The organism is Stappia sp. (assembly GCF_048261845.1).
Taxonomy (GTDB): domain Bacteria; phylum Pseudomonadota; class Alphaproteobacteria; order Rhizobiales; family Stappiaceae; genus Stappia.
Window position 1 is genome coordinate 55,028 of sequence record NZ_JBLXFR010000007.1, and the last position, 52,871, is coordinate 107,898.

Annotated in this window: 51 protein-coding genes and 1 riboswitch (1 of these 52 cut by a window edge); of the genes, 17 read left to right on the forward strand and 34 right to left on the reverse strand. The window is 65.6% G+C overall.

Going from position 1 to position 52,871, the window contains the following annotated elements:
* Positions 1-176, reverse strand: partial view of a S49 family peptidase gene (locus tag ACN0T5_RS05095; RefSeq protein WP_417767537.1) — the 5' end (the start) only. It extends 691 nt beyond the left edge of the window; only the first 176 of its 867 coding nucleotides appear in the window; it begins with the start codon at positions 174-176; its stop codon lies beyond the left edge, outside the window.
* 112 nt (positions 177-288) lie between these two features.
* The gene (locus ACN0T5_RS05100; RefSeq protein ID WP_417767586.1) at positions 289-1,215 is read right to left on the reverse strand and encodes a uracil-DNA glycosylase; all 927 of its coding nucleotides are present in this window, start codon (positions 1,213-1,215) and stop codon (positions 289-291) included.
* A gap of 261 nt (positions 1,216-1,476) precedes the next feature.
* Here ACN0T5_RS05100 and ACN0T5_RS05105 point away from each other — a divergent pair, with 261 nt between their 5' ends.
* Entirely contained in the window at positions 1,477-3,156 is a 1,680-nt protein-coding gene (locus ACN0T5_RS05105) for a 4Fe-4S dicluster domain-containing protein (protein ID WP_417767538.1), read from the forward strand.
* A 68-nt stretch (positions 3,157-3,224) separates the two neighbouring features.
* On the opposite strand, the gene ACN0T5_RS05110 is transcribed toward ACN0T5_RS05105, so the two are convergent.
* The 3 genes from ACN0T5_RS05110 to ACN0T5_RS05120 all read right to left on the reverse strand — a co-directional run bounded on the left by ACN0T5_RS05110 (position 3,225) and on the right by ACN0T5_RS05120 (position 6,964).
* Positions 3,225-3,782, reverse strand: a complete 558-nt coding sequence (locus ACN0T5_RS05110; RefSeq protein ID WP_417767539.1) for a flavodoxin domain-containing protein — start codon at positions 3,780-3,782, stop codon at positions 3,225-3,227.
* 110 nt (positions 3,783-3,892) lie between these two features.
* Complete coding sequence (locus ACN0T5_RS05115; protein ID WP_417767540.1) at positions 3,893-6,196, reverse strand: NADP-dependent malic enzyme; 2,304 nt, start codon at positions 6,194-6,196, stop codon at positions 3,893-3,895.
* Between the two features lie 78 nt (positions 6,197-6,274).
* Entirely contained in the window at positions 6,275-6,964 is a 690-nt protein-coding gene (locus ACN0T5_RS05120) for a ceramidase domain-containing protein (RefSeq protein WP_417767541.1), read from the reverse strand.
* A 151-nt stretch (positions 6,965-7,115) separates the two neighbouring features.
* Here ACN0T5_RS05120 and moaB point away from each other — a divergent pair, with 151 nt between their 5' ends.
* The 3 genes from moaB (at position 7,116) to ACN0T5_RS05135 (ending at position 10,725) form a co-directional block, all read left to right on the forward strand.
* The gene (moaB, locus tag ACN0T5_RS05125) at positions 7,116-7,673 is read left to right on the forward strand and encodes a molybdenum cofactor biosynthesis protein B (RefSeq protein WP_417767542.1); all 558 of its coding nucleotides are present in this window, start codon (positions 7,116-7,118) and stop codon (positions 7,671-7,673) included.
* Between the two features lie 521 nt (positions 7,674-8,194).
* The gene (locus ACN0T5_RS05130) at positions 8,195-9,211 is read left to right on the forward strand and encodes a DUF1214 domain-containing protein (protein WP_417767543.1); all 1,017 of its coding nucleotides are present in this window, start codon (positions 8,195-8,197) and stop codon (positions 9,209-9,211) included.
* 77 nt (positions 9,212-9,288) lie between these two features.
* A complete protein-coding gene (locus tag ACN0T5_RS05135; RefSeq protein WP_417767544.1) occupies positions 9,289-10,725 on the forward strand; it encodes a DUF1254 domain-containing protein in 1,437 nt (478 codons plus the stop codon).
* A 115-nt stretch (positions 10,726-10,840) separates the two neighbouring features.
* On the opposite strand, the gene ACN0T5_RS05140 is transcribed toward ACN0T5_RS05135, so the two are convergent.
* Positions 10,841-11,698, reverse strand: a complete 858-nt coding sequence (locus ACN0T5_RS05140) for a helix-turn-helix domain-containing protein (protein ID WP_417767545.1) — start codon at positions 11,696-11,698, stop codon at positions 10,841-10,843.
* A 139-nt stretch (positions 11,699-11,837) separates the two neighbouring features.
* On the opposite strand from ACN0T5_RS05140, the gene ACN0T5_RS05145 reads away from it, so the two are divergent.
* Positions 11,838-12,731 carry an SMP-30/gluconolactonase/LRE family protein gene (locus tag ACN0T5_RS05145; RefSeq protein ID WP_417767546.1) on the forward strand — a complete coding sequence of 298 codons (894 nt, stop codon included), beginning with the start codon at positions 11,838-11,840 and terminating at the stop codon, positions 12,729-12,731.
* 110 nt (positions 12,732-12,841) lie between these two features.
* Entirely contained in the window at positions 12,842-13,810 is a 969-nt protein-coding gene (locus ACN0T5_RS05150; protein ID WP_417767547.1) for an MBL fold metallo-hydrolase, read from the forward strand.
* Between the two features lie 70 nt (positions 13,811-13,880).
* Here the strand turns inward: ACN0T5_RS05150 and ACN0T5_RS05155 are convergent, their stop codons facing one another.
* Both ACN0T5_RS05155 and ACN0T5_RS05160 read right to left on the reverse strand, forming a co-directional pair.
* On the reverse strand, positions 13,881-15,365 hold the full coding sequence (locus ACN0T5_RS05155) for a flavin-containing monooxygenase (RefSeq protein WP_417767548.1): 1,485 nt from the start codon (positions 15,363-15,365) through the stop codon (positions 13,881-13,883).
* Positions 15,366-15,431: 66 nt separating this feature from the next.
* Positions 15,432-15,932, reverse strand: coding sequence for a cupin domain-containing protein (locus ACN0T5_RS05160; RefSeq protein ID WP_417767549.1), 501 nt, complete (start codon positions 15,930-15,932; stop codon positions 15,432-15,434).
* Between the two features lie 288 nt (positions 15,933-16,220).
* On the opposite strand from ACN0T5_RS05160, the gene ACN0T5_RS05165 reads away from it, so the two are divergent.
* The 4 genes from ACN0T5_RS05165 (at position 16,221) to ACN0T5_RS05180 (ending at position 19,837) form a co-directional block, all read left to right on the forward strand.
* Complete coding sequence (locus ACN0T5_RS05165) at positions 16,221-17,216, forward strand: helix-turn-helix domain-containing protein (protein ID WP_417767550.1); 996 nt, start codon at positions 16,221-16,223, stop codon at positions 17,214-17,216.
* Positions 17,217-17,519: 303 nt separating this feature from the next.
* Positions 17,520-17,750, forward strand: a complete 231-nt coding sequence (locus ACN0T5_RS05170) for a hypothetical protein (protein WP_417767551.1) — start codon at positions 17,520-17,522, stop codon at positions 17,748-17,750.
* Positions 17,751-17,949: 199 nt separating this feature from the next.
* On the forward strand, positions 17,950-19,080 hold the full coding sequence (locus tag ACN0T5_RS05175) for a PA0069 family radical SAM protein (protein ID WP_417767552.1): 1,131 nt from the start codon (positions 17,950-17,952) through the stop codon (positions 19,078-19,080).
* Between the two features lie 97 nt (positions 19,081-19,177).
* Positions 19,178-19,837, forward strand: a complete 660-nt coding sequence (locus tag ACN0T5_RS05180) for a ribonuclease HII (protein ID WP_417767553.1) — start codon at positions 19,178-19,180, stop codon at positions 19,835-19,837.
* Between the two features lie 72 nt (positions 19,838-19,909).
* Here the strand turns inward: ACN0T5_RS05180 and ACN0T5_RS05185 are convergent, their stop codons facing one another.
* The 8 genes from ACN0T5_RS05185 to ACN0T5_RS05220 all read right to left on the reverse strand — a co-directional run bounded on the left by ACN0T5_RS05185 (position 19,910) and on the right by ACN0T5_RS05220 (position 27,981).
* Positions 19,910-20,389: an ATP F0F1 synthase subunit B gene (locus ACN0T5_RS05185; RefSeq protein ID WP_417767554.1), complete on the reverse strand. Its 480-nt coding sequence runs from the start codon at positions 20,387-20,389 to the stop codon at positions 19,910-19,912.
* A 10-nt stretch (positions 20,390-20,399) separates the two neighbouring features.
* Entirely contained in the window at positions 20,400-20,990 is a 591-nt protein-coding gene (locus ACN0T5_RS05190; protein ID WP_417767555.1) for a F0F1 ATP synthase subunit B, read from the reverse strand.
* 91 nt (positions 20,991-21,081) lie between these two features.
* Positions 21,082-21,309: a F0F1 ATP synthase subunit C gene (locus ACN0T5_RS05195; RefSeq protein ID WP_067220716.1), complete on the reverse strand. Its 228-nt coding sequence runs from the start codon at positions 21,307-21,309 to the stop codon at positions 21,082-21,084.
* A gap of 79 nt (positions 21,310-21,388) precedes the next feature.
* Positions 21,389-22,147: a F0F1 ATP synthase subunit A gene (locus ACN0T5_RS05200; protein ID WP_417767556.1), complete on the reverse strand. Its 759-nt coding sequence runs from the start codon at positions 22,145-22,147 to the stop codon at positions 21,389-21,391.
* An 85-nt stretch (positions 22,148-22,232) separates the two neighbouring features.
* A complete protein-coding gene (locus ACN0T5_RS05205) occupies positions 22,233-22,595 on the reverse strand; it encodes an AtpZ/AtpI family protein (protein WP_417767557.1) in 363 nt (120 codons plus the stop codon).
* 426 nt (positions 22,596-23,021) lie between these two features.
* Positions 23,022-26,486: a chromosome segregation protein SMC gene (gene smc / locus ACN0T5_RS05210; RefSeq protein ID WP_417767558.1), complete on the reverse strand. Its 3,465-nt coding sequence runs from the start codon at positions 26,484-26,486 to the stop codon at positions 23,022-23,024.
* Between the two features lie 84 nt (positions 26,487-26,570).
* The gene (locus ACN0T5_RS05215) at positions 26,571-27,209 is read right to left on the reverse strand and encodes a DsbA family protein (RefSeq protein WP_417767559.1); all 639 of its coding nucleotides are present in this window, start codon (positions 27,207-27,209) and stop codon (positions 26,571-26,573) included.
* A 196-nt stretch (positions 27,210-27,405) separates the two neighbouring features.
* Complete coding sequence (locus ACN0T5_RS05220) at positions 27,406-27,981, reverse strand: DUF721 domain-containing protein (protein ID WP_417767560.1); 576 nt, start codon at positions 27,979-27,981, stop codon at positions 27,406-27,408.
* Between the two features lie 163 nt (positions 27,982-28,144).
* Between ACN0T5_RS05220 and ACN0T5_RS05225 the strand changes: the two genes are divergently transcribed.
* Together ACN0T5_RS05225 and ACN0T5_RS05230 are read left to right on the forward strand one after the other, a co-directional pair.
* Positions 28,145-29,239: an A/G-specific adenine glycosylase gene (locus tag ACN0T5_RS05225; RefSeq protein ID WP_417767561.1), complete on the forward strand. Its 1,095-nt coding sequence runs from the start codon at positions 28,145-28,147 to the stop codon at positions 29,237-29,239.
* A gap of 220 nt (positions 29,240-29,459) precedes the next feature.
* Complete coding sequence (locus tag ACN0T5_RS05230) at positions 29,460-30,008, forward strand: 2OG-Fe(II) oxygenase (RefSeq protein WP_417767562.1); 549 nt, start codon at positions 29,460-29,462, stop codon at positions 30,006-30,008.
* A 21-nt stretch (positions 30,009-30,029) separates the two neighbouring features.
* Here the strand turns inward: ACN0T5_RS05230 and ACN0T5_RS05235 are convergent, their stop codons facing one another.
* On the reverse strand, positions 30,030-31,475 hold the full coding sequence (locus ACN0T5_RS05235) for an AMP nucleosidase (RefSeq protein WP_417767587.1): 1,446 nt from the start codon (positions 31,473-31,475) through the stop codon (positions 30,030-30,032).
* 489 nt (positions 31,476-31,964) lie between these two features.
* Between ACN0T5_RS05235 and ACN0T5_RS05240 the strand changes: the two genes are divergently transcribed.
* Positions 31,965-33,125, forward strand: a complete 1,161-nt coding sequence (locus tag ACN0T5_RS05240) for a site-specific DNA-methyltransferase (protein WP_417767563.1) — start codon at positions 31,965-31,967, stop codon at positions 33,123-33,125.
* Between the two features lie 112 nt (positions 33,126-33,237).
* On the opposite strand, the gene ACN0T5_RS05245 is transcribed toward ACN0T5_RS05240, so the two are convergent.
* The 9 genes from ACN0T5_RS05245 to ACN0T5_RS05285 form a co-directional block, all read right to left on the reverse strand.
* Positions 33,238-33,822, reverse strand: a complete 585-nt coding sequence (locus tag ACN0T5_RS05245; protein WP_417767564.1) for a hemerythrin domain-containing protein — start codon at positions 33,820-33,822, stop codon at positions 33,238-33,240.
* Positions 33,819-34,532 carry a cysteine hydrolase gene (locus ACN0T5_RS05250; protein WP_417767565.1) on the reverse strand — a complete coding sequence of 238 codons (714 nt, stop codon included), beginning with the start codon at positions 34,530-34,532 and terminating at the stop codon, positions 33,819-33,821. The genes ACN0T5_RS05245 and ACN0T5_RS05250 overlap by 4 nt, the downstream gene beginning before the upstream one ends.
* Before the next feature lie 15 nt (positions 34,533-34,547).
* Positions 34,548-35,018: a MarR family winged helix-turn-helix transcriptional regulator gene (locus ACN0T5_RS05255; RefSeq protein ID WP_417767566.1), complete on the reverse strand. Its 471-nt coding sequence runs from the start codon at positions 35,016-35,018 to the stop codon at positions 34,548-34,550.
* Between the two features lie 145 nt (positions 35,019-35,163).
* On the reverse strand, positions 35,164-36,756 hold the full coding sequence (gcvPB, locus tag ACN0T5_RS05260) for an aminomethyl-transferring glycine dehydrogenase subunit GcvPB (RefSeq protein WP_417767567.1): 1,593 nt from the start codon (positions 36,754-36,756) through the stop codon (positions 35,164-35,166).
* Positions 36,753-38,099, reverse strand: coding sequence for an aminomethyl-transferring glycine dehydrogenase subunit GcvPA (gene gcvPA / locus ACN0T5_RS05265; protein ID WP_417767568.1), 1,347 nt, complete (start codon positions 38,097-38,099; stop codon positions 36,753-36,755). The genes gcvPB and gcvPA overlap by 4 nt, the downstream gene beginning before the upstream one ends.
* A gap of 1 nt (position 38,100) precedes the next feature.
* The gene (locus ACN0T5_RS05270; protein ID WP_417767569.1) at positions 38,101-38,598 is read right to left on the reverse strand and encodes an OsmC family protein; all 498 of its coding nucleotides are present in this window, start codon (positions 38,596-38,598) and stop codon (positions 38,101-38,103) included.
* A 5-nt stretch (positions 38,599-38,603) separates the two neighbouring features.
* Positions 38,604-38,975, reverse strand: coding sequence for a glycine cleavage system protein GcvH (gene gcvH / locus ACN0T5_RS05275; RefSeq protein ID WP_417767570.1), 372 nt, complete (start codon positions 38,973-38,975; stop codon positions 38,604-38,606).
* Positions 38,976-39,045: 70 nt separating this feature from the next.
* Positions 39,046-40,188 carry a glycine cleavage system aminomethyltransferase GcvT gene (gene gcvT / locus ACN0T5_RS05280; protein WP_417767571.1) on the reverse strand — a complete coding sequence of 381 codons (1,143 nt, stop codon included), beginning with the start codon at positions 40,186-40,188 and terminating at the stop codon, positions 39,046-39,048.
* A gap of 194 nt (positions 40,189-40,382) precedes the next feature.
* A riboswitch (glycine riboswitch) is annotated at positions 40,383-40,475 on the reverse strand.
* A 124-nt stretch (positions 40,476-40,599) separates the two neighbouring features.
* Positions 40,600-41,208: a hypothetical protein gene (locus tag ACN0T5_RS05285; protein ID WP_417767572.1), complete on the reverse strand. Its 609-nt coding sequence runs from the start codon at positions 41,206-41,208 to the stop codon at positions 40,600-40,602.
* Positions 41,209-41,526: 318 nt separating this feature from the next.
* Here ACN0T5_RS05285 and ispH point away from each other — a divergent pair, with 318 nt between their 5' ends.
* Genes ispH through rnhA form a run of 4 tightly spaced genes read left to right on the forward strand, consistent with a single transcriptional unit; the run spans position 41,527 to position 44,596 of the window.
* Positions 41,527-42,477, forward strand: a complete 951-nt coding sequence (ispH, locus tag ACN0T5_RS05290; protein ID WP_417767588.1) for a 4-hydroxy-3-methylbut-2-enyl diphosphate reductase — start codon at positions 41,527-41,529, stop codon at positions 42,475-42,477.
* A gap of 22 nt (positions 42,478-42,499) precedes the next feature.
* Positions 42,500-43,132: a LysE family translocator gene (locus ACN0T5_RS05295; RefSeq protein WP_417767573.1), complete on the forward strand. Its 633-nt coding sequence runs from the start codon at positions 42,500-42,502 to the stop codon at positions 43,130-43,132.
* Between the two features lie 46 nt (positions 43,133-43,178).
* Positions 43,179-44,144, forward strand: coding sequence for a homoserine kinase (thrB, locus tag ACN0T5_RS05300; protein ID WP_417767574.1), 966 nt, complete (start codon positions 43,179-43,181; stop codon positions 44,142-44,144).
* Positions 44,141-44,596, forward strand: a complete 456-nt coding sequence (gene rnhA / locus ACN0T5_RS05305) for a ribonuclease HI (RefSeq protein ID WP_417767575.1) — start codon at positions 44,141-44,143, stop codon at positions 44,594-44,596. Before thrB ends, rnhA begins: the two co-directional genes overlap by 4 nt.
* Before the next feature lie 38 nt (positions 44,597-44,634).
* Here the strand turns inward: rnhA and ACN0T5_RS05310 are convergent, their stop codons facing one another.
* The 8 genes from ACN0T5_RS05310 to ACN0T5_RS05345 form a co-directional block, all read right to left on the reverse strand.
* The gene (locus ACN0T5_RS05310; RefSeq protein ID WP_417767576.1) at positions 44,635-44,967 is read right to left on the reverse strand and encodes an ArsR/SmtB family transcription factor; all 333 of its coding nucleotides are present in this window, start codon (positions 44,965-44,967) and stop codon (positions 44,635-44,637) included.
* Entirely contained in the window at positions 44,948-45,400 is a 453-nt protein-coding gene (locus ACN0T5_RS05315) for an SRPBCC family protein (RefSeq protein WP_417767577.1), read from the reverse strand. The genes ACN0T5_RS05310 and ACN0T5_RS05315 overlap by 20 nt, the downstream gene beginning before the upstream one ends.
* Positions 45,401-45,539: 139 nt before the next feature.
* Positions 45,540-48,413 carry an EAL domain-containing protein gene (locus tag ACN0T5_RS05320; protein WP_417767589.1) on the reverse strand — a complete coding sequence of 958 codons (2,874 nt, stop codon included), beginning with the start codon at positions 48,411-48,413 and terminating at the stop codon, positions 45,540-45,542.
* A gap of 64 nt (positions 48,414-48,477) precedes the next feature.
* Positions 48,478-49,164 (reverse strand): GNAT family N-acetyltransferase, encoded by a 687-nt coding sequence (locus ACN0T5_RS05325; RefSeq protein WP_417767578.1) that lies wholly within the window; start codon positions 49,162-49,164, stop codon positions 48,478-48,480.
* A gap of 18 nt (positions 49,165-49,182) precedes the next feature.
* Positions 49,183-50,478 (reverse strand): M16 family metallopeptidase, encoded by a 1,296-nt coding sequence (locus ACN0T5_RS05330; RefSeq protein WP_417767579.1) that lies wholly within the window; start codon positions 50,476-50,478, stop codon positions 49,183-49,185.
* Entirely contained in the window at positions 50,478-51,887 is a 1,410-nt protein-coding gene (gene thrC / locus ACN0T5_RS05335; protein WP_417767580.1) for a threonine synthase, read from the reverse strand. The genes ACN0T5_RS05330 and thrC overlap by 1 nt, the downstream gene beginning before the upstream one ends.
* Positions 51,884-52,078: a hypothetical protein gene (locus ACN0T5_RS05340; protein ID WP_417767581.1), complete on the reverse strand. Its 195-nt coding sequence runs from the start codon at positions 52,076-52,078 to the stop codon at positions 51,884-51,886. Before ACN0T5_RS05340 ends, thrC begins: the two co-directional genes overlap by 4 nt.
* Before the next feature lie 83 nt (positions 52,079-52,161).
* Complete coding sequence (locus ACN0T5_RS05345; protein WP_417767582.1) at positions 52,162-52,761, reverse strand: YqgE/AlgH family protein; 600 nt, start codon at positions 52,759-52,761, stop codon at positions 52,162-52,164.
* Positions 52,762-52,871: the final 110 nt, after the last annotated feature.

A 52,871-nucleotide genomic window follows, 5' to 3' on the forward strand; every position in this document is an offset into this window, starting at 1 on the left:
ACCGCCGGAGCCTCGAAGCCGAAGGCCTTGTCGAGCACGGGAGCGAGCGCGGCGAGCGACAGTCCGGGGCGAAACGGCGAAACCATGCCAATGGCGCCTTGCAGGCGGACGACGGGAATTGTCGTCGGCACATTGCCCCATTTGCCCGGAAGTTGTCGGCGGATGCGGTCGAACAAGAGAAATCCCTTCGATGAAACAGGCGCGAAGACAGAAGCCGCACATGCAGCCTCGGTCCATATAGGTGGCGGCAGCGGCAAGAAAAAGACGGGCGCGCCAACGGCGCGTCGATCAGCCGGCCTGCAGGGAGCCAAGCGCCTCGCGCACGGCCAGGAAATCGCGCCAGGCGAGCCGTTTCTGCACCGGGTTGCGCAGCAGGTAAGCCGGATGCAGCGTCGCCACCGCCTTGATCGCGTCGCCCTCGCCAAGCGGCATCTGCGTCCAGCGGCCGCGCAGGCGCAGGATCCCCTCCTGGGCGCCGGTCAGAGCCTTGGCGGACGCCCCCCCCAGGAAGACAAGCACGCGCGGGCGCACAAGCTCGATCTGGCGCAATACGAAGGGTTTGCAGATTTCCGTTTCCTGCGGGCTCGGGGTGCGGTTGCCGGGAGGCCGCCAGGGGACGACATTGGTGATGTAGACGTCGCCGCGCGACAGGCCGATCGCCTCGATCATCCGGTCGAGCAACTGACCGGAGCGCCCCACGAACGGCACTCCGCGCAAGTCCTCGTCGCGTCCGGGCGCCTCGCCGACGAACATCAGCGACGCGTTGGCCGGTCCGTCGGCAAAGACGAGGGACTTCGCCGTCAGGCGCAGGTTGCACCCCTCGAAACGGGCGAGCGTCTCGCGCAATTCCTCAAGTGTCGCGGCCGTGCGGGCGGCATCGCGCGCGGCGACAACAGCCTCGTCGCCGGGCAGGACGGCACCGGAAGCCGTGGTGACCGCTGCCGGAGGCTGGGCCACCGGACGTGGCCGATCCTGCGCAGGCCCGTCCCGCAAGCGACCGGAGGCAGCCGGCCGCGCCGCATCGTCCTGACCCACCGCCGCTCTTGAAGGTGCCGGCGTCCCGTCCAGCGGGGCACGGTTGCTCGCAGAATGGCGAGCCACCGGAGGCCGTGCCGCGAGCGCGAAAGCGTCAACCGGTTCGCTTTCCAGCCAGGCATCGGCGCCTGCCGAGACATAGAAGTCGAGCAACGCCTCGAGACCCGCGGCAACCGACATGTCACGCGGCAGGCCGGCAGGCTGCGCATTCCCGGCGGGGCTGTCGTCGATCGGCTCTCTTGGTTCCATGGCCTTGTTGTGACGCATCGACCGGCGAAGCGCAATTGCCTGGACTTGACCGGAGAGGTCTCGACAGGAATATTACCTTTACGTAAACGTAATATATCAGTCATTGGCTTATCGACATTGCAGCGACTTTCGCGCTGCACTAAACAGAATGCGCGAAAAGGCAAGGCACGGGGCACATAGAGGGAGAGTGCAATGAGCGAGACGGAGACGCTGGGCGAGCGCGAGAGCATGGATTTCGACGTCGTGATCGTCGGCGCCGGCCCGGCCGGCCTGTCCGCCGCGATCCGGCTCAAGCAGATCGCCGCGGAAAAGGACGAGGAACTCTCCGTCGTCGTGCTGGAAAAGGGCTCGGAGGTCGGTGCCCATATCCTTTCGGGCGCGGTGGTCGATCCCATCGGTGTCGACAAGCTGCTGCCGGGCTGGCGCGAGGAGGCCGATACCCCGTTCAAGACGGAGGTGACGGCCGATCATTTCCTCGTGCTCGGGCCGGCGGGCTCGATGCGGCTGCCGAACCTGATGATGCCGCCCTTGATGAACAATCACGGCAACTACATCGTCTCGCTCGGCAATGTCTGTCGCTGGCTCGCCGAAAAGGCGGAAGCGCTCGGCGTCGAGATCTATCCCGGGTTCGCTGCCGCAGAAGTGCTCTATGACGGCGAGGGCCGCGTCGTCGGTGTCGCCACCGGGGACATGGGCATCGGCCGTGACGGAAAGCCCAATGCGGGCTTTACCCGCGGCATGGAACTGCGCGGCAAATACGTGCTGATCGCGGAGGGCGTGCGCGGCTCGCTCGCCAAGGAGCTGATCGCACGCTTCGACCTCGACAAGGACAGCGACTTCCCGAAATTCGGCATCGGCATCAAGGAATTGTGGCAGGTCGCGCCGGAACGGCACCGTCCGGGCCTCGTCCAGCATTCCTTCGGCTGGCCGCTCGACAACAAGACCGGCGGCGGGTCGTTCCTCTACCACCTGGAAGACAACCAGGTCGCAGTCGGCTTCGTCGTCCACCTCAACTACAAGAACCCGTACCTGTCGCCCTTCGACGAGTTCCAGCGGTTCAAGACCCATCCGGCCATTCGCGAGACGTTCGAGGGCGGCAAGCGCATCTCCTACGGCGCGCGCGCCATCACCGAGGGCGGTTTCCAGTCCGTACCGAAGCTGTCCTTCCCCGGCGGCTTGCTGATCGGCTGCTCCGCCGGCTTCGTCAACGTGCCCCGCATCAAGGGGTCGCACAATGCCATGCTGTCGGGCATGCTGGCGGCCGAGGAAGTGTCGGCAGCGCTCGCCCGCGGAGAAGCGAACAGCGAGCTTGGCCACTACGACACGGCCTGGCGAGAGAGCGAGATCGGCCGTGACCTGAAAAAGGTGCGCAACGTCAAGCCGCTGCTGTCGCGATTCGGCACCCTGCTCGGCACGATGCTCGGCGGCCTCGACATGTGGACCAACGAGCTTTTCGGCTTCTCCTTCTTCGGCACCGTCTCACACGGCAAGCGCGATTCCGAAAGCCTCGAACCGGCTTCGAAGCACAGCCCCATCGCCTATCCGAAGCCGGATGGCGAGGTCTCCTTCGACAAGCTCTCCTCCGTGTTCCTGTCGAACACCAATCACGAGGAAGACCAGCCGATCCATCTGAAGGTGAAGGACGAGGCACTGCAGAAGACGTCGGAACACGATGTCTTCGCCGGTCCCTCGAACCGCTACTGCCCTGCCGGCGTCTACGAGTGGATCGAGGAAGGCGCGGACGCGCCGCGTTTCCAGATCAACGCGCAGAACTGCGTCCACTGCAAGACCTGCGACATCAAGGATCCGAACGGCAACATCACCTGGACCGTGCCGGAAGGCGCGGGCGGCCCGAACTACCCGAACATGTGAGGATCCCGTCCCTGCGAGGACGGTTCGATCCGCGAACGCACAACAAGGAGGCCGCGCATCGCGCGGCCTCACACGTATTCGCGCCCCGCTGCCCTCGCGCCTTGCATGAACGTCTTGAGAAAAACATCGAGCGCGGCCCAATCGGTGAACTCCATGTCGCCGGACCGGTCCATCGCAACGCCCTTCTCGCGCAGGATCCGGTGAAGGACCCAGCGCTTGAGGAAACTCATGCGCCGGTCATGCACGGCTCCCGCGGCCAGGTGCACGCTCGTTGCCTCCCAGTCGAGTTCGTCGAACATGTCCTCGACCGCGGCCCGCGCCCCGGCAAGGTCTTCCTCCAGCTTCGACGACGCCGACAGGCTGACCGAGATGAAAGCGGTGGGCACGCGGTCGAGCCGGGCACGCTGCTTGCGGATGAAATCGACCATCTCCGCCTGGTGCCGCCCGACATGGAGGGAGGCCGCCAGAATCGCCGCATCGAAAGTGCCAAGCTCGAGCGCGGCGGCCGCGCGCGCATCGACCAGCGTCGCCTGATCGCCGGCCATACGCAGCCAGTCGGCGACCCGGTCGGCGACCTTTTGTGTCTGGCCTTCCGTCGTCGCGTAGACCACCAGAACATGTGTCATCGTTTCCACCCTGCAGCGCCTCTCCGGGCCCTTTCAGGGTGCATCAGCCGGACGACGCTTTCATGACGCGAGTCAACACGGTCATGACAAAGCCGGCAAATCAAATCCGGTCAGGCGCGATTGCGCGTCTGCGCTTCCACGGCGGCAAAGGCCGACATGTTCACCACACCGCGCGAGGTCACCGAGGGGGTGAGGATGTGCATGGGTTTGGCCGTGCCGAGCAGGATCGGGCCGACATGCAGGCTGTCGGTCATCACCTTGACGAGGTTGAGAGCGATGTTGGCCGCGTCGAGCGAGGGGAAGACCAACAGGTTCGCCTCGCCGGTCAGGCGCGAGTCCGACATCACCCGGCCGCGCATCGCCACCGACAGCGCGCTGTCGCCATGCATCTCGCCATCGACCTCCAGATCCGGCGCAAGGTCCTGCAACATGGCCAGGGCCTCGCGCATCCTTTCGGCCGATTCCATGTCCCGCGAACCGAAGTTGGAGGCCGAAAGGAGAGCTGCGCGCGGCGTGATGCCGAAGCGACGGATTTCCTCGGCGGCGAGCATCGTCGTTTCTGCAATCTCGCGGGCACAGGGGTCGATGGTCACATAGGTGTCGGTGAAGAAGGTCGCGCCGCCGGAATTGATCAGGAGCGACAGGGCGGAGAAATCCTGAACGCCGGGCGCCGTGCCGATGATGCCGCGCACATCGGCAAGATGCTTGGAGTAGCGTCCCTCGAGCCCGCAGATCAGCGCATCCGCCTCGCCGCGATGCAAGGCCAGCGCGCCGATCACCGTGGTGTTCGAGCGCACCATGGTACGCGCTGCCTCAGGCGTCACGCCGCGCCGGCCGATCAACGACAGCAGGCTGTCGACATATTCGCGGTAACGCGGATCGTCCTCCGGATTGATGCATTCGAACTCGCGGCCCGGCCTGACCCTGAGACCGAATCGCTCGCAGCGTGCCTCGATCACCGAGGGCCGTCCGATCAGGATCGGCCGGGCCAGCCGGTCCTCGATCAGCACCTGCGCGGCACGCAGCACCCGCTCGTCCTCGCCGTTGGAGTAGATGATGCGCGTGTCGCTGTCACGGGCGGCCGCGATGATCGGCTTCATGATCAGGCCCGAGCGGAAGACGAACCGGTTCAGCCTGTCTTGATAGGCGTCGAAATCCTCGATCGGCCGGGCGGCGACACCGGTCTTCATCGCGGCACGCGCCACCGCCGGCGCGATGCGCAGGATGAGACGCTGGTCGAAAGGCGACGGGATCAGGTATTTCGGACCGAAGGTCTCACTGACGCCGCCATAGGCACGCGCGGCGATCTCGGACGGCTCCTCCCGGGCCAGTTCGGCAATCGCCGCGACGGCCGCAAGCTTCATCTCCTCGTTGATGGTCGTCGCGCCGACATCGAGCGCGCCGCGGAAGATGTACGGAAAGCAGAGAACGTTGTTGACCTGGTTCGGATAGTCCGAGCGGCCGGTGCACATCATCACGTCATCGCGCACGGCGAGCGCGGCCTCCGGCATGATTTCCGGTCGCGGATTGGCAAGTGCCAGGATCAGGGGCTTGTCCGCCATGGCCGCAACCATCTCCGGCTTCAACACGCCGGCGGCGGACAGGCCCAGAAAAACGTCGGCGCCGGGGATGACGTCGGCCAGGGTGCGGGCATCCGTCTCCTGGGCGAAAACCGACTTCCACTCGTCCATCAGGGTCTCGCGGCCCGTGTAGACGACGCCCTCGATGTCGGTGACGAAGATGTTCTCCTGGCGCGCACCCAGCGACACCAGCAGGTTGAGGCAAGCCAGCGCCGCGGCCCCGGCGCCCGAGGCGACGATCTTGACCGCGGAAATGTCCTTGCCGGCCAGTTCCAGCGCGTTCTTGACGGCGGCGGCGACGATGATTGCCGTGCCATGCTGGTCGTCGTGAAAAACGGGAATGTTCATCCGGTCGCGCAGCGCGCGCTCGATCATGAAACATTCCGGCGCCTTGATGTCCTCCAGGTTGATGCCGCCAAAGGTCGGCTCCAGCACGGCCACCGCGTCGACGAAGCGGTCGACGTCCAACTCGTCGACCTCGATGTCGAAGACGTCGATGCCGGCGAACTTCTTGAACAGGACCGCCTTGCCCTCCATGACCGGCTTGGACGCAAGCGGCCCGATGGCGCCGAGACCGAGGACGGCGGTTCCGTTGGTGATAACCGCGACCAGATTGCCGCGCGCGGTATAATCCGCCGCGAGAGAAGGATCGCGGGCGATCTCCATGCAGGGCGCGGCGACACCGGGCGAATAGGCAAGGGCCAGATCCCGCTGGTTGCCGAGCGGCTTGGTCGCCTGGATCTCCAGTTTCCCCGGATGCGGGTGGCGGTGATAGAAGAGAGCTGCCTCGTCGAGATCGTTGGCGGGCGTTTCCGGTGTCTTCTTGTCGGTCATGACGATCCACTTGAGGCTGGCTGACGAAACTTGCGACGGCTTACCATCGCTCTCTTCCCCGTTCTTTCGAACTGGCTCTCACGAGGGCCCTGTCCCTGACGAGCGCAGGTTCGCCCGGATGAGGATACGAATCAGCAGGTACAGGACCACGGCATTCAGGCAATGCCATACGAAATGCGTTCCCACAGGGAAAGACGGGCAAAATGGGATATCGGCCATCCTGAAGGCAAGGGAAATCATGAAGATCGCACCGATTAGCGCAAGCGGGCCTGCTGCAGAGCGGTTGAGCCGGCGGGCCGCCACCGCAACAGCCAGGATGGCGATCGCCGCCGGTACATAACCGGCGGAGGAACCGATCACGCCGGAGAGCACCGGCGCCACCCCATAGCCCAACACCAGGAACGCAACGGTCAGCACCAACGACACCACAACGCCTCGACCGAGAATGCGCCGCATCGCCAGGTAGAAATAGACATGGATGAAGACGGCAATCGGCACGACGTCGGCAAGCGCCGCCCAGCGTGTCGCAACCGTATGGAACAGAAATGATCCAATGCCGATCAGGAAAAGGATGACGATGAGCGCGGGCACAGCCCGGTCGCCGGGACGTGTGAACGGCACCTTGCGGCGCTGGTCGGTGCGCCAGGCAACCCAGGCGGCCACGGCAGCAACCAGAAAAGCCGCATTCGTCAGCGCATTGACCGGCTCGGCCCAGAGCCCGGGATCGAGCCGTTCGCAATAGGCATCGACGGACCTTGTCCAATCCATCCCCTCGCCTCCTGCCTCCTTGCGCGGCAGACCCGCCTTCAGGCCCTGCGACCGCTCACCGTCTGGCGTGCGAATGCCGACCGCCCTATCCTGCACTGCAATCGCGTGCTTGTCTTGCGCGCCCGCAGTCCCTCAGAGGATCACCACGCTCATGCATCGCATTGATGACAGCCGTCCCTTCGTCCCTCTCAACATCGCGGTCCTGACCGTGTCCGACACCCGGTCACTGGAGGAGGATCGCTCGGGCACGACGCTCGCCACCCGGATCGTCGACGCAGGACATGTTCTCGCCGGCCGGGACATCGTCACCGACGACGTGGAAAGGATCCGCGCCGTCGTGAAGGGCTGGACCCGGTCGGACGGCGTCGACGTGGTGATCACCACCGGCGGCACCGGCTTCACCGGCCGGGACGTGACGCCGGAGGCCATCGAACCACTTTTCGACAAGCGCATGGACGGGTTCTCGGAGGTCTTCCACCGCATCTCCTACGACAAGATCGGCACCTCGACGATCCAGTCCCGCGCGACCGGTGGCGTCATCGACGCGACCTATGTCTTCGTGCTTCCGGGCTCGCCCGGTGCCTGCAAGGATGCCTGGGACGGAATTCTCAAGTGGCAGCTCGACTACCGCCACATGCCCTGCAACTTCGTCGAGATCATGCCCCGTCTGGACGAGCATCTCAAACGCGGCAAGCTGCGCGAAGCCTAGGGTCTACATCGCGGCAGGTGCCTGGCAGCTCTCATTGTCAGTTCGTCGAGCGGATCATGCGTGATGAAGGGATCATCGGGCATGATCCGACCGGAGACACTCGCGCATCCGTCGCACCCGTTTGAGTGGCGATTTTTCGCCGTTTGATCTTGCGCGCTCCAGCAAGGCGCATGGCCGCCAGAGCCCATGCGATCCCCCTGCTGGAGCGAAGCCCGGAGGGCGACAGCGGGACATCGGCAAATGGCGGAGGGAACGCTGCTGGGATCGAACCTTCTCCACCCCCTAAATCACTGTCATGATTGCCCCGCATGCTGGCGCATCACACCTTCTGCAGCACTGGGACGGGTGCGCGGAAAAGTCGCAAAATGGTAGGAATTGACCGTCGGGTGACGCTACACTGACGCGGAAGGGTCGGTCTCTGTTTCTTGCGTTGTCATGCTTGGCATGTTGGCACTCCAATTTCACGAGTGCCCGGCAAACCTGTTTTCCAATCAATTGACCAAACAATGGAGTGTTTCCGAATGAGATTTTCTAAACCCGTCAACCTTTTCGCCTCTGTCTTGGTGCTCACCGGGACTGCCGCGCAGGCAGAGCCGATCAAGGTCAATGTGATGAACTACATCGCAGCCCAGACCGCCATGCAGTTCGCCACCTATCAAAAACAGGCCGGCGGCGTGAACACGGTGCTGAATGAACGCGAGCCTGTGCCCGTCGACAATCAGCCGACGATCCGTATGAACCGCGATACGCTTTACAGTTTCATCGTCGTCGATATCAGCGAAGGTGCGACTGTCACGCTGCCGGATGCAGGATCGCGCTATCGCTCGATGATGGTGGTGAACGAGGCCAACTACATCAACGCGGTCTACCTCGGTGCCGGCGCCCACGAGTTGACGAAAGAGAAATTTGGCTCGGACCACGTCTGGGTCGGCATTCGCACGCTGGTCGATTCAAACGCGCCCGCTGACATCAAGGCGGTGCATGAACTGCAGGACGGGATCAAGGTCGAGGCGGGATCGGCCAACCCCTTCGTGGCGAAGGACTATGATCAGGCCAGCTACAAGGCGACGCTCGATTCCTTGCTGGAACTCGGCAAGGGCGTGCCCGACTCGACAGGCTGGTTTGGCTCGAAGGACGATACCACGCCCATTGGCCACCTTATCGGCACCGCAGTCGGTTTTGGCGGGCTGCCACAAAAACACGCCTTCTACCTGAACGTGAACCCCGACTTGCCGGTCGGTGAATATCAACTGACCGCCAAGGATGTCCCCGTCAAGGCGTTCTGGTCGGTCAGTCTGTATAATGACAAGGGCTATTTTCAGAAGAACCCGCAGGACGCCTACAACTTCAACAGCGTCAACGCGAAAAAGAACGAAGATGGCTCGATCACCATCCACTTCGGCGGATGCGATGATGGCCGCGTTAATTGCCTGCCGATCATGGACGGCTGGAACTACGGCGTGCGCCTCTACGAGCCCGAACAGGCGATCCTCGACGGCAGTTACGTCTTCCCCTCGGTGGAGAAGGTTTCGAAGTGACCTCGGCCGGCTCGTCACAAGGCGGTGGCCAAGATATCGCCCTGCCGTGGCGTCCCTTCAAACTCTCAGAGGGAAAAATGACGCTCAAGACCCAAATCTCGACGCGGACGCTTGGCCTCGCGCTCGCGCTGGTCGGTCTCGCCGTCACGCCGCAAACCGCGGGTGCGCAAGAGGCACTGGCCGCCGGTGAGGCCAAATCCATCGCCGAGGAGGCCGCGATCTACGGCCTGCCGATGATGATGAATTACAGCGTGATGTACCAGTTCGCGATCGACAAGAGCAGCAGCCAGTACAAGGCGCCGTTCAACCAGATCAAGAACGAAGCGAGCTTGGCATCGCCCAAGGATACCGCCATCGTCACGCCGAACAGCGACACGATCTATTCCTTTGTCTGGATGGATCTGCGCGCGGAACCGGTCGTTCTCTGCACCCCCGAGGTCGAGAAATCCCGGTATTTTTCCGTCCAGCTCGTCAACCTTTATACCTACAATTTCGGCTATATCGGAAGTCGGACAACCGGCAACGATGCGGGGTGCTATGCGATCGCCGGTCCACGCTGGGACGGGGACAAGCCCGATGGCATCAGCGAGGTCATTCGCTCCAGCACCGAGTTCGGGTTCGCGAATTTCCGCACCCAGGTCTTCGGGCCGGCCGACCTTGACAACGCCAGGGCCGTGCAGGCGGGCTACAAGGTCGCGACCCTGTCCGAATTCGCAAACACCAAGGCACCTGATCCGGCCCCAGCCGTCGACTGGATGAGATTCGACAAGGACACCGCGAAAAAGGACCCGCTGGGCTACCTGGCGTTCATCCTGCAATTCACCCCGGCCATCGGCGAAGCCGCTTCGGAAAAACCGCTGCGCGACAAGTTCGCCAGGATCGGGATAGAGGCGGGCAAGCCGTATCCTTCCATCGATCTTTCGGATGACGTGAAAACCGCCATCGCCGAAGGCCTGAAGGCGGGCGTACAAAAGGCCGAGGCCAAGAAGGAGAACGTCGGCAAGGTGGTCAATGGCTGGCAGATTTCGCAGGGGCTATTCGGTGATCGCGCCATGTTGAAGGACGACTACCTGACGCGAGCGGCGGCGGCGCTTGTCGGGCTCTATGGCAACGATTCAGCCGAGGCCTTCTATCCGCTGACCCGACAGGACGGACAGAATGCGGAGCTCGACGGCAGCAAGACCAACTATACGCTGACCTTCCCGGCCGGCGAACTGCCGCCCGTGAATGCCTTCTGGTCTGTGACGATGTATGACGGGAAGACCCAGCTTCTTGTCGAAAACCCCATCGACCGATACCTCATCAACGCGCCCATGCTCCCGGACATGCACAAGGATGAGAACGGCGCGCTAACGCTGTACATCCAGAAAGACGCGCCGACAGATGAGACCCTCAAGGCCAACTGGCTCCCCGCCCCCGATGGCCCGATCTACATGGTCATGCGGCTCTACTGGCCAAAGAAAGCCGCTCTGGACGGCAGCTGGCAACCGCCCGCGATCATGCCCGCGAACTAGGCCTGCCGGATGGGCGGATGCATGTCTGAAAAATCCCGGGATGCCCGTTTCGCCGCGGCGGGTGCGCCGACAAGTGTTGTCTTCCTGCCGGAGACCGCCGACGAGACTTTCTTCTCTAGGGTGTGGATTCCAGTTGTGCTGGATTGACCCCGAAAGTCGTTCGAAAGGCCCGGGCAAAATGTGCCCTTGAGGCGTAACCCACGGCCAGCCCGGCCGTCCCGCTGCCGGCACCTTGTGCGATCAGCCGGCGGGCGACGCTCATTCTCTCGCGGCGCAGGATCGCCGACAGCGCCTGCCCCTCTGCCGCAAGGCGGCGACGCAGTGTCGATTCCGACAGGGCCAGGCGCGCGGCGATCTCGCCCGCCGTCCACCGTCTGTCGAGTTCCGTGCGCACCAGCCGGGCGACGCGTTCGGCAACGGAGAGGTCGAAGAGCGGCCTTGCGGCCGGCGCATCGTGCAGCAGGGCAAGAAGCTCGTGAAGGCGCGCCGTGCGAAGGACGGGCTCCGCCGGTCCGGCCTCAATGGCTTCGGCCGCATGAAGCAGGGCCTGGACCCGCCCGGGCGTGAGGGGAATGACAAAGGTGCCCTCGGTTCGCCCCCTTGCCGCCTCGACCGGACCGACCGGCGGCAGCATGTCGGGTTCGATCGGAAGGATCAGGGACTGGTAGAGATGCGCCCTATCATCAGGCTCGTTGACGATCTCCAGATCGACCGCCGATGGCAGGACGAATGCCGTCCCGGCGGAAAACCGCTCCGACATGTCGCCGAGCCACACCTCCTTCGCCCCGGACAGGACGATGCCGATCAGCGGCCGGTCCAGCCGTACGCAGGCCAGCCGCTCCCGCTCGATCGCGCAATAGGAGAACAGCCCGGGTGCGTGCTCCGAGATCCCGGACATGCCCTGGACGCGGAAGCGCGCCAACCCCGCGCGCAACCGTTCCATCAGTTCGTTCTTCGAAAAACCGCTGTTCATCATGAACCCGAGACTAGGTCATCGGCTCGCACCCGGCAAAGCCGACGTGACCGGATCGGGTTCAAACCTGATCGAAACCGAACCGCGAGACGCAACCTTGAGCTCTAGTCTTCTCTCATCTGATCACCGGAGAGAACCGATGCGTTGCAAACTTGCTCCCCTTTTCGCCGGCGTCCTGGCCGCCCTCGCCCTGTCGCCAGCCCAGGCAGACCTGGCTGCCGGGGTCGTTGAAGGCTTCAGCAATCCCGAAAGCGTGCTGATCGACGGCCCGCGCAGATACGTCTCCAATCTCGGCGCAAAACTGGACCCGACCGGCCACGACGGGGACGGCTTCATCAGCGAGCTGGACGCGGCAGGACGCATCGTCGCCCTGCGTGCCTTCCCGGCGGAAGGCGAGACGCTCGACGCTCCCAAAGGCATGGCGCTCGCGAACGGCCGCCTCTATGTCGCCGACATCGACCGCATCGTCGGCTTCGATGTCGCCTCCCGCCGGAAGGTCTTCGAGGCGCGTGTTCCGGCCGGCGAACCCGGCCTGCTCAACGACATCGCGGTCGTACCGCACGGCCTTGCCGTCTCCGACACTCTGCGCGGCACGGTTTACCGGGTCGACCTTGGGACAGGTGCCTTCGAGGCGATCGCTTCCGGCATTCCCGGTGCCAACGGCATCGCCTGGGACGCGCGCGGAAACCGGTTGCTCGTGGCCGGCCTCGGTGCACGATTTGAAGGCGGCGACCTGTTCGAGGTGACTGCCGACGGCAAGGTGCGCAAGCTCGGAAAGGGGCCGCACGGCATTCTCGACGGCCTCGCGCTGCTGCCGGACGAAAGGATGCTGATCTCCGACTGGCGGTCGTTCGACCCGCCGTCGCCGGGGGGCATCTCCCTGCATGCCGGCGACGGCACCGAGCTGGCGAGGCTGTCACTGCCGCGCGAGGTCCACGGACCTGCCGATTTCGCGGTCGACGCCGCGTCCGGACTGATCTGGGTGCCGGTGATGCGGGACGGAACGGTGCTGGTGACACCCCTGGTGCGCTGAAGGTTGCGGGGGAGCCGTTCACGGATGCGTGATCGTCGCTTCCCCGCCATCCTTACGGGCCTAAGTTCGACTTCGACCTTTACAGGTATCCCGACGGGAGGACATCCGACATGAGCATAGTGAACCTGAACCGCCGCGCCTTGATTGCCGGCGCCGCCACGGCCGCCATCGCCGCGCCCGCGATTATCTCGGCAAGCGGGCGCGCGAGCGCCGCCGCTCCGATGCTCGGCGTGGCCACGCCCACCTACAATCGCGTCAAGGTGGGCGATTTCGAAGTCACGATGATGCTTGACGCGTCCCGGACAATGGATGGACCCCACCCGATCTTCGGCGAGGACCAGGATGCTGCCGCGGTGTCGGAACTGCTGGCCGCGAACCACCTGCCGTCCGACAAGATGGTCAATGGCTTCACGCCGGTGATCGTCAACACCGGTTCCGAGCTGGTGCTGTTCGACACGGGACTTGGCGGCGACAACGGATCGCTGACGGCGCAGCTCGCCGCCGCCGGGTACACACCGGAGCAGGTCGACATCGTCGTTCTCACGCATATGCACCCTGATCACATTGGCGGCCTGATGACCGGCGGCAAGCCAACCTATCCGAATGCGCGCTACGTGACGGGACAGGCCGAGTTCGATTTCTGGACCCATGACGACCGTCTCAGCGGCCCGACCGAGCGCGTCGCCCAGCTTGTGCGTACCAACGTCAAGCCGCTTGCCGAGAAGATGACCTTCGTCAGCGGCCACAAGGAAGTGGTGCCCGGCATCCTGGGTCTCGACACGCCGGGTCATACGCCCGGACACATGTCCTTCCACCTTTCAAGCGCCGGAAAGCAGCTCCTGATCTGGGGCGATATCGCCAATCATTTCGTCGTCTCGATCCAGCGCCCGGACTGGCACGTGCGCTACGACATGGACAAGGAAAAGGCGGCCGCGACGCGCAAGACGATGTTCGACCTGATCATCGCCGAGAAAATCCCCGTGACCGGCTATCACATGCCTTTCCCCGCTCTTGGCTATCTGGAGACCGCCGGGGAGAGCTATCGCTGGGTTCCCGCCGCGTATCAGTTCACGCTCTGAACGGGCCGGACCGCGCCCGCAACACCGACGGGGCCGGCGCAAGCCGGCCCCGTTTTCGCATCCCCGGCCATCAGCCGGCGGAGTAGGCGGGAGCGCTTTCGAGGAAACGGCCATAGGCTTCGGCATCGGGCGGACGAAAGGTCTCGGCGAGAGGGTTGCGCCGACGCTCGCGCGCACCGATATCGGCGAGAAGCTCGTCAAGATGGCGGAAGTGATAGGGCGCCGAACACAGGCCCCCATAGACCCGGGCCGCCGGGCGTACCGACTGTCGCCAGGCCAGATGCGCGTCGATCCAGCGGGTCATGCCGCCCGTGTCCGGCTGGTTGTCGAGCTTCCCGTCGGCATAGCGGACCAGCCACTGGGCGGCGATATCGCTGGTCAGCACGGTGGCAAAGCTCGAGTTGAACCCGACGAAACCGAGGTCCGGCACATCCGGGTTGACGATCAGCCGGTAGAGCCGGTACTGGCCGTCGGACGTCGTCAGCGCCTCCCGCGTCGCCTCGTCGAGATAGGGCACGCCGAGTTTCCAGCCGACCGCCTGGATCGCCACGTCGAGCGCAATCCGCTCGCCGCCGGAGAGCACGACCTCGCCGTCCTCGTAGCGCTCGAACGTGCCCTGGACGGTCCTGATCTCCCCCTTTTTCACCAGTTCGAAAAACCCTTCCGTGGCGATCGGCAACCCGCAGGCGATGGTGCTCTCGATCGGCTGACCGGGGCGAAGGCCGAGCCGCTTCAGTCCGAACTGGGCCGTCAAGAGGGCCTCGAGCCCCCGCCAGTTGGCCCAGACAAGCGGTCTGGTCAACGCGCGGACCGCGCGGGCCACCCGTCCCTCGTTCCACGGGGGGAACATGCACTCGGAAGCGCGGCAATAGAGGATATGCTTGAAGTTCACCAGTCCGCCGAACCGGTAGGGCACCCGCCAGACCGGTTCCAGATAGACGATGGTGACCTCCTCGGCGCCTTCCCGCACTGCGTTGACGGCCACATCCGTCGCCGACTTGGAGAAGCCCAGAACCACGACCTTCCGCCCCCTGACCAGCGCCGGATCGGTGTATTCGCTGGAATGGAGGATGCGCCCGCCGCCTTCAACAAACGCCTCCTCGCCCGGATGATGCAGGCGGTTGGGATCCGTGAAGGTGCCGCTTGCCACCACGACGAAGTCGAAGCCCTCGCGGACCCTGGCACCGTCCCCGTCCTCGACCTCCAGTTCCCAGCCGCCGCCCGCCCGCCGCTGCATCGTGCTCACGCTCCGGCCGAACCGGATCAGCGGCAACAGGTCGAAGCGCTCGGCGAACTCCGCGAGATAGGCATGGACCTGCGCCCCGCTCGGCCATTCGGGAAAATCCTTCGGCATGGCGAAGCCGGTATAGCGATAGAGATCCTTGGGGCTTTGCGTCCTGATGCCCGGATAGGAGCGGGACGGGGCCCAGACCCCGCCGAGCTCGTGACTGCGTTCGAGCACGGTGACCTCGTGCCCCTTGTCCCGAAAGGCGCGCGCGGACGCAAGTCCGCTGACGCCCGCGCCGATGACGCAAACGCGCTTGCGATTGACCATGATTGTCGTTCCTGCTTGCCTGAAACCGGCGCCCGCACCGGCGGGCGCGCCACGAGAAGCCCGGCGTCAGACCTTCAGTTCCAGCGGATCGAAGACCATGTCCTCGGGCTTGAGGAAGAAGACCTCGCGCAGCGCCGATTGGCGCACGACCTCCGCCGGGTCGCCCAGATTGTGCAGGTTGTCGAAGAGTTCGCGCAGGCGGCGCGCGGGACTGACCCAGAAAATCGCCCGTGCCGGCTTGTCGGTGAGATTGTAATAGCCATGGGGAATGCCCATCGGCATGCGCACGACATCGCCCGGATGTGCCTGATGATGCTGCCCGTCGAGATAGAGATCGAACCGGCCCTCCAGCACGTAGATGAACTCGTCCTGGGTCGGGTGAATGTGCGGCGGCACGAACGTGCCCGGAGGGTCGAGCGTCTCGAAGGAGAAGCAAGCCTCGCCCTCGGTCTTCATCCAGTAGGTGTGGCCGAGAATGCTCCACTCGACACCGTCGTGGCCGGTTCCGGCGCGGGTGATGCCCGGATCGGTGTTGACCTTCACCATGTTGGCGATTGCCTTGCTCATTGGAAGCCTCCCGTCTGGCGCGCCTCGCGCGCATCCGTCCTCTGGTGCGGGTCGTGCAGGCGCGTCCCTTCGCGGCGCCGACCCTTTTTGCGCCTTCAATGAAAGCGCGCATCGCCGGGCGGCGTCTATCCGCGAAACGCCGCTCCTGTCCGCAGAACGACGTCTGCCGCGCATTTTGTCGGCTCACCGACGCGGATGACGCGCCTGGGGGGCCGTGCTAGGCTTTGCCCCAACAAGGACTGAAAACGGTCCGCTTCCAGAGGACGGATTTGCCATGACGGGTGCACCATGACGGGTGCGCGCGTGCCGCTTGCCGACTATGGGAAGGTGGCGACGCGGGACGTCCACCAGGCGGCCGAACAGGTCGGCCGCATTTTCTGCGCGCACCGGCTCCGGCCGCTTGACCGGGCTCCGGGGTTCAACGCGCTTCACAATCATTGCCGCTTTCCCGGCGGATCCATCAACTACGTCGCCTATGGCGGGGACGTCGAGATCGATCCGGGTTACCTCGAACGCTTCTTCCTCTTGCAGATCCCGCTGAGGGGCGCCGCCGAGATCCGCTGCGGCGGCAGGACGACCGAGACGAGCCCCGGGCTGGCGGCCTCGCTCCTGTCGCCGACGCAGCCTTCCCTCATGCACTGGCGCGCGTCCTGCGGTCAGCTGATCCTCATGCTCGACCGCGCGCCGATCGAGGCCGCCGTCTCGGAGCTCCTCCAGGACGAGGTCGGCGAGTTGGTGTTCTCACCCCGGGTGCGGCTCGACAGCGACTTCGGCCGCACGCTCTTCGCCCAGGTTTCCCGGCTGGCCGTCTGCGCGGAAACGGGCGACTGCGAAAGCAGAGGCGTGCTGGAGCGGATCGGCGGCACGATTGCCCAGGCCCTGATCTGGAACCAGGACAGCAACCGCCGCCTGTTGCTGCTGAAGAGCGACAACGGCACGCCCCTGCCCCCGGCTCGCATCGCCCGGGCACTCGATTATCTCGACGCCCATCTTGAGAACCCGCTTGATGTGACGGACCTCGCCCGTCATTGCGGTTGCTCCGTCCGGGCGCTGCAGGCAGCCTTTCGCCGATATCGCGGGGAAACGATCACCGCGACACTGGAAACGCGCCGCCTCGCCCTCCTTCGCGAGCGTCTTCTGTCCCGCGACAGCGACCGGCACAGCGTGACCGAGCTCATTCACGCCTGCGGCTTTTCACATCTGGGACGTGCGGCGCAGGCCTATCGCCAGGCCTATGGAGAACGCCCGAGCGAGACGCTACGCGCATCGCAGGGCACCATGTAAAGCTGTCGGAGCCTCCTATTGTTCTGAATAAACACAAGTTTCATTGTAACTATTTACGATGTATTTTGATTATTGCCGCAAAATCACGGCACTAAGCGCCAAATTAATTTTCAATATTTCGAAAATAAATGCAGATCAGATCTCATAACCCAGATATTGTCATCTTGTTTTCCCGATTTTACCTTTTCTCAGGCGCGTTTACCGCAAAATTCAACTTCACCTTGCTTCCCGTGGACGGCCAACGTCGTTCACCGGTTGGCTGCCTCGAACTCATGGCCAACCAGAACCGGAAGGAGTCTGACCATGAAGAGAACGCTCGTAGCTCTCGCCGCCCTTGCCTTTGCCGGGACGGCCATCGCGCAGGGAGCCAGCTTCGCGGACATCGATGCCGACCAAAGCGGCGACCTGACCTATGCCGAGGTGACGGCGGTCGCGCCCGAAATCACGATGGAGGCCTTCTCCGCAGCCGACGCCGACCGCAACGGTTCACTGTCTGAGGCCGAGTTCGCCGTCCTTGCCGGCAGTGGCGGGTAACCCCCTCCCCGTTCGTCACTGCTGATGCCGCCGCCCCGTCTGGTACGCCAGGCGGGGCGGTCGCTCCTCACCGGTTAAAAACCCCGGGGCATCTGTCCCTGGAAGAGGGTTTCGATGCGGAATCCGGTTCTCAGTCGCTTTTGTTCCTGATATGTTCCAGCCAGATCCATCCAGGACGACAGCGGAGCAGGCGACAGGCATGCGTGCCAAGAAGGTGAAGCCCGACCTTTCCCCGACGAGCGACGGCAAGAGCGACATTGCCGATATAGACGCGCATCGCGGACGCGGGCGCGGAGCCGGCCTCAACATGGCCGGCCGCTACGAGCGCGAGAGCGTCGAGGCCTTCGACGACGGCTGGGGAACCCTTGAAACGCTGCCGCCTTTCAAGACCTTTCTGCAGGAGGAGCGCGCCCGGACGATCATCACACGCAACGAATCGCCCGACATTTCCTTCGACCGTTCCATCAATCCCTATCGGGGGTGCGAACATGGCTGCGTCTACTGCTTCGCCCGGCCGAGCCATGCCTATATCGGCCTGTCGCCGGGGCTGGATTTCGAGACCCGCCTGACGGTCAAGCCGAATGCCGCCGAACTTCTGGAGCGCGAATTGTCGCGTCCCGGATACACACCGCGTACGATCGCCATCGGCACCAACACAGATCCCTATCAACCGGTCGAGCGGGAGCAGAAGCTGATGCGCGACATCCTGACCGTGCTCGACAAGTGCAACCATCCGGTCGGGATCGTCACCAAGTCGGCGCTGGTGCTGCGCGATGCCGACATCCTCGCATCGATGGCCGGGCGAGGTCTGGCGCGTGTCGCCCTTTCGATCACCACTCTCGACCGGAAGCTGGCACGGACGATGGAGCCGCGCGCGGCAACGCCCCAGAAGCGCCTGGACGCGGTCCGCGGCCTTTCCGAGGCGGGCATACCGACCTCGGTGATGGTGGCGCCGGTCATTCCGGCCCTGACCGATTCGGAAATGGAACGGATACTGGACGCCGCTTCGGAACACGGCGCCACCGGGGCCGGATACATCCTGCTGCGACTGCCGATCGAGGTCAGCCCGCTGTTTCGCGACTGGTTGCTGCGCCATCGTCCCGACAGCTACCGCCATGTCATGAACCTGATCCGCTCGATGCGTGGCGGCAAGGACTATGACGCGGAGTGGGGCAAGCGCATGCGGGGAGAAGGGCCCTATGCGAAACAGCTCGCCAACCGCTTCGCGCTCGCCTGCAAACGGCTCGGGCTGAACAGGACGCGCAAGCCGCTTGCAACCGACGCCTTCATCCGGCCGACCGCCGGCGGGGTCCAGCTGCAGCTTTTCTGAGCGTCCTTCGGCAAGCCGGGCCTGGACCATGACAACTTCCCGTGGATGAGGGCGTGCCGCGACTTGCGACGCACCGGCTCGCCGCCGACGATGCGCCATGGTCTTTTCGCTCCAGACGGCCCTGCAACTTGATCTCCCCTCCCGCCTCTCGCCGAGAAAGGAGGCGCGTCTGGCCGCGGATTTCGAGGGCCGGCTTGCCGGGATCGACGAGGCCGGCCGAGGCCCGTGGGCGGGGCCCGTCAGCGTTGCCGCCGTCATTCTCGACCACAGGGCACTGCCCAGGGGGCTGGACGATTCCAAGGCGCTGACCGGACGCGAGCGAGAGCGGCTCTACGACGAGATCCTCGCCAGCGCGACCGTCGCGGTCGCCTTTGCCTCCCCGGCACGCATCGATGCGCTGAACATCCGCGCGGCGACACTGGAGGCCATGACACGGGCGGCACGGGCGTGTTCGACACCTCCCGCCGCGTGCCTGATCGACGGGCGCGACGTGCCGCCGGGATTGCCTTGTCCCGCTCAGGCCGTGGTGAAGGGGGATGCGCGCATCCTGTGCATCGCCGCCGCCTCGATCGTTGCCAAGGTTGCCCGCGACAGGCTGATGACGCGAATGGACGGGATATGGCCCGGATACGGCTTTGCGGCGCACAAGGGCTATGGCACGGCCACCCATGCTGAAGCACTTGCCCGGCTCGGCCCCTGCCCCCTGCATCGCCGGAGCTTCCGTCCGGTGCGCGCCTGTCTGGAAGGCGGGGCCTGAACCGGCGCTGCCCGTCTCAAACGAAAACGGCCCCTTGCGGGGCCGTCTCAATTCACCAGAGATGAAGACGCCTCAGTTGAGACGCGCCTTCACTTCCTCGATGCTCTTGGCCAGAAGATCGTCGCCAACGGCGCCCGAGACCTTCTTGGAAAGGATCGTCTCGGCGGCGGCGATCGCGATGTCCGCGGCACGGCCACGCACCTCGGCAATCGCCTGGCTCTCGGCCTGGGCGATCTTGCGTTCGGCCGCAGTGGTACGGCGCGAAATCATTTCCTCAAGCGCGGTGTTCGCCTCAAGCGTCAGGCGATCCGCCTCGCGCTTGGCTTCCGCGACAATACCCTCGGCCTCGGAAACGGCCTCCTGGCGGCGGCGCTGGTAGTCCGCAAGCAGGGACTGGGCCTCTTCGCGCAGCCGGCGGGCATCCTCGAGTTCCTTGCGGATCGTGTCAGCGCGCTTGTCGAGCGACGCACCGATCGTCGCCGGGATTTTGAAATAGGCGATCAGGCCGAGAAAGATGACGAGGCCGACCAGAGCCCATGCTGAAGCGTCCATCAGGCTGTCCTCACTTCATCGCCGTATCGACGGCCTTGGTAAGTTCGGTCTTGGTCGGCGCCTTGCCGATCAGGGCCTCGACCAGTTCCGACGTGGTGCCGGTGGCGATCTCGCCGACATTGTCAAGCGCGGCGCGCTTGATGTCGCCGATCCGGGTCTCGGCTTCCGCCAGCTTCGCTGCAAGATCGCTTTCGGTCGCGGCCCGGCGGGCATCGACGTCGCTCTTCAGCTTGTCGCGGGTTTCCTGCGCGATCTTGTGCGCGTTGGCACGCGCTTCCGCCAGGGCCTGCTCATAGGCGGCGATCGCGGCGTTGCTCTCTTCGTTCAGACGGTTTGCTTCCGCGATATCGCCCGCGATGCGGTCGCGGCGATCCTCGAGGATGCCGCTGATACGCGGCAGGGCAACCTTGCTCATGATCCAGTAGAGCAGGCCGAAGGTAATCGCCAGCCACAGGATCTGAGACGCGTAAGTGGTTCCGTCGAAAGGAGGGAACGTGCCGACCGAATGCTCGTCGGCCGGGATCTCGATGACAGCGTTGGTGCTGCCGTGTTGGGTCTCGGCGCCGGTCGTGGCCATTATCATCTCCAATGCCGCAGCCATGCTCGCATCGCGCCTCGCGCGAAGCGCCGGCCGGGCGCGTCATGCGCCCGGCCGGAAAATTTGCGTCGCTGACGCAGTTCGACGTCGTGGATCAGACGGCGAAGAGCAGGAGAAGAGCGACGAGAAGCGAGAAAATGCCGAGCGCCTCGGTCACGGCGAAACCGAAGATGAGGCGGCCGAACTGGCCATCAGCTGCAGACGGGTTGCGCAGGGCGCCCGACAGGTAGCTGCCGAAGATGTTGCCGAGGCCGAGAGCCGTACCGGCCATGCCGAGACAGGCGAGACCTGCACCGATGTACTTTGCTGCTTCAGCTTCCATGACACTTGCTCCTTGAGATAAGTTTTTCAGCGACGAAACGACGGCTCCGCCTTATTGCGGAGCCGAACCAAACTGACTTCTAGTGGCTCGGATGCAGCGCATCGTTGAGGTACATGCAAGTCAGAACCGTGAACACGTAGGCCTGCAGGAAGGCCACGAGGAACTCCAGGCCGGTCAGCGCGACCGTCATCGCCAGCGGCAGGATCGAGACGAGCGGGCCGAAGATGCCCAGGCCTTCCGCCGCGATCAGCGAGGTGACGAAGCCGGCGAAGACCTTCAGGGTGATGTGTCCCGCCAGCATGTTGGCGAAGAGACGGACCGAGAGGCTGACCGGGCGCGACAGGAACGAGATGATCTCGATCGGCGTCACCAGGAAGAACAGTGCCGGCGGCACGCCGTCCGGGGTGAACAGCTTCAGAAATTTCACACCGTGCTTGGCGAAGCCGTAGATCATCACGGTGCCGATGACCAGCATGGCCAGCGCGAAGGTGACGATCAGGTGGCTGGTGACGGTGAAGAAGTAGGGGAACATGCCGATCAGGTTGGCGATCAGCACGAACATGAAGAGCGAAAACACCAGCGGGAAGAACCGCATCCCCTCGTTGCCGGCCGAACTTCGCAATGTGTTGGCGACAAACTCGTAGGACATTTCCGCCAGGGACTGCCAGCGCCCCGGGACGAGGCCACGACCACCGGTCGACAGCATCAGGAACGTCGCGACAACGGCCGTGGTGGCGACCATGAACAGGGCGGAATTGGTGAAGGACAGATCGAGGCCACCAACCTCGATCGGGACGAGATTGATGATCTTGAACTGGGAGATCGGATCGTTCGCCACCGGGTCGGCCCCTCTTTAGCGGTCGCATTTCGCGCGCACGCGCCATACCTGTCTGCGCAAAAGCGCCATGATTTCCTGTCTCAAACTATCCGTCGTTCATCCTGTCCTTCTGCTCCGCCATCAAACCGGCGGAACGAAGGACATTCAAAACGCCCGCGACAAAGCCCAACAGCAGGAAAACGATCAAGCCCCAGGGGCTTGTACCGAGACCCTTGTCGAACATCCAGCCGATGGCCGCACCAACCAGAATGCCCGCGACGAACTCCGTCGACAGCTTCATGGCCTGCGCGTAACCCTGGCCCGCACCGGAGGACGCACGCTTGTCCGCCTCGGCGGACTTCGTCGTTCGTTCCTCAAGCGAGCGCACCAGCCGGTTCTTTCGCTCGGACAGTTCCGCTTCCGTGGACCGTTGACCCTTGTCTGGCCCGTTCTCGTCGGGAGACACCACTCGCCGTCCCCTTTCCTAGATACGCACCGGCCCGCGCCACCTGCCCTTGGAAGCCGGGCGCACCATAGTCGGCACCCCAGCACCTGTCAAGAACGCTTGCGATAAGCTTAACGCATTGAATTCAATGCACAAACGGAGACAGAACATGGCGTGCGCGAGCTTTTCCAGCGGAGGGCGCGCGGCGATGTCGCAATGCGGTGCGACGGCCGTTCGTCGCGCCTTGCCATGCAAACCTCCAGCGCGCTGATTCATCGCTTCCGCAACCGCCAGGCCCGATGCCCGCGCAAGCCGCATATCCTTGGGCTTTCCTCGCTTTCCCCCGTTGCACCGGCGTGCCGCATCCCGAAGCCCCGGCGCGCGGGTCGGTTGGAAAGCCGCGAATCGCGCCATTTCCGCAGCCCTCTCGCGCAAGCCTTGCCGATGCCCCTAGCCCGCTTCGCGGAACCGCTCGGCGGTATCCAGATCGACGGACACGAGTTGCGAAACGCCGCGCTCCGCCATGGTCACACCGAACAGGCGGTTCATTCGCGCCATGGTGATCGGATTGTGGGTGATGACGACGAAGCGGGTGGCGGTCGAACGGGTCATCTCGTCGAGCAGGTCGCAATAGCGCTCGACATTGGCATCGTCGAGCGGCGCGTCGACCTCGTCGAGCACGCAGATCGGCGCCGGATTGGTGAGGAAGACGGCGAAGATCAGCGCCATGGCGGTAAGTGCCTGCTCGCCGCCCGACAGCAGGGTCATGGTCTGGGGTTTCTTGCCGGGCGGACGGGCAATGATCTCAAGCCCCGCGTCGAGCGGATCTTCCGCGTCGACGAGCTGCAGCTCGGCCGTGCCGCCGCCGAACAGATGGGTGAACAGGCGCTGGAACTGCGCGTTGACCGTCTCGAAAGCGGCAAGCAGGCGTTCGCGCGCCTCCCGGTTGATATTGGAGATCGCGCCCCGCAGCCGCTTGATCGCCTCGATCAGGTCGTCGCGCTCGCCGACCAGGGTGCCGCGCTGCGTCTCGATCTCGGACAGTTCGTCCTCGGCGCGCAGGTTGACGCCGCCCAGGCGCTCCCGCTCGGCCTTCAGTCTCTCGACCCGCCGCTCGATGCCGTCGGGTTCAGGCAGCGGCGCCCCCTCCTTCAGGCCGGCCAGCCCCGGCAGTTCCGAAACCGCCGCTTCAAGCGCCTCGTCGATCCGTGCCTCGACCTCCTCCTTGCGCCCGCGCGCCGCCGTCAGCCGTTCTTCCGCGCGGATGCGGCGCTCGCGCGCGTCTCCAAGTTGCGAAAGCGCGGTCTGCGCATCCGCATCGGCGGCACGCTGCGCCGTCTCGGCGGCCACCAGAAGATCGTCCGCGGCCCGGCGCGCTTCCTCGGCGGCGGAGATCTCGGACAGCAGCGCGCGGCGCTTCAGTTCGATATCCTCCGGCGCCTCGACCAGCGCGGCGCGCTCTTCTTCCGCCGTTTCGATGCGCTCGCCCAGTATCCCGATCTGCTGGCGCGCGCCGGAGGCACGCTGTACCCAGCTTGCCCGCTCGCGGCCGATCGCCTCCACCCGGCGGCGGCGCATGTCCGCCTCCCGGGCAAGACCCTCGGCGGCAGCCCGCTCGCGCGACAAGGCGGCCCGCGCCTCGGCGGCCTCCGCCCGGGCCGTATCGATCGCGCGCGACAGGTCACCGTCACCTGCAATCTCCGCAAGCGCCGCCTCGGCGGTCTCCACCGCCTCGCGCGCCTCGCCAAGATCGGTTTCCAGCCGCTCGACACTCTCGCGCAGGCCCGCCAGCCTGGCTTCGGCCTCCGCATGGGCCCGCTCAAGGCGCAGCACCTCCTGGCGCGCGGCATCCGCCGCCCCGCGCGCGGCCTTGACCTCCTGGCGGGCAGCGTCCTCCGCCTCCCCCGCGCGCGCAAGCCGTGCACCGGCGTCGTCGAACGCCGCACGCAACCCGGTCAGGCGCTCCCCTCCGGCGGCAATCTCCGTTTCCAGCGCGGCCAGGCGGTTCTTGCGCGCCAGACGCTGGGCAGCAGCCGTCGGCGCGTCGGCCGCGATCGTGAAGCCGTCCCAGCGCCACACGGCCCCCTCCCGGCTGACCAGCCTTTGTCCGGGACGCAGGAGCGGAGCCAGGCGCGCGCCGGCCTCGGCCTCGACGACACCGATCTGGGCAAGCCGCCGCGCCAATGCGTCCGGCGCCTTGATGAAGCCGGCGAGCGCCTCGACCCCCTCCGGGAGGGCCGGGTCGGCTTCGCGCCCCGCCTCGCCAAGGTCCGTCCAGTGCATCGGCGCGTCCCCCCCGAGAGGGGCGTCGAGATCCTCGCCAAGCGCCGCGCCCAGCGCCATCTCGTATCCGGGAACCGCCGACATCGCGTCGACGACCGGCGGCCAGTCGCCAACCTGTCCTGCGGCGAGCACGTCGGCGAGGGTGCGCGCTTCGGTCTCCAGCCGGGAAAGTTCCGCCTCGGCCTCGGTAAGCGGCAGGCGCGCCGCTTCCAGCCCGGTGCGTGCGGACCGCGTGCGCTCCTCGGCCGACAGCGCCAGTTCCTCCGCCGCGTCGAGCCGCTCCTCGGCAACGATCAGCGCCTCGCGGCCCAGTTCGAGATCCGGCGCCCCTTCCAGTTCGTCCTGCAGGCCGGCAAGCTGGGTTGCGGCCTCATCATGCTGGCGGGCAAGCCGTTCGGATCGCTGCCGGGCTGCCTGATGCGCCTCGGCCAGTTGCTGCCGCCTTGCGTGGATCGCGGCCTGTTCGCCGGTCAACGAGGCAAGCCGCTCCTCCGCCGCCTGCACCGCCTCGTTCGCCGCCTCGACCAGCAGCGCCGCCTCCGCAGCACTTTCCTCCTCGGCCAGCGCCTCGCCGCGAAGCTCCTCTTCTTCCTCGGCGAGACGGGAGAGATGCTCGTCGTTTTCGGAGATCAGCGCCTGTTCGCGGGCAATGTCCTGATGAAGCTGCTGCAGGCGCCCGGCAAGATCGGAGAGCCGTTCGCGCACCCGGCGCTCTTCCCCGTCAAGCTCGTTGCGCGCCAGGACGAGCCTTTGCACCGCCGCACCGGCGCAAGCGGCCGCATCGCGCGCCTCCGGCACCTTGTAGGACGCGATCGCCTGCGCCTTGGCCGCTTCCGCCTGCCTGGCCGCCACGTCCCGCATGCCGGCCTCGGCCTCGGCGAACTCCGCCTCCGCGGCCGCCAGCCTGTCGCGGCAGTCGGCCCAGCGCAGGTAATAGAGCGCGGCCTCGGCGGAGCGGATCTCGGCGGACAGGTTGCGGAACCGGCTGGCCTGGCGTGCCTGCCGGCGCAAGCTGTCGAGCTGGCCGTCGATCTGGACGAGCACATCCTCCAGCCGGTCGAGGTTCTGTTCCGCCGCGCGCAGGCGCAGTTCCGCCTCGTGGCGGCGCGAATGCAAGCCCGAGATGCCGGCGGCCTCTTCCAGGATCTGCCGGCGGGAGGTCGGCTTGGCCGCGATCAGTTCGCCAATCTGTCCCTGCCGGACCAGGGCCGGCGAGCGCGCGCCGGTGGAGGCATCGGCAAAGAGCAGTTGCACATCGCGGGCGCGCACGTCGCGGGCGTTGATCTTGTAGTTGGAGCCGGATTCGCGTTCGATGCGCCGCGTCACTTCCAGCATGTCGGCATCGTTGAAGCCGCTGGGCGCCGTCCGGTCGGCATTGTCGAGAAAGAGCGTGACTTCCGCCGTGTTGCGGGCCGGGCGGTTGAGGCTGCCGGAGAAGATCACGTCGTCCATGCCGGACGCGCGCATGTTCTTGTAGGAATTCTCGCCCATGACCCAGCGCAGGGCCTCGACAAGGTTGGACTTGCCGCAGCCGTTGGGACCGACGACGCCCGTCAGGCCGTCGCCGATGATGAACTCCATGGGTTCCACGAAGGACTTGAAGCCGAGGACGCGCAGCTTGTTGAACTTCATGGAAGCAGCGCCGCCGGAAGCTGGCCAGGGGCGCGCGCGAAACGGCGCAGGCCTGCGCCTGTCACGTTTCGCGCCGCAAGCCCCCTAGAGGTATTTCGCGGCTTCCTTGTCGAGCTGCTCAACACTGATCGCACCGCTTACCTTGTTTCCGTTGAAGAAGAAGGTCGGCGTGGAGCTTACGCCGAAGTCCGATGAGGCACGGTCGCGCGTCGCGTTGATCCCGTCAAGCAGAGCCTGATCCGTCAGGGTCTTTTCGAAGCTTTCCTGTGTAAACCCGATCTGCTTGGCGAAATTCAGCAGCGAATTGTAGGGATCGTTGCTGAAGGCCCAGTTGCGCTGCTCGGCGAACATGACGTCGACCACGTCAAAATATTTCTCGTCCGGAACGGATCTGGCGAGCATGAAGGCGGCGGCGGCCACCGGGTCGAGCGGAAACTCGCGGAAAATGAAACGCACCTTTCCGGTCTCGATGTATTCCTTCTTCAGGTGCGGATAGGTGGCCTTGTGAAAATTGGCGCAATGTCCGCAGGTCATCGAGGCATATTCGACGATGGTGAGGGGAGCGCCTTCCTCGCCAAGAACTTTATCCGGCAGAGTTCCAGGTTCGAGCAACTTGTCGAGATCCACCGACTGGGCCAATGCAGGAAGCGCAGAAAGCGCGCAGCCCGCGGCCAAAAGCCCGGCGGAGGAACGGAGGATCATCTGTCGGCGGTTCAAGGTCACGAGCGCTATCCCATCTCAGTGCGTTTGTCGCGAATATGCATCAAGTCCGTGCGCAAAACGGCCCCTGGCCGCAGAAGGCTGTTTATCGCCTTTCACGCAGGCGTCAACCGACACGCAGAATATGGCGTCTTTGGGAGTGCCGGAAGAGCGATCGTCGCTTGCCGATCACAACCTCGCGAGCGGAAAAGCGGCAGCTTCACCGGGACTTGGCGAGCACGGCGCGACCGAGTTTCTCAAGAGCTGCCCCCAACGCCGTTCCTTCGACCGGGCGCAGGACATCCGAAAGTTCCGCCTCTTCCGCATTCGTCAGTGCCCGGAGCCTTGGCGGTGCCTTGCGGCGCGGCGGGGTCAGCGGCCGTTGCAGGATGCGGATCCTCCCGATCGCTGCCCATCCGAAGAAGCCGTTGATCCGCTCGATCACCTGCGGCATGTCGTGGGTCAGCATCAGCGCCGTGGCACCGTCGGTCTGGACGGTGAGGGTGGCCGGGCGCGCCTGCACGTCGGTTTCGTCCCGGTCGCCGCGCTCGCGCGGCCAGTCGAGGCGGGTAGGCTGCACCCGTCCCGCATAGCGCTCGCCGACGATATCGGGCCAGTCCGCGACAAGGTCGGAAGCGGCGAAACCACGCTGCCGGCACGCCTTGTCGAGGCTGGCCCCGATCAGGTCGGCCAGCGGACGCGCGCGCGTCACCCGCCGCGTATAGGGCCGGGCTTGCGTGCCCTGTCCCCGCGCGGTCGGCCGTCCGGACCCTTTTGCCTGCGAATCGCTCATCATTCGAGTGTCACCCGTCAATTGCGACCCTTTTGCGACAAGACAGCCCCAATTCCCCGTTGTTCGAGCCGACAATCGCTGTATGGCCGCGCCAATCCACAAGCCTGCGGGCCCGTGATGCGAAAGGCACTTGAAATCGCGGCTTGCCGCCCGATCCTGTCTGCCGATGACCATGCCGGACCCTGCTTCCTCACCCGATCTCGCTGCCGACCTGCTTGCCTGGTACGATGTCCATGCCCGCGCCCTGCCCTGGCGGGTGTCGCCGGGATCGCGGAAGGCCGGCACGCGCGCCGACCCGTACCGGGTGTGGCTGTCGGAAATCATGCTGCAGCAGACGACCGTCCAGGCCGCCACCCCCTACTTACTCGACTCCCCCGCGCGCTGGCCGCCGGTCGACGATCTTGCCCGCGCCGACGAAGCCGATGTCATGAAGGCATGGGCCGGGCTCGGCTATTACTCCCGGGCCCGCAACCTGAAGGCTTGCGCCGAAACCGTGGCGCGCGAGCATGGCAGCCGGTTCCCCGACAGCGAGGAGGCGTTGCGCGCCCTGCCCGGCATCGGTCCCTACACGGCCGCGGCCATCGCCGCGATCGCCTTCGACCTGCCGGCGACCGTGGTCGACGGCAATGTCGAGCGGGTGATGTCGCGGCTCAGGGCAATCGAAACACCGCTTCCGGCCGCCAAACCGGACATTCGCGCCTTCACCGCCGAACTCGTGCCGCAGGAACGGCCCGGCGATTTCGCCCAAGCCATGATGGATCTCGGCGCCAGCCTGTGCAGCCCCCGCCGTCCCGCCTGCGCCCTGTGCCCCTGGTCGGCGCCTTGCGCGGCGCGTGCGGCCGGCATTGCCGAGACCCTGCCGCGCAAAGCGCCGAAAGCGCCCAAGCCGACGCGACGCGGGATGGCGTTTGTCGTGACCCGCCCCGACGGGGCCGTGCTGCTGAGGAGACGCCCGCCGAAAGGCCTGCTCGGCGGCATGAGCGAACCGCCGGTCAGTGCCTGGGGCGAGGATATCGACACCGGCGACCTTGCCCTCATCCCGGCGGAGCTCGGTCAGTTGAAGCTGCGCTGGACGCGCATTGCCGGCGACGTGCGCCACACCTTCACCCATTTTCATCTCGAGCTGGGGATCTGGCGGGCGGAGGCTTCGGCATCGCTGGCCGTGCCAGGCGGGCACTGGTGGTCGGCGGCGAGCGACCTTGCCGGGGAGGCGCTGCCCACGGTGATGCGCAAGGCGGTGGAAGCCGGCTTGAAGCGGTGAGGCGCCGAGGCCCGCCCCGGTCGTCTGCCACCGTCCGATAGCGGCCGGTGCCGGGGCATGCGGGCCCGGTTCCCCCGCATGCGCGACCCCGTTCCCGCAGCCTGCCGCACCCGGCCGCATCAAAGCCGTTGCGCTTTGCCTGGAACTGCCGCATAGACGCGCGCCCCCGGGTCGCAAGATTTCAAAGGCATGCCCTCAAGCCGTTGCGGAGACTTCGGCCATGTTCACGCATTCCATTCCCGCCCTTTTCTCGGCTCGCGAGGCGGCGGAGATCATCCGCCTTGCCGAAGAAGCCCAGTCGACCGCCGGAGGACTTGTCGGCGGCCTGCACCACCACAATATCCGCCGCGCCGAAATCTCATGGCTCGACGACACGGGAACCGCCGCATGGGTGATGGAGCGCGTCGTCACGGCGGTGGCAAAGGCCAACCGCGAGCATTTCGACTTCGCCATCACGGATTTCAGCGAACGGCTGCAGGTCGCCTCCTATGACGAGAGCATTGCCGGTCACTACGACTGGCACTCCGATATCGGCGACGGCCCGATCGCGCAGCGGCGCAAGCTCACCATCGTCGCGCAACTGAGCGACCCTTGCGGCTATGCCGGCGGCGAACTGGAGATCAACCTCGGGGGCGCGGTGCAGGCGGCGGAGCGCGGCACGGGCGATGCCACGCTGTTTGCTTCCTTCATGCTGCATCGGGTCGTGCCGGTCACGCGTGGGCGCCGCCATTCCCTCACCTGCTGGTGCCACGGTCCGGCCTTTCGCTGAGGCCGGGCGGGCCGACACCTTCTACTGGAACGCGGTCTCGGCGAAGGAGCGAAGCTTGCGCGAATGCAGCCTTTCGCGCGGCATGGCTCTCAGTTTCTCCATGCTGAGGATGCCGATCTTCAGGTGCTGGGCGACCTGCCGCTTGTAGAAATCCGTCGCCATGCCGGGCAGCTTCAACTCGCCATGAAGCGGCTTGTCGGAAACGCAAAGCAGGGTTCCGTAGGGCACGCGGAACCGGAACCCGTTGGCGGCAATGGTCGCCGATTCCATGTCGAGCGCGATTGCCCGCGACTGCGAGAAGCGCTGCACCGGCTCGCGGTGGTCGCGCAGTTCCCAGTTGCGGTTGTCGATGGAGGCGACGGTGCCGGTGCGCATCACCCGTTTCAACTCGTAGCCGGCATATCCCGTCACTTCCTCGACGGCCTTTTCCAGCGCCACCTGGACCTCGGCAAGCGGGGGGATCGGCACCCAGGCGGGAAGGTCCGCGTCAAGCACATGGTCCTCGCGCACATAACCGTGGGCGAGGACATAATCGCCAAGCTGCTGGCTGTTCCTGAGCCCGGCGCAGTGACCCAGCATCAGCCAGGCATGCGGGCGAAGCACCGCCACATGATCGGTGATCGTCTTGGCGTTGGACGGGCCGACACCGATGTTGATCATCGTGATCCCCGACTGGCCGGCGCGGGCCAGGTGATAGGCCGGCATTTGCGGCAGACGCACCGAACGGTCGCCATCGGCGGGTTCCGGCTCTCCCGCCCGCGTCACCACATTGCCCGGCTCGATGAACTGCGTGTAGCCGCTATGCGGGTCGGCGAGCAATTCCTTCGCCAACCGGCAGAACTCGTCCATGTAGAACTGGTAATTCGTCAGGATCACGTAGTTCTGGAAATGCTCCGCCGCCGTCGCGGTGTAATGCTGCAGGCGGTGCAGCGAATAATCGACGCGCGGCGCCGTGAAGGGCGCCAGCGGACGCGGTTGTCCCGGTGCCGCCTCGAACGTGCCATTGACGATGGCATCATCCAGGACCGAGAGATCCGGCAGGTCGAAGACGTCCGCAAGAGGCCGTTGCAGCACCTCGGCCGCCCCCTCCACATGGGTGCCGTCATAGAAGGCGAAATGCAGCGGGATCGGCCGGTCGCCCGTTCCGATCTCGACCGGCACATCGTGATTGCGCACCAGCAGCTCGATCTGTTCCTTGAGGTACTCCGTGAAGAGATCGGGCCGGGTCACCGATGTCGAATGAACGCCGGGGCCCGAAACGAAGCCGTAGGCAAGCCGGCTGTCGACACGCGAATGAGTCGCGGTAACGATGCGGATCTCCGGATAGCAGGCGCGCACCCGCCCTTCCGGTATCTCCCCGGCGAGAAAGGCCCGAAACGCATCGCGCAGAAAGGCCGCGTTGCTTTCGAAAATCTCCTGAAGGCGGGCAACGGCGGCATTTGCGTCGGTAAACGGCTCGAACGGCATCCGGGGCGGTTGATGCAACACCTCCTCGTTTCGCGTCGTCTCCGGTCCCGTGTTTTCCGGTTCCCTGCCTTCCGGTCCCGTGCCGGTCTGAGCGGATTCGATACCCATTCAGTTGCCTTTCTTTTCTCGTTCTTGTTCTGGCGCTCCAGTATGAAATTTTTTCAGGTCCTGAAAAGTTTTTTCAGCCTCGCCCTTCACCAGCGCAACACCCTGCCCGCAAATTAACACTCTCCGGTGACGGGAGATGGCATTTTGCAAGGCGCGACCAACCTGCCCGGGAATTCGGCAGCGCCGTCAGGCCGTTAGGCAAAAACTGCCGGCAAGCTCCCTGCATGCCCCTGTTAACGAAGCGAAGCAGGCAGCGAATGCCGTTCTGTATTGGTAAACATAGTATTGATTCAAATGAGCTTTTTTGTTTGAGCCCTTAACCGCTGATTTACCAAGCCCGGTAACCATGATGCTCGTAATTGCGTGAGGTTCTGCGTCGCAATGAGTGTACAGCGTATCGGGGTGCCCAGCGTGGCACCCCACCCTTCCCGAGACCTTCCTGCCACGCCCGGCGCCGCGCCGAGCGCCGCTTGGCTTGACACCATCCTCAAGGGGGATTGTGTCGCCGCGCTGGAGAGGTTGCCCAAGGACTCCGTGGACCTCGTGTTCGCGGATCCCCCCTACAATCTCCAGCTTGGCGGCGACCTGCACCGGCCCGATCAGTCGAAGGTGGACGCCTGCGACGACCACTGGGACCAGTTCGCCAGCTTCGAGGCCTATGACGCCTTCACCCGCGCCTGGTTGATGGCCGTGCGCCGGGTGCTGAAGCCGAATGGCGGATTGTGGGTGATCGGCTCCTACCACAACATCTTCCGCGTCGGCAGCATTCTCCAGGACCTCGGGTTCTGGATCCTGAACGATGTCGTCTGGCTGAAGTCCAATCCGATGCCGAATTTTCGCGGCAAGCGCTTCACCAATGCGCATGAAACGATGATCTGGGCCTCGCCGTCGAAGGATGCGAAATACACGTTCAACTACGAGGCGCTGAAGACCTTCAACGACGATCTCCAGATGCGCTCCGACTGGAACCTGCCGATCTGCACCGGCACCGAGCGCCTGAAAGACGACGGGGGACAGAAGGTTCATCCGACGCAGAAGCCGGAAAGCCTGCTCTACCGGGTGCTTCTCGCCTCGTCCAATCCGGGCGACGTGGTCCTCGACCCGTTCTTCGGCACCGGCACCACCGGCGCCGTCGCCAAGCGTCTCGGCCGCCATTTCGTCGGCGTCGAGCGAGAGCAGGACTATATCGACGCGGCACGCGCCCGGATCGATGCCGTGACCCCGGCGGAAGAGGCGGCCCTTGGCGTCAGCCAGAGCAAGCGTTCCGCGCCCCGGGTTCCGTTCGGCAACCTCCTGGAGGCGGGCCTTCTCGATCCCGGCGCACGGCTCACCTGTCCGAAGGGACGGCATGTTGCCACCGTCCGGGCCGACGGATCGCTTGCCTGCGGGACGCACAGTGGGTCCATCCACAAGGTCGGCGCCCTGGTCCAGGGGCTGGAGGCCTGCAACGGCTGGACGTTCTGGCATGTGGAGACGAACGGAACCCGACTTCCGATCGACACGCTGCGGGACGCCTTCCGCAAGGCCCAGGCAGCGGCCTGAGCCGTTCAACGATTTTCCAGAGCGCTTCCCCGCGCGAAATTGCCGCCCCCGTCCGGACAGACCGGCCGGGGGCGGTTTCGTTTGGACCGTCTCGCGCGCGGCGGCATGCCGGTCAGCCGACGCCGAGTTCCGTTTCTCCCCGCTCCAGAACGAGCGGCACGATCAGGTCCTCCTCGTCCTCCAGATGGCGCATGAGGCCGGAAATCAACCGCCCGCTGTCTTCCGCGTAGAGATCGGCGGCCCGGCGGATGCGATCCCGGTCGCCGCCGGAGAGCAGGCCGAGCAGGTCATTGGCCCGGGAGACAACCGTCCCGATACGTTCGTGGATCAGTTCGTGATCGCCTTCCAGGATCTCGAACCCACGCAAGAGCCGCGTCTCGGCCGCCATGAAGACCGGGAAATAGTGCTGGTCCTCGATCATGTGGTGGTGATGCAACTCGCCCAGAAAATGCTGCAGGCGCGGTGCCAGGAAGCCGCCGAAACGCTCCGCCGCGATCTCGCCCTCGCGAAAACGGCCGAGCGCCTCTGACAGCGTTTCCCCGAGCGTTCGAAACCCGTCGTGGCGCGACAGCCAGAACAGCATCAGGCCGCCAAGGTTGTCGTGGCTCTCCCACGTGCCACGCGGATGTTCCTCAAGAAGGAAACGCAATTCGCCGGGCAGGCCGGTTCGCGTGTCGAGGTCGGCAAGGTTCGTCATCGGGATCCCGTGCTTTCAAGGGACATGTCCCGCCCAGGATGGGGCATCCCGCGTTCCACGCAAGGCGCAAACCGCACGTTGCGCGCGGCAAGCGCCGCCTTCTCGCGCAGCCAGCGTCGAGGGTCCGCTGTCAGCGAGCCGGCCTCGTCGATCTCAACAGCATAGCCGCGATTGCGCGCTCCATGAGCGGTCTGGGCAACACAATGGGCAAGGTCGAGCCCGACAAGGCGGAGCCGGCCGACGCCCGCCTCGTCCAGCAAAAGCTCCAGCTCGCGGTTCGAAAAGCCGTCGCCGACATGCTTGACAAGCACATGGGCACCCTGGGTGTCGAGTGCCCGATCGATGCGCTGGCCCGCACGCCCCGGATTGCCGGCACCGCCAAGCAGCAGGCTGGCGACAAGCCGCACCGGCCATTCCCGGAACTGCTGGCGCAGGAAGATCACCGGCGCGCCTTCCTCGTGCGCGGCATGCACCAGATCGCGCACACGGGAAAGCGCGTCATCACGCGCGCCCGTGTCGAAGGCGTGCTTTCCCTGCGCACGGGTGAAGTCTTCCTGCATGTCGATGACAAGGAGAGCCCGACCTGGCCGCGCCGCGATGTCAATCAAGGACCCGGTCGTGGGCCGCGCCAACCGCCGCGCAGTGGCCTGGAAGACCAGAAAAAGCCCGATGAGGACGGCGATGAGCAGTCCGGCCAAGGCAAACCACATGAACCTTCTCCTTCGTCAGCCGATCGGCCCGGGCCGATCGGGATCGTCCTCGTATGCCGCGAAATGGGCGAGGCATGCGGAGAGCACCCGTGCGGCCGCCTCGACATCGCCGGCATCAAGATCCGAGGCCAACGGCGCGAGGAATGCCTGCTCGCGCGACCGGATCCGTTCGAAGAACGCCGCGCCCTTGTCCGTCAGCGCGGCGACGGGCGAGCGGCGATGGGCCGGATTGGGATGCTTGGCGACAAGGCCGGCAGCCAGCAATTCGTCCATCCATTTCTGCACGTTCTGACGCGGCAGGAAGAGCGCGCGACCCGCTTGAGGAACGGTGGCCGGCCCGCCTTCGGCCAGACAGGCCAGAACCGCACGCGCGCCGACGCCGATCCCCGTCCCCTCCAGATGCGATGCAACCGACCGCGCCACACGCCGATGCAGCGGCCGGATTGTCTGGAGCAGATCATAAAGCGCGATGTCGGAGGCTGGCATGGCTGTGCCCTGAATGACATTTCACATGTCTATATGACATATAGAATGTCATTTTATTCTGCAAGTCCTCCAACCATGCACCCACAACGCAAAACGCCCGGCACAAGGCCGGGCGCTGGCATTCTTCAGCTGTCGGATCAGCCGGCTATTCGGCCGCCTGCGGCTGCACCTCCCGCGCTGCCGGACGCTCCCACTTGAGCACCGGATTGCGCGCCGCGCGCGTCTCGTCGAGACGGCCGCGCGGGGCGTGGAACGGCGCGCCCTTGAAACGGTCCGTCTCGCCCTTCTGCGCGCTCATGACGAGATCGCGCATGGTGGCGATGAAGAGATCGAGCGAGGAGCGGCTTTCCGATTCCGTCGGCTCGATCAGCATCGCGCCGTGGACGACCAGCGGGAAATACATGGTCATCGGATGATATCCCTCGTCGATCATCGCCTTGGCGAAGTCGAGGGTGGTGACGCCGGTGTCCTTGAGGAAGCTGTCGTCGAACAGCACCTCGTGCATGCACCAGCGCTGGCCGAAGGGCAGGCTCATCAGGTCCTTCAGGCCGACGCGCACATAGTTGGCGTTGAGCACCGCATCTTCCGAGGCCTGCTTCAGGCCGTCGGCGCCGTGGCTCTTCATGTAGGCGAGCGCACGCACATACATGCCCATCTGGCCGTGGAAAGCGGTCATCCGGCCGAAGGGCTGCTCGCCGTCCTTCAACTCGCTCTCGCTTTCCACCCAGGTTACGCCGTCACCCTCCTTGCGCAGGAAGGGCAAGGGCGCAAAGGGCGCCAGCCGATCGGAAAGCACCACGGGGCCGGCACCGGGACCGCCGCCGCCATGCGGGGTGGAAAAGGTCTTGTGCAGGTTGATATGCATGGCGTCGACGCCAAGATCGCCCGGACGGGCCTTGCCGACGATGGCGTTGAAGTTCGCCCCGTCGCAGTAGAAATAGCCGTCCGCCGCGTGGATCGCCTCGGCCATCGCGATGATGTCGCGCTCGAACAGGCCGCAAGTGTTCGGGTTGGTGAGCATGATGCCGGCGATGTCGCCCTCATGCTCGGCGATGCGCGCCTTCACCGCCTGCGGATCGACCGTGCCGTCCTCGCGCGCCTCGATGGAGACAACCTTGTAGCCAAGGAGCGCGGCCGTCGCCGGATTGGTTCCGTGGGCGGATTCCGGCACCAGAACGACCTTCGGATCGCGTCCGGCGGCCGTATGCGCCGCCTTGATCGCCATCATCCCGCAAAGCTCGCCATGGGCGCCGGCTTTCGGGCTCATGGCAACCGCGGACATGCCGGTCATGGTGACCAGCCAGTGGGCAAGCTCGGCGATCAGCTCGACCGCGCCCGGCACGGTGGAGAGCGGCTGCATCGGGTGGATGTCGCCGAAGCCCGGCAGCCGCGCCATCTTCTCGTTGAGGCGCGGATTGTGCTTCATCGTGCAGGAGCCGAGCGGGTAAAGCCCCGCATCGATGGCGTAGTTCTTCGAGGACAGGCGCACATAGTGGCGCATCGCCTCCGGCTCGGTCAGCGCCGGCAGGTCGGGCACCGCCTTGCGTGCGTGGCTGCCCAGCGCCGGCGTGAAGTCCTCCGGCTCGTCGAGATCGACGCCGCACACATCCATGCGGCCGGTCTCGAACAGCAACGGCTCTTCCATGGCCAGCGCCTTGTTGCCGGTGAAGGTCTCGCGCTCGCTGGTGATCGCCGTCTCGACCGGTGCGGACGGACGGCCCTGATTGTTCATGCTCATGCCAGCACCTCCTTCAGCGCCGAGACGAAGGCCGCGCGGTCCTCGTCCGAATTCACCTCGCTCGCCGCGACGAGAAGCAGGTTTTCCAGATCGCCCTTGCCCGGCTCGAGACGCGAGACCGGCACGCCGCCCAGGACACCCTTGTCGGCCAGCGCCTCGACGACGCCGTGCGCCGGCATCGGCAGCTTCACGGTGAACTCGTTGAAGAACGTGTCGTTGACCACCGAGACACCCGGCACGGTCTCGAGCATTGCCTTCAGCTTCACCGCGCTGGCGTGGTTGATCCGGGCGAGCTTCGCCAGGCCATTGCCGCCGAGCAACGTCATGTGAATGGTGAAGGCGAGACAGCAGAGCCCGGAATTGGTGCAGATGTTCGAGGTCGCCTTGTCGCGGCGGATATGCTGCTCGCGGGTCGACAGCGTCAGCACGAAACCGCGCTTGCCGTTGGAATCGACCGTCTCGCCGCACAAACGGCCCGGCATCTGGCGGATGAATTTCTGCCGGGTGGCGAAAAGACCCACATAGGGCCCGCCGAAATTGAGGCCGTTGCCGATCGACTGGCCCTCGCCGACGACGATATCCGCTCCTTGCGCGCCCGGGGATTCGACCAGGCCGAGCGACACCACCTCGGTGAAGACGGCGATCAGCAGCGCGCCGTGGGCATGCGCCTTCTCGGCGATCGGCCTGAGGTCGATCAGGTGTCCGTAGACCGAAGGCGACTGAACGACGACGCAGGAGGTCTCGTCATCGATCGCGGCAAGGATGTCCTCGGTGCCGGCCGGATCGGCGCCAAGCGCCTCGACCCGGTCGCCGGCCATCGAGCTCAGCCCCTCGACCACCTGCCGGTAGTGGGGATGCAGCCCGCCGGAGAGCACCGCCTTGTTGCGGCGCGTCACCCGGTGCGCCATCAGCACCGCTTCGGCGGTGCCGGTGGAGCCGTCATACATGGAGGCATTGGCGACCTCCATGCCGGTCAGCGCGGCAACCTGGGTCTGGAACTCGAAGAGATATTGCAGCGTGCCTTGCGTCACCTCGGGCTGGTAGGGCGTGTAGGAGGTGAGGAATTCCGAGCGCTGGATCAGGTGGTCGACGCTCGCCGGCACATGGTGCTTGTAGGCGCCGGCGCCGACGAAGAAGGGCACCGAGGACGCCGCGACATTCTTCGCCGCCATGCGGCTCATGTCGCGCTCCACGGCGAACTCGCCCTGGCGGCGCGGCAGGTCGAGCAACCCGTCGATGCGGGCGCTCTTGGGAATATCGACGAAGATCTCGTCTATGCCGGAGATCCCGACCCGCGCCAGCATGTCGGCGCGGTCGGTCTCGGACAGCGGCAGATAGCGCATGTCACGCTCCTTGGGAGTTGTCGGCAAGAGTGGCGGGGGCGGCCTCGACCACGATCTCGCTCTTGACGGAATTGGCGATGAAACAGGCCTCGTGCGCCTTGTGGTGCAAGGCATCGAGCCGTCCGGCATCCGGGAGGGCGGTGCCGGCGAGCACGATCTCGGGACGCAGCACGACGCGGGTCACCGCCATCTTGCCGGGGGCGACCCGCTCCATCACGCCTTCGGCCCGGTCGCGATAGCTGTCCACGACCAGACCGTCGCGACGGGCAATGTCGAGGAACCACAGCATGTGACAGGAGGATATGGCGGCAACGAAGGCCTCTTCCGGATCGACCGCCGCCTCGATCGAATGCGGCAGGGGCACGACGCTCGGCGAGGCCGAAGCCGGGATGGTCGTGCCCCCGTCGAAGGACCAGTCATGGCCGCGGCTGTAGGCATTGGCGGCGAAATCGCCATCACACCGCCAGTTGACGTCCGCCCGGTAGAGATGCTTCGCCATGGTGCTCAGAGCCCCTCGATATGAGCCTTGTAGGCGGCTTCGTCCATCAGGCCCTCGAGCTGCCCGGCATCGGCGATGCGGATCCTGACGAACCAGGCCGATCCTTCCGGATCCTCGTTGACCTTGCCCGGCGCATCGGCCAGCGCGTCATTGGCCTCGACGATCTCGCCGTCGAGCGGCGCATAGACCTCGGAGGCTGCCTTGACGCTCTCGACGACAGCCGCCTCGTCGCCCTTCGAGACCTTGCGGCCCACCTCCGGCAGTTCGACGAAAACGACGTCGCCAAGCTGCTCCTGGGCATAGGTGGTGATGCCGACGGTGGCGCCGTCTCCGTCGATGGTGACCCACTCGTGATCTTCGGTGTAACGGGTGCTCATGACTTTCTGGTCCTCCGGAAGGGCCTTGTTCTGGCCGGTTCAGGTCAATGCAAATCTTGAAGACGACCGCTCAGGCGGCCGGCTTGCGGTAGTAGCGCTGCTGGACGAAGGGCATGGCCGCCACTTCGGCGTCGAGTTCGCGGCCGCGCACGACGAGTTTCACGGGCGTGCCGGGGGCGGCATGGGCGGCATCGACATAGCCCATGGCAATCGGTGCGCCGAGCGTGGGGGCAAAGCCGCCGGATGTCAGCACGCCGATCACCGGGCCGTCGGGCGAGCGGATTTCCGCGCCCTCGCGCGCCGGGGCACGCCCGGCAAGCGTCAGGCCGACGCGAACGCGCCCGGCGCCCTTGGCAAGTTCGGAGAGAATGCGCGCCGCGCCGGGAAAGTCGCCCGCGTCCTTGCGCCGCTTCTGCAGCACGAAGGTGATGCCGCCCTCGACCGGTGACGTCGTCTCGTCGAGGTCGTGGCCGTAAAGGCAGAGCCCGGCCTCGAGGCGGAGCGAATCGCGGGCGCCGAGGCCGACCGGGCCGACACGCTCGTCGGCGAGCAGCGCACGGGCCAAGGGTTCGGCAGCACCGGCAGGAACCGAAATCTCGTAGCCGTCCTCGCCGGTATAGCCGGAGCGCGAGACATGCACCGCGATGCCGTCGAACTCCATCTCGGCCGCGCCCATGAAGGCAAGGTCGGCAGCAGCCGGCGCGTGCGAGGCCATCACCTCGGCTGCCATCGGGCCCTGCAGCGCGATCAGCGCGCGGTCCTCGATCGGCTCAAGGCGGACATTACCGGGCAGGCCGGCTGCGATCATGGCGTAATCGACATCCTTGCGCGAGGCGTTGACGACCAGATAGAGGCGGCCGTCGTTTTCCGCGCCCAGCGGGCGGGTCACCATCAGGTCGTCGACGATGCCGCCATCGGCATTGAGCAGCACCGTGTAGCGCTGGCGGCCGGGCTTCAGGCCCGCGACATCGGAGGGAACCATCGTTTCCAGGGCCCGTGCCGTGGTCTCGTGGTCCGGTCCGACGAGAAACGCCTGACCCATATGCGAGACATCGAACAGGCCCGCTTTCTCGCGGGTCTGGGTGTGTTCCGCGATGATGCCGGCGGGATACTGCACAGGCATTTCGTAGCCGGCGAACGGCACGAGGCGGGCGCCCAGCTCGCGATGCAGGTCTGTCAGCGGCGTTGAAAGAAGCGTCTCGGCATCGGCCATAGCGGTCGTCCTGGCTCTAGAGGGTCTGGTGACGCGAACACGGTCTCGTATCCACGCACCCCCTCTGTCCTGACGACCTGAGAGATTTCCCGCCCGGCGCACGGCCCGTGGCCGGCGCCCCAGAAGAAAGGCGGTTACTCCTTCGGTGAGAACACACGCATCTTGCGATGCGTCATCCTGCTTTCCAGAGCGTTGCTCGACCTGCGGTCCTTTTGCCTGAGAGTTTCCGGGGCGGTTGCTCCTTCGGCGCCGACGCCCGTGGCATCGACCTCTCCCGCAGTTCGTCCAGACGAAACGGAAACGACAACCTGTCATTCCGTCCTCGCCGGTGGCGCACAACGTCTACGCCACCAGAAATCTTACCTTGCGTCGCATTGTCGACAGCCCGTGCCGGACTGTCAACACGCCTTCCTATTGCCGCCGTTTGGCGTTCTCGTCCAGCGCAATCTGAACCTTGATCGAAGGACCCTGGGGAACAACGAAGTTTTCCTCCACAAGGGCCCATTGTTCGGCGGGCGCCCCGGCACCGAGCGTGACAGGCACGGTGAGCACCCGCGTCTCGGGCTTGGCCCTGGCGTTGCTGTCGTCGAGATTCTGGTAGGTGACGCGGATCGGCAGGAAGATCTCGCCGCCCTGGAAGGCGGGGCCCGGCGTGACGCGCCCGGAAACGCCGAGCGTCATCTTCACCTCGCCGCCTTCGCGACGGCAGCGGCGTGCCCAATTCTCCAGGCTCGCCTGATAGATGAGCGCGCGCGGGTCGTCGTCCTTGCCGCGCTGGTGGTGCGTGACAAAGTAGCGCCCGGCCTCGACCTCGAGCGGCGGACAGGGAACGTCCTTGACGAAGATCGACGGGTCGATGTCGTCAACGACGGACTTGCCCGATGCGTTGCCGGAGATCACCGTCTTGGCGATGTCATTGCCGACGCTCGAAACCTCGCCGCCGCCGCATCCCGCGACGACCAGCCCGAGCGTCAGGGTGGCGACCTTGCCGGAGAGACGGATCCATTCGGCCTGCTGCATGCCAGTCTTTCCCAGTTCTGATTGTCTCGATACGCGTATCCAGCGCCCGTCTATATCAGGGCCATGACGGCTTGGCGAGACAAAGGCCGGGGCCCGGACCGCCGTGCGCTGCCGGCCTCACGGCTGCTCCTCCCCGCGCCCCTTGACACACCCTGCCCCCGTACCTCTATTGCCGGTAAGAGGCACGATACGCATGCCGGCTGTCAATTCCGCCGGCGCAACGCGGACAGGCAAGGAGGCCCGGGCTTGGCGTCTACATCCCAGGCGAACACCAGATCCCGGACGAAGACCGGCGAGGCGACGCACACGCGGCCGCCGCTGACCGTGATGTTGTGCGCGCCGCGCGGCTTTTGCGCCGGTGTCGACCGGGCGGTGCAGATCGTCGAACTGTCGCTCGAGCGTTTCGGCGCGCCGGTCTATGTGCGGCACGAGATCGTCCACAACAAGTTCGTGGTGGAAAGCCTGAAGGCCAAGGGCGCGATCTTCGTCGAGGAACTCGACGAGATCCCCGCCGACCATGTCGACCGGCCGGTCGTCTTTTCCGCCCATGGCGTGCCGAAATCCGTGCCAGCGGATGCGCAGGCGCGCAACATGTTCTATCTCGACGCCACCTGCCCGCTGGTTTCCAAGGTCCACAAGGAAGCGGAGATCCACCACCGGCGCGACAGGGAGATCGTGCTGATCGGCCATGCCGGCCACCCGGAGGTGATCGGCACGATGGGACAGCTTCCCGAAGGCTCCGTCCAGTTGGTGGAAACGGTCGAGGACGCGCGCCGCTTTCAGCCGGCCGGCGACCGCGCGCTTGCCTGGATCACCCAGACGACGCTGTCCGTCGACGACACGGCCGAGATCGTCGCCGTCCTGACGAGCCGCTTCCCCGATATCGTCGCGCCGCACAAGGACGACATCTGCTACGCCACCACCAACCGCCAGGAAGCGGTCAAGGCAGTGGCGCCGCAGGTCGACGCGCTGATCGTCGTCGGAGCACCCAACTCGTCCAACTCGCAGCGCCTGCGCGAGGTTGCCGAGCGCGCCGGTTGCCCGAAGTCGGTTCTGGTCCAGCGCGCGACGGACATTCCCTGGGACGAGCTGCCGCCGCTTGCGCGCCTTGGCATCACCGCCGGCGCCTCGGCTCCCGAAGTGCTTGTCGAGGAAATCATCGAAGCCTTCGCCGCGCGCTACGACGTGCATGTCGAAAGCGTCCGCACGGCCGAGGAAACCATCTCCTTCAACCTGCCGCGCGCACTGCGCGAGGCTGCGGCCGAATAGGCCCCGCGGAAAGGACCACAGGATGGAATGGCTGGGCGTTCTGGGCGCGGTGTTCGCGATCTTCATTCCCGCGCTCGTCTTGCCGGGTCCCGATTTCATCGCCGTGGTGCGCTCGTCCATGGCCCACGGCACGCGGCACGGGCTGCTGACCACCCTGGGCGTTTCGGCGGGACTGGGATTTTATGCCGGCCTCTCGCTGCTCGGCCTGTCCGCCGTTCTCATCGAATACCAGTGGCTGGCTTTCGCCCTGCGCATTCTCGGCGGCCTCTATCTCGCATATCTCGGGATTCGCCTGCTGTTCACCCCACCGGCGCCGATCGAGATCGGCGCGGCGAACGGTGACCAGGGCAGGACGCCCCTCGTCTTCGGATTTCTCGTGACGCTGACCAATCCGAAGGCCATCGTGCTCTTCACCAGCGTCTTCGCAACGTCCGTGACCGGCGACATGCCCTACTGGGTGATGGGAGCGATGGTCGCGCTGGTCGTGCTGTCCGCCGGCACATGGTACACGCTCGTCAGCCTGTTCATGTCGTCGGCACCCGTCATCCGCCGCTTCTCCCGCGCGAAACACTGGATCGAGCGGGCCGCGGGTGTCTGCTTCATCGGCATTGGCGGGCGCATTCTCGCCGACAGCCGCACGCCCCTCACCCCCTGAGGCACCTCCCACGGCAGTTCGACACTTCAAGGACACTGACGCAGACATGGCTGTTTACACGGATGTATCCGACGAGGACCTCGCGGAGTTTGTCGCCGGATACGAGATCGGCGGCGTTCTCGCGCTGAAGGGCATCGCAGAAGGCGTGGAGAACTCCAACTATCTGCTGCACACCCAGTCGGGCTACTACATCCTGACGCTCTACGAAAAGCGGGTGGAACGCGGCGACCTGCCGTTCTTTCTCGAGCTGATGCGCCACCTGGCGACGCGTGGCATCTCATGCCCGCAGCCGGTCGTGGACCGCTCGGGCTCCATGCTGGGCGAACTCGCCGGCCGGCCGGCGGCGATCATCTCGTTTCTCGACGGAATGTGGGTGCGCCGCCCCAGACGCGAGCACTGCACCGCCCTTGGCGAGGCGCTCGCCCGCTTTCACCTGGCGGGCGCCGATTTCCCCATGTCGCGGCCGAACACGCTTTCGGTCGGGAACTGGCGGCCGCTGCTCGAGGGCTCTCTCGATCAGGCCGACACGATCGTCGAGGGGCTCGGGGCGGAGCTCTCCGCCGAGCTCGACCACCTGGAAAGCCGCTGGCCGGAAAAGCTTCCCGCAGGCGTCATCCATGCCGACCTTTTTCCCGACAACGTGTTCTTTCTCGGCGAGGACCTGTCGGGCCTGATCGACTTCTACTTCGCCTGCAACGATGCCTTCGCGTATGACGTCGCGATCTGCCTCAACGCCTGGTGCTTTGAACCGGACCTTTCGTTCAACGTCACCAAGGCCCGCGCGCTGCTCAACGGCTACCGCTCCGTGCGCGGGTTCACCGATGCGGAGTTCGCCTCGCTGCCGCTGCTGGCGCGCGGTGCGGCCTTGCGCTTCCTGCTGACCCGGCTGCATGACTGGCTGCGCGTGCCGGAAGGCGCGCTGGTGACGCCGAAGGATCCGCGCGAATACCTGCGAAAGCTGCGCTTCCACCAGGGCGTGGCGACGGCCTCCGACTACGGGCTGGTCTCGTGACGGCGGAGAACTCCCAGCGCGTTTCCATCCATACCGACGGCGCGTGTTCGGGCAATCCCGGTCCCGGCGGCTGGGGCGCTCTGCTGCGCTTCGGGGCGCATGAGCGGGAGCTTTGCGGCGGCGCGGCGGACACGACCAACAACCGGATGGAACTGACCGCCGCGATCGAGGCGCTGAACGCCCTGAAACGCCCCTGCGTGATCGACCTGCACACCGACAGCACCTATGTGCGCGACGGCATCACCAAGTGGCTGTTCAACTGGAAGCGCAATGACTGGCGCACCGCCGACAAGAAGCCGGTGAAGAATGCCGACCTCTGGCAGGCGCTCGACACGGCGCGCAAGCGGCACGAAGTCGTCTGGCACTGGGTCAAGGGCCATGCCGGCCATGACGACAACGAGCGTGCCGACGAACTTGCCCGCAAGGGCATGGCGCCTTTCAAGAAGAAGTAGACCTGCAAAACGGCGCGCCGCCCCGCTTGGGAGCCTGGTCAATCCTCGACGAGGTTGCGCAACCGTTCGGCCGCGTTGCCCCATTGCCGCGACGCCCGCTCCAGGTAGCGGCCGGCCTCGGCCAGTCCGGACGGACGGACGGCAAAGCGGTTCTCTCGCCCGGTACGCGTGCTGGAGACCACGCCGGCGGCCTCCAGCACGGCAAGGTGCTTGCTGACCCCCTGCCGGGTGAGGCCGGTGCCGCGCGTCAACTCGACGACCGACTGCGCGCGCCCCTCGATCAGCCGGGTCAGCAGCATCAGACGGGTTGTGTCCCCGAGCGCCGCAAACACCGAGGCAACGGGGGACGTGTCAGGCGGAGCTGGCGACATGGCTGGCAATGTTTTCCGCCTGCATGTTCCAGCCTTGCGTATTTCCCCGCAAGACCTCGATGCGCCGATGGTCGGAAAGGGCCTCGAAGCCGCTTTCGGTAATCGTCAGCAAGGTTCCTCCCTCCACCTGCTCCAGCCGGAACTCGACCAGCGTTGCAGGCTGGTCGGCGATGGGTATGTCGGACTCATCGTCGAAATCATGCCATCTGAAGGAAAGCAGCCTTTCGGGCTCCACCTTTTCCACGGTGGCCAGCCACGGATAATGCTCGTAGCCGGGATAGGTCATCCTGCCGGTCGAGACGGCACCGGGTATGAAAGGCCCGTCGAGCCTGACCCGAAACCATTGACCGAACTCCTCGTGATCAGACAAGGCACGCCAGACACGCGACACCGGCGCCTTCAACTCGACTTTCTTGACAATCCGATCCGTCATTGCGCAACCCTCCGGTTGCCTTTCATCTTGCACAAGACGAACCGGAAAGGCAACCATTTGGTTGCCCTTTTGTATCCCGACGGCCTGCCACCACCTCGCGTCGCGCCGGACAGCCGGCGGCGAGGCGGCTTCCCGCAGTTCACGCCCGCAGGGCGTCCATTTCCGCTTGCAGAAGCCTGGTCGCCTGGGCCGCTTCCATCGGCTGGCCGAAGAGGAAGCCTTGCGCGTATTCGCAGCCGAGCTGGTGCAGTTCGAGCGAATCGGACTCCGTCTCCGCCCCTTCCGCCACCACCTGCATGCCCAGGTCATGCCCCAGCGCCACGATGGAGCGCAGGATGACCGGACGCGCGCTGCGCCCGTTCGAACGCACGAAGGACTGGTCGACCTTGATCGTGTCGAAGCGGAAGCGCTGCAGGTAGCTGAGGCTCGAATAACCGGTGCCGAAATCGTCCAGCGACAGCCCCGCGCCAAGCGCCCTGAGCCGTTCCAGCATCCGGGCGGAATATTCCGGATTGGCCATGACGACCGATTCCGTCAGCTCCAGCTTCAGCGTGCCCGGCGCCAGCGACGAGCGCGACAGCACCGACTTCACATCGTTGATCAGGTCGTGGCGCAGCAGCTGCAGGGAAGAGATGTTGACGCTGGCAAAGAGCGGCACCGGCAGGCGGAACGACTGTTGCCATTCCGAGAGCTGGCGGGCGCCGCGATCGAGTACGAACAGGCCAAGCTCGTTGATCAGGCCGGACTGTTCGGCGACGGGAATGAATTCCACCGGCGAGATCGCGCCCCGGCGCGGATGGTTCCAGCGCGCCAGAACCTCGAAACCGGCGATGGACCGATCCGCCAGCCGGACGATCGGCTGATAGTAGACCGTGATGCCGTCCGTTTTCAGCGCCTTGCGCAGGTCCGCTTCCAGCTCGATGCGGTTGACGCCGCTGGTCTGCAGCGTCGGCCGGAAGACCTCGACCCGGTCGCCGCCCAGGCGCTTGGCGTGGTTCATGGCCATGTCGGCTTCCCGCACCAGGTCCGCTGCGCCCGTGTTGTCGGCCTCGTAAATGGCGATCCCGACGGACGCTGTCAGGAAGACCTCGCGCTCGCCGAAGGTGATCGGCGAACGGACCGCCCGCCGCACCGCGTCCGCGAAGGCTGCGACCCGGTCGGCCGACTGCTCGGACAGGAGCAGAAGGCCATACGTGTCGCCGCTCAGCCGGGCCAGCGAATCCTGCGGCTTGAGCTGGCGCGACACGCGCCGGGCAATGGTCAGGAGAATGCTGTCGCCGGCCGACAGGCCGATGGAATCGTTGACCTGCTTGAACCTGTCGAGATCGATGATCAGCACCGACGGACGGCCGAGCCCTTCGGCGCGTGCCCGGGCAATCGCCGCGTGCATCCGGTCCATGAACAGTTCGCGGTTCGGCAGGCCCGTCAGGTTGTCATGCACCGCGTCGTGCAGCAGGCGCTCCTCGGTCACCTTCTGGTCGGTGATGTCGAGCAGCGTGCCGACGCAGCGGATCACCTCGCCGTCGGAGCCGACGATGGGCCGGGCCCGCAGGCGGAACCAGCGGAAATGGCCGTCGTCAGCGCGCAGGCGGAAGGCCTGCGAGATGCGGCCCCGGCGCTGGTCGATGACCGCGTCGAGCGTGCCGCGGAACGTGTCGCGATCCTGCGGATGAAGAATGTCCAGCCAGTCGCGCGCGGGACCTTCCAGCAGACCCTGCTTGAGGCCAAGCAGGTCCTCCACCTCGTTGCCGGTGGAGATCCGGTCGCGGTCGATGTCCCAGTCCCAGATGATGTCGCCGGAACCGGTGAGCGCGAGAGCCCGGCGCTCGACGTCCGAGATCAACCCTTGCGCGATGGCGCCGCCGGCAAAGGCATGCTGCATCACCGTGAAGCCGATGAGCAGCACCACCAGCACCAGCCCGCCGGCAAGCGCCGGCTGGACGATGTCGTTGGCAAGCGAGCCGGTCACGGTCATGCCGGCACCGATCAGCCAGGACAGGAGCAGGACCCAGGTCGGCACCAGCATGATCGCCCGGTCATATCCCTGCCAGGCGAGCGTTGCGATCACGGCGAAGCCAAGCACGCCGATAATGCCGAGCGAGATGCGCGCGATGCCGGCGGCAACCGAGGGATCCCAGACCGCGACGCCGAGCAGGCCGAGCACCAGGATCAGCGTCGCCAGGGCCAGGTGGCTGTAGCGGATATGCCAGCGGTTGAGGTTCAGATAGGCGTAGAGGAAGATGATCAGGCTCGCCGCCAGCGCCACTTCCGCACAGGCCCGGTACAACTGTTCCTCGCCCGGCGTGATCTGCAGAACCTTGTTCCAGAAGCCGAAATCGATGGTCAGATAGGCCAGGACCGACCATGCCAGCACGGCGGTCGCGGGGAACATGATTGTCCCCTTGACCACGAACAGGATCGTCAGGAACAGGGCCAGCAGGCCGGAAATGCCCAGGATGATGCCGCGGTACAGCGTGTAGGCGTTGACCGTGTCCTTGTAGACGTCCGGCTCCCACAGCCGCAATTGCGGCAGGCCGGGCGTGCGCAGCTCGACCACATAGGTGACGACGGCGCCGGGATCGAGCGTGATCAGGAAGACGTCCGCCTCCTGGCTCGACTGGCGCTCGGGGGCGATGCCCTGGCTCGGCGTGATGGAGGCGATCCGCGAGGCTCCGAGATCCGGCCAGATAAGCTGGGAACCGACGAGCTGGAAGAAGGGGGCCACGATCAGCCGGTCGATCTGCTCGTCGCCGGGATTGGACAGCGCGAAGACCGCCCAGCTCGTATTGGCGTCATCGCGGGAGTTCACCTCGATGCGCCGGACGATCCCGTCGGCACCGGGAGCCGTGGAGACCTGCAGGCTCGGCCCCTCGAAAGGATAGCGATCGACCGCGCCGGTCAGGTCCATGGCGTCACTGCGCACCGGCACCTCGACAGCCTCGATGGCGCCCGCCGGAGCGAGCGCGTAAAACCACGCCGTGAGCGCGAGCACTAGGATGTTGAGAAAACGCAACCGGCTTACCCGCTCAGATTCGGCTTTCACGAGGTGTCGGACACATATCGGCATCCACCTCATCTCACAAGATTTCTTTCTCGCCGGCCAACACACCCGCCTGCACCCGCCAGACCGGAGATTGTCGAGGCTGAATATCGGCGACGATATCGCCGGAGGCCATGTCGCTTGAAAGCCTGGCGAAAAGAAGATGATCTTGCCACTTGCCGGCGATCCGCAGGTAGTGGCGGGCGTAGCCTTCACGGGAGAAACCGGCTTTTTCAAGGAGACGCTGCGAAGCGGCATTGTGGGGCAGGCACGCAGCCTCGACGCGGTGCAGCGCAAGCTCGCCAAACGCGAAGGAGAGCAACGCGCGCACCGCCTCGCTCATGTAGCCCCGGCCTGCATGAGTGGCCCCCATCCAGTAGCCGAGCGAACAGGCCTGTGCGACGCCGCGGCGGATGTTGGACAGTGTCGCGCCGCCCACCAGCGCCCCGTCCTCCTCGCGAAACAGGAAGAAGGGATAGGCGCGATCCTCCCGGATCTCGCGGGCATAGCGACGCAACCGACGACGATAGGCAGCGCGCGTCAATTCGTCCTCGGCCCATTGCGGCTCCCAGGGTTGCAGGAAAGCGCGGCTTTCCTCCCGCAACGCGGCCCATTCCGGAAAATCATGCGGTTGCGGCGCCCGCAGGTGCACGGCGGTCTCGCCCTCGCCGCCGCGCAGGATCCTGGCCGTCTCCGTCGTGGCGAAAGCCCTGAGCAACGACATCGCCGCCTCCTTGCGGGATCAGGCGCCGACCGCGCGCGCGGGCCGGGTGCCGAGCCGGGCACCGACCGCATCCGCGTCGAGGGCATGCGGCAGGTCGCCGCCTTTCGGGCCAACAACGGAAAGTGTCGGCGCGCCGGCGAAGGTTTCGGCCGCCACCTGGCGCACCGTTGCAAGCGTCACCGCGTCGACGCGGGCCTGGATATCCTCCGGCGAGAGCACCTCGCCATGGATCATCAGTTGCCGGGCGATCTGGCCCGCGCGCGCCGCCGGGCTTTCAAGCGACATCATCAGGCCGGCGCGGATCTGTGCCTTGGCCCGGTCGATGTCGGACTGGGTGATATCCTGCGAGGCACGGCCGATTTCGTCGACCAGAACCGGAAACAGCTCCGCGATGTCCTCTTCGCCGGTCGCCGCGTGAATGCCGAACAGGCCGGTGTCCTGGAACGCCCAGTGAAACGCGTAGATCGCGTAACAGAGGCCGCGCCGCTCCCGGATTTCCTGGAAGAGCCGCGACGACATGCCGCCGCCCATCACCGAGGCGAGCACCTGGATCGAATAGTAGTCCGGTGCCCGGTAAGGCTTGCCCTCGAAGCCCAGCACCAGCTGGACCTCCATCAGGTCGCGCTCGATCGCGGCACTGCCGCCGACATAACCGGCGGGATGCGTGATCGCCGCCGATTTTCCCGACAGGCCACCGAGATGGGTCCGCGCCAGCTCGACGATGACGTCATGGTCAACAGCGCCGGCCGCCGAAAGCACCATGTTCTCCGCCCGGTAATGCTCGGCCAGATAGGACCGCAAGTCGTCCGGCGTGAAGGACATCACCGTTTCGCGCGTCCCGAGGATCGGCCGGCCGATCGGCTGCTGCGGCCAGGCGGTTTCCTGGAACTGGTCGAAAACCTTGTCGTCGGGGGTGTCGTGTGCGGCGCCGATCTCCTGCAGGATCACGTGTTTCTCGCGCACCAGCTCGGCCGGATCGAAGCTCGAGTTCTGCAGGATGTCGGCGAGCAGTTCCACCGCCAGCGGCACATCCTCGGCAAGCACCCGGGCGTAGTAGTTGGTGTGCTCGACACTGGTCGACGCGTTGAGCTCTCCGCCGACCGCCTCGATCTCCTCGGCGATCTGCTGGGCGCTGCGGGTCGCGGTGCCCTTGAAAGCCATGTGCTCGAGCAGATGGCTGATGCCGTTCTGCTCCGGCGTCTCGGAGCGCGAGCCCGCGCTGATCCACACACCGAGCGCCGCGGTTCGCAGGTGCGGCATGGTGTCGGTCACCACCGTCAGTCCGTTTTCAAGCCTCGTCACGCGTACCTGCATCAAGACACCTCCAGGCCAACGGCGCGCGCTTGACGCAGGACGTGGTCTTCAACGGACTGGCGGTCGCCGGCAACGCGCTCGAAGCGTTCCGGCGCCGTCATCATGGGTTGCAATTCAGGCGGCAAGGCGGGGCGCACCCCGCAGGCAGCCTCGACCGCGTCGGGGAATTTCGCCGGATGGGCGGTCGCCAGCACCACCATCGGCGTGTCGCTGTCGGCCTGCCGGGACGCCACCTCGACACCGATCGCGGTATGGGGATCGAGCAGGTAGCCGGTCTCTTCATGGGTGCGGGCGATCGTCGCCGACGTCCCCGCCTCGTCGCAGCGACCTGCATCGAAGCCGGTACGGATCGCATCGAGCGGAGCCGCTGCAAGCTCGAAGCGGCCCGACTGGGCAAGCCGCGCCATCAGCGAACGGATTTCACCGGCATCCCGGCCATGGGCCTCGAACAGGAGCCGTTCGAAATTGGAGGAGATCTGGATGTCCATCGAGGGCGAGATGGTCGGCACCACGCCGCGCGTCTCGTAGGCACCGCTTTCCAGCGTCCGGGCGAGGATGTCGTTGGAATTGGTGGCGATCACCAGACGGTCGATCGGCAGGCCCATGCGGGCAGCCACATAGCCGGCGAAGATATCGCCGAAATTGCCGGTCGGCACGGTGAAGGACACCGGACGATGCGGGGCGCCGAGCGCCGCGCCGGCAACGAAATAGTAGACCACCTGGGCAACGATCCGCGCCCAGTTGATGGAGTTGACGCCGGCCAGTTGCACCCGGTCGCGGAAGGCCGCGTGGGTGAACATGCCCTTCACGATCGCCTGGCAGTCGTCGAACGTTCCGGCAAGCGCCAACGCATGGACATTGGCCTCCGCCGGGGTGGTCATCTGTCGGCGCTGCACGTCGGAGACGCGCCCGTCCGGGAAAAGGATGAAGACGTCGGTGCGCTCGCGGCCCCGGAACGCGTCGATGGCCGCGCCGCCGGTGTCGCCGGAGGTGGCGCCGACGATGGTGGCACGCTGGTCGCGCTGTTCAAGCACATGGTCCATCAACCGCCCGAGCAGCTGCATGGCGACGTCCTTGAAGGCAAGCGTCGGACCGTGAAACAGTTCCAGCACGAAACGGCCGGGCGCAATCTGGACAAGGGGCGTGACCGCCGGATGGCGGAAGCCGGCATAGGCCTCGCCGATCATCCGCGAGAGATCATCCGCCGCGATGTCGTCGCCGACGAAAGGCCCGATCACCGCCTGCGCGACCTCGGCATAGGGCCGGCCGGCAAAACCCGCGATGGTCTCCGGAGAAAGTTGCGGCCATGTCTGCGGGACATAGAGCCCGCCATCGGCGGCAAGACCGGTCAGAAGCACGTCGGCAAAACCGAGAACCGGCGCCTCGCCCCTTGTACTCACATATTTCACGACGGCGACATCCTCCAGGGGTCGTTGGCCGGCTGGACGGCCATGATCTTCTTCTGCCCGGCTTCGGCCGGCCCCGGCAAGGGCGAACTGCCAGAACGGGTGAACCGGAGACGGGTGCGCGGGTCGCCCGGGTCGGAGAGACCGCCCGTCGCGGCGCTGTCCCGCAGTCCGGAACCACCTGCTGCATCCATGCGCACCCTAGCTCCGCACTCGGGCACGGGCAAGACGCGATGCTGGGCAGCAGGGTGCACCGGAACAGGCGGCGGGCGGCGCCTCAGGCGTGTCCCGCCTCGCTGGACAACATCGCCGGATCTATCCCGATCTTGGCGAAGGCGCGGTCCCAGCGGCTGTCGAGCGGCGCATCGAAAATGATCGCCGCATCGGCCGGCCCCGTGATCCACCCGTTTTCCTGTATCTCCGTCTCCAGCTGCCCCGCCCCCCAGCCGGCGTAGCCGAGGGCCAGCATCGCCTGGTTCGGCCCGCGGCCTTCCGCGATGGCGCGCAGGATATCGAGCGTCGCGGTGAGGCAGATACCGTCCTGGATCGGCATCGTCGAGTTGGCGATGACGAAGTCGCCTGAATGCAGGACGAAGCCCCGTCCGGTCTCGACCGGCCCGCCGCGGTGCACCTGCATCCGGTTCGCAGGATCGGGCAACCGGATATCGCCCTCGTCAGCGATGATCTCGAGCTGGCGCAGGAGATCGGGAAAGGTGAGGCTCGGCGCCCGCTGGTTGAGCACGATGCCCATGGCCCCTTCCGCGGAATGGGCGCAAAGATAGATTACCGAATGGGCAAAGCGCTCGTCCGCCATCTGCGGCATGGCAATGAGAAGCTGGCCGGCCAGCGAAACATCGAACCCGGCATCATCCTGCATGCCAGGCGTCTCCGCGTAACAGCCCGAAACGAACCGGATCGAGGCGTATCTGGACGGCGGCATCGCCGACCGGGGACGTGTCCTGCGGCCCTGTCGCGATCACCCGCACA

What these genes read in the sequence shown, in the direction of transcription:
- ACN0T5_RS05100 (WP_417767586.1), bottom strand. Translation starts at nt 1,215, where the DNA reads ATGTCGGTTGCCGCGGGTCTCGAGGCGTTGCTCGACTTCTATGTCTCG.
- ACN0T5_RS05105 (WP_417767538.1), top strand. Translation starts at nt 1,477, where the DNA reads ATGAGCGAGACGGAGACGCTGGGCGAGCGCGAGAGCATGGATTTCGAC.
- ACN0T5_RS05110 (WP_417767539.1), bottom strand. Translation starts at nt 3,782, where the DNA reads ATGACACATGTTCTGGTGGTCTACGCGACGACGGAAGGCCAGACACAA.
- ACN0T5_RS05115 (WP_417767540.1), bottom strand. Translation starts at nt 6,196, where the DNA reads ATGACCGACAAGAAGACACCGGAAACGCCCGCCAACGATCTCGACGAG.
- ACN0T5_RS05120 (WP_417767541.1), bottom strand. Translation starts at nt 6,964, where the DNA reads ATGGATTGGACAAGGTCCGTCGATGCCTATTGCGAACGGCTCGATCCC.
- moaB (WP_417767542.1), top strand. Translation starts at nt 7,116, where the DNA reads ATGCATCGCATTGATGACAGCCGTCCCTTCGTCCCTCTCAACATCGCG.
- ACN0T5_RS05130 (WP_417767543.1), top strand. Translation starts at nt 8,195, where the DNA reads ATGAGATTTTCTAAACCCGTCAACCTTTTCGCCTCTGTCTTGGTGCTC.
- ACN0T5_RS05135 (WP_417767544.1), top strand. Translation starts at nt 9,289, where the DNA reads ATGACGCTCAAGACCCAAATCTCGACGCGGACGCTTGGCCTCGCGCTC.
- ACN0T5_RS05140 (WP_417767545.1), bottom strand. Translation starts at nt 11,698, where the DNA reads ATGAACAGCGGTTTTTCGAAGAACGAACTGATGGAACGGTTGCGCGCG.
- ACN0T5_RS05145 (WP_417767546.1), top strand. Translation starts at nt 11,838, where the DNA reads ATGCGTTGCAAACTTGCTCCCCTTTTCGCCGGCGTCCTGGCCGCCCTC.
- ACN0T5_RS05150 (WP_417767547.1), top strand. Translation starts at nt 12,842, where the DNA reads ATGAGCATAGTGAACCTGAACCGCCGCGCCTTGATTGCCGGCGCCGCC.
- ACN0T5_RS05155 (WP_417767548.1), bottom strand. Translation starts at nt 15,365, where the DNA reads ATGGTCAATCGCAAGCGCGTTTGCGTCATCGGCGCGGGCGTCAGCGGA.
- ACN0T5_RS05160 (WP_417767549.1), bottom strand. Translation starts at nt 15,932, where the DNA reads ATGAGCAAGGCAATCGCCAACATGGTGAAGGTCAACACCGATCCGGGC.
- ACN0T5_RS05165 (WP_417767550.1), top strand. Translation starts at nt 16,221, where the DNA reads ATGACGGGTGCGCGCGTGCCGCTTGCCGACTATGGGAAGGTGGCGACG.
- ACN0T5_RS05170 (WP_417767551.1), top strand. Translation starts at nt 17,520, where the DNA reads ATGAAGAGAACGCTCGTAGCTCTCGCCGCCCTTGCCTTTGCCGGGACG.
- ACN0T5_RS05175 (WP_417767552.1), top strand. Translation starts at nt 17,950, where the DNA reads ATGCGTGCCAAGAAGGTGAAGCCCGACCTTTCCCCGACGAGCGACGGC.
- ACN0T5_RS05180 (WP_417767553.1), top strand. Translation starts at nt 19,178, where the DNA reads ATGGTCTTTTCGCTCCAGACGGCCCTGCAACTTGATCTCCCCTCCCGC.
- ACN0T5_RS05185 (WP_417767554.1), bottom strand. Translation starts at nt 20,389, where the DNA reads ATGGACGCTTCAGCATGGGCTCTGGTCGGCCTCGTCATCTTTCTCGGC.
- ACN0T5_RS05190 (WP_417767555.1), bottom strand. Translation starts at nt 20,990, where the DNA reads ATGGCTGCGGCATTGGAGATGATAATGGCCACGACCGGCGCCGAGACC.
- ACN0T5_RS05195 (WP_067220716.1), bottom strand. Translation starts at nt 21,309, where the DNA reads ATGGAAGCTGAAGCAGCAAAGTACATCGGTGCAGGTCTCGCCTGTCTC.
- smc (WP_417767558.1), bottom strand. Translation starts at nt 26,486, where the DNA reads ATGAAGTTCAACAAGCTGCGCGTCCTCGGCTTCAAGTCCTTCGTGGAA.
- ACN0T5_RS05220 (WP_417767560.1), bottom strand. Translation starts at nt 27,981, where the DNA reads ATGATGAGCGATTCGCAGGCAAAAGGGTCCGGACGGCCGACCGCGCGG.
- ACN0T5_RS05225 (WP_417767561.1), top strand. Translation starts at nt 28,145, where the DNA reads ATGACCATGCCGGACCCTGCTTCCTCACCCGATCTCGCTGCCGACCTG.
- ACN0T5_RS05230 (WP_417767562.1), top strand. Translation starts at nt 29,460, where the DNA reads ATGTTCACGCATTCCATTCCCGCCCTTTTCTCGGCTCGCGAGGCGGCG.
- ACN0T5_RS05235 (WP_417767587.1), bottom strand. Translation starts at nt 31,475, where the DNA reads ATGCCGTTCGAGCCGTTTACCGACGCAAATGCCGCCGTTGCCCGCCTT.
- ACN0T5_RS05240 (WP_417767563.1), top strand. Translation starts at nt 31,965, where the DNA reads ATGAGTGTACAGCGTATCGGGGTGCCCAGCGTGGCACCCCACCCTTCC.
- ACN0T5_RS05245 (WP_417767564.1), bottom strand. Translation starts at nt 33,822, where the DNA reads ATGACGAACCTTGCCGACCTCGACACGCGAACCGGCCTGCCCGGCGAA.
- ACN0T5_RS05250 (WP_417767565.1), bottom strand. Translation starts at nt 34,532, where the DNA reads ATGTGGTTTGCCTTGGCCGGACTGCTCATCGCCGTCCTCATCGGGCTT.
- ACN0T5_RS05255 (WP_417767566.1), bottom strand. Translation starts at nt 35,018, where the DNA reads ATGCCAGCCTCCGACATCGCGCTTTATGATCTGCTCCAGACAATCCGG.
- gcvPB (WP_417767567.1), bottom strand. Translation starts at nt 36,756, where the DNA reads ATGAGCATGAACAATCAGGGCCGTCCGTCCGCACCGGTCGAGACGGCG.
- gcvPA (WP_417767568.1), bottom strand. Translation starts at nt 38,099, where the DNA reads ATGCGCTATCTGCCGCTGTCCGAGACCGACCGCGCCGACATGCTGGCG.
- ACN0T5_RS05270 (WP_417767569.1), bottom strand. Translation starts at nt 38,598, where the DNA reads ATGGCGAAGCATCTCTACCGGGCGGACGTCAACTGGCGGTGTGATGGC.
- gcvH (WP_417767570.1), bottom strand. Translation starts at nt 38,975, where the DNA reads ATGAGCACCCGTTACACCGAAGATCACGAGTGGGTCACCATCGACGGA.
- gcvT (WP_417767571.1), bottom strand. Translation starts at nt 40,188, where the DNA reads ATGGCCGATGCCGAGACGCTTCTTTCAACGCCGCTGACAGACCTGCAT.
- ACN0T5_RS05285 (WP_417767572.1), bottom strand. Translation starts at nt 41,208, where the DNA reads ATGCAGCAGGCCGAATGGATCCGTCTCTCCGGCAAGGTCGCCACCCTG.
- ACN0T5_RS05295 (WP_417767573.1), top strand. Translation starts at nt 42,500, where the DNA reads ATGGAATGGCTGGGCGTTCTGGGCGCGGTGTTCGCGATCTTCATTCCC.
- thrB (WP_417767574.1), top strand. Translation starts at nt 43,179, where the DNA reads ATGGCTGTTTACACGGATGTATCCGACGAGGACCTCGCGGAGTTTGTC.
- ACN0T5_RS05310 (WP_417767576.1), bottom strand. Translation starts at nt 44,967, where the DNA reads ATGTCGCCAGCTCCGCCTGACACGTCCCCCGTTGCCTCGGTGTTTGCG.
- ACN0T5_RS05315 (WP_417767577.1), bottom strand. Translation starts at nt 45,400, where the DNA reads ATGACGGATCGGATTGTCAAGAAAGTCGAGTTGAAGGCGCCGGTGTCG.
- ACN0T5_RS05325 (WP_417767578.1), bottom strand. Translation starts at nt 49,164, where the DNA reads ATGTCGTTGCTCAGGGCTTTCGCCACGACGGAGACGGCCAGGATCCTG.
- ACN0T5_RS05330 (WP_417767579.1), bottom strand. Translation starts at nt 50,478, where the DNA reads ATGCAGGTACGCGTGACGAGGCTTGAAAACGGACTGACGGTGGTGACC.
- ACN0T5_RS05340 (WP_417767581.1), bottom strand. Translation starts at nt 52,078, where the DNA reads ATGGATGCAGCAGGTGGTTCCGGACTGCGGGACAGCGCCGCGACGGGC.
- ACN0T5_RS05345 (WP_417767582.1), bottom strand. Translation starts at nt 52,761, where the DNA reads ATGCAGGATGATGCCGGGTTCGATGTTTCGCTGGCCGGCCAGCTTCTC.